Raw genomic sequence first — 57,671 nt, 5'->3', positions numbered from 1 at the left:
CATAATGATGGTAAGCTGTTCATGTGGACATTTTTCATAAATAGCCATTTGAATGTCTGTAAAAGGTACAACATGTACTTTCATTTGACCTGTATACAAAGCAACCTTTTTAGCAAGGTCAATAACTTTTTGAGTTGCACGTTCACTTGTGTATGGAGGACTATGGAAGTAAACTGCATCAATTTCAACCCCACGTTTAGCAATCATCCACCCAGCTACTGGGCTATCAATACCACCGGAAAGTAAGAGTGTGGCACGACCATTCGTTCCGTAAGGCATACCGCCTGCACCTTTATGTGTTCCTGCATACACATAAGTTTCATTTCTAAGTTCTACATTTAAAATAATGTCTGGATTGTGTACATCCACTTTAAGTTGCTCTTTGAAAGCATCTAATAAGTATCCACCAAGTTCTGCATTGACTTCCATAGAGGACATAGGAAAACGTTTATCTGCACGTCTTGTATTTACTTTAAAAGTTAAATGACTTTTTGTTTCTAACTCTTTTTTCATATGTGCCACTGCTAAAGTTTGAATGGTCTCCATAGAAAGCTCTTTCATTTTAATTCCATAAGAAATACCGATAATTCCAAAGATACGGCTTAATTTTTCAATGATAATCTCCGGATCAATTGAATCATCTGCAGGCTCTACTGTAATACGCCCTTGTTCTTTTCTTACCTCAAATTTCCCAATTGGTTTAAGGTTTTTACGAATAGTCGCAACTAATCTATTTTCAAAAATAAATCTATTTTTACCTTTAATGGCAAGTTCCCCGTATTTCACTAAGAACACATTTGTCATTTTTTCTTTCCTCCTAATGTAAATTTTCTAAGTAATATTACTTGTTTTTTAAGTACGTCCATACAATAGTCTAAATCTTCTTTTGTCGTCTCTAGACTAAAGGAAAAACGAACGGCATTATCTAAAGCTTGATCTTTTAGGCCTATTGCAGCTAGTGTTCCACTTTTGGCAACTTTATTAGAAGCACATGCAGAACCTGAAGAAACATAAATTTGATACTGTTCAAGGGCATGGAGAAGGACTTCAGCACGTACGTTATCAAATCCAACATTTAAAATATGTGGTGCACTTGTCTCCATATCTTCTCCATTTACATAAGTTCCTTCTACTTCGCTTAAAATACGTTCTGCTAAATATATTTTAGCACTTTGGTAGGCCTCTAAGATAGCTTTTTGATTTTCAATTACATAACGGGCTGCTCTATACATTCCATAAATGCCTGCTACATTCTCTGTACCCGAACGTAGATTCTTTTGTTGGCCTCCGCCATGGAGTTGGTTGAGAACTCTTACTTTTTTACTTTTATAAAAAAGGCCTACGCCACGGGGTCCATAAAATTTATGTCCACTAATTGAAAGTAAATCAATTTGGGCTTTACGTACAGAAAGAGGTACTTTTGTAAAAGACTGTACTGCATCTACATGAAAGAATGTCTTAGAGTTTTTAGCTTTAATGCATTTGCCAATACGTTCAATATTTTGAATGGTCCCAATTTCATTATTCACATGCATAATACTCACTAAGGTTGTTTCCTCATTAATGGCTTCTTCTAAGAAGCTTTCATCGACATAGCCTTTTTCATCTACAGGAATAATGATCACTTCAAAGCCCTCAGCTTCTAAATGTTTAAAAACATCACCTACAGAAGGATGCTCAATAGCTGTCGTCAAAATTCTTTTCCCTATTTTTTGATAGGCATGTGCGACACCCAAAATAGCCAAATTATTACTTTCAGTTCCTCCTGATGTGTAAATGATTTCATCTTCTGTACACCCAAGTACATTTGCAAAATAAGTCGTACACTCTTTTATCTTATTTTCTGCTTCAATACCCTTTTTATGCAAAGAAGATGGATTTCCATAATAATCACGCATGATTGTTGAAACCGCTTCGATAGTTACTTCTAGCGGCTTGGTTGTTGCTGCATTATCTAAGTACACTTCTTTCATCATTTTTCCTCTTATCTCTTTAAAAATCAATCTTTATAAATTTATTCCACAAAAAATGGGGGACACAATCCCCCATTTATAGATTTTTTACATTTTCAATCGCTTGAAGTACACGTGCTTTTTCAAAAGGCTTAACAATAAAGTCTTTAGCACCTCTTTTAATCGCTTCAATTACTCGAGATTGTTGCCCCATTGCAGAGCACATAATAATCTTAGTATTTGGACTTACTTGCAAAATTGCTTCAATTGCTTGAAGCCCATCCATTTCAGGCATTGTAATATCTAAAGTCATCATATCAGGCTGAAGTTTTTTAGCAATTTCAATTGCTTCTAGGCCATTACCTGCTTCTCCAACAACTTGATAGGAGGATTCTACTAACATTTTTTTGAGTACTGTACGCATAAATATAGCATCATCTACTACGACAAACGTGCGTTCACCCATCAATCCATCTCTCCCATTTCGTACATTATATTGGTAAGTGTGACTAAACTAGCTGTTTCACTACGCAAAATACGACTTCCTAAGCTTACTGAGTGAACTTTTCTTCTGATTGCCTCTTGCACCTCTTCTTCTGTAAATCCGCCTTCTGGGCCAATAAACAATCCAAAATTATGTGATGATGTGTTTTTTAAAATTTGACGAATACCTTGTTCATGCTCTTTTTCATATGGAATAACTGCAAACAAGCCCTTTTCTGTTGCAAATTCAAGTCCTTCATTAAAGTCCATGGGAGGTGTTACTTCAGGTACCATTCCTCTACCACTTTGTTTGGCTGCTGACTCTGCAATCTTATTCCATCTTTCTACTTTTGAAGCCATTTTCTTTGGATTCTCTATCTTAACAACACATCTTGATGTACAAAGTGGCACAATCCTAGTCACTCCAATTTCAACAGCTTTTTGGATGACCCACTCCATTTTCTCCCCTTTAATTAAAGACTGAAAAAGTGTGACCTCAATTGAAGGTTCACTGGAGGAATCTGCTACACTACTAATACAAGCTCTAATTTTGCTACTTTCTATTGCATTTATTATACACTTATAGTCGTGACCTTGTCTATCATTTATTATAATTTCATCACCCATTTGAAGTCTGAGTACATTTTTCATGTGGTTAACATTTTCGTCATCAATAATAATTTCATTTTCTAAAATATTAGAAGCTTTGACAAAAAACTTTGGCATCTTACTTGCTCCTTTTACTTACAATCGCTAACCATTCTCTTTGTTGATGAATCTCAACAATTTCAAAATGATTTTTTTCTAAAGCCGCAAGTACATCTTCTTTTCTCATTTCAATAATTCCAGAGGCAATCCAGAGGCCATCTTCTTCTATTACCTCATTTACTTGTTCTGCAAGCATAATAATCACATCTGCAATGATATTAGAAACGACAATGTTCCCTTTTTGTTTGACCACATCGATTAAGTTCCCAGCATAAACTTCCATTTTATCTTCGACATGGTTATAAGCAACATTTTCTTTTGCTACTCTTACTGCAACCGGGTCAATATCTACACCGATCACGTGTTCAGCACCCATTTTTGCTGCAATAATTCCTAAGATGCCACTTCCTGTCCCAATGTCTACAATGGTTTGATTAGGTTGCATATACTTTTCAACAAGTTCCGCACACATAGCTGTTGTTTCATGTGTACCTGTTCCAAAGGCCATACCTGGGTCCATTTCAATAATTAAATCATCTGTTGCAGCCTCATAGTCTTCCCATTTAGGCTTAATAACAATATGATCACCCAGTTTAACAGGTTTATAGTATTTCTTCCACTCATTTGCCCATTTTTCTTCTGGGATATCAAGTAAAGTAATTTTGCCTGTTCCGACATTTAAAAATTCACTGATATGCTTTAAGTGACCTTTAATAGCCTCTACTTTTTCTTCAACATCTATCTCTGTTGAAAAATACGCTTTTACTACCACAGTGTCCATATCCTCACTGAGCAGACTCTCATCAATTAGGTCGAAGATGACTTGGGTACGGTCTTGAGAAACCACATCTTGTGGGTCACAAATCTCTACACCACCTGACATCTCCTCCACTAAAAAGTAACTGATGGCTTCTACTGCGTCTCTCGTCGTTTCAATAGCTATTTGAATATAATCCACTGGGTATTCCTCCTACTTGTTCTTGGCTAGTTTTTTCCAAAGAACTTTTCTAGTTTTTTCTTAAAATTCATTTGTTCTGGCTGATGGTCTACTGTCCCATCTGCAAATTCTTTTAAAAGGTCTTTTTGTTTTGTCGTAAGGTTTTTAGGCACTTCTACATAAACTTCAACATACTGGTCACCACGTTGCTTTTTATTACGTAAGCTCGGAATACCTTTTCCTTGTAATCTGAAGGTCGTACCTGTTTGTGTCCCTTCACTGATATTAAACTTCACATTGCCATCTAATGTTGGAATAGAAAGTTCTGCACCAAGCGCTGCTTGTGCAAAGTTAATTGGCATACGCATATGGACATCCATACCACGACGTTCAAAGAATTCATGTGATTTGATGTAAATTGTTAAGAGAAGGTCACCATTAGGTGCACCTACATCTCCTGCTTCACCCTTACCTTGAATACGTAAAGTTTGACCATGGTCAATACCTGCTGGTATGCTTACTGTAATATTTTTACTTACTCTTACTTTACCCTGTCCATGGCAAGCCTGACAAGGGTCACTTACAACTTTCCCTTCACCTTGACAAGCATCACATGTTTGAACACTTTGCATTGCGCCTAAAATGGTTCGTTGTGTTACACGTACTTGACCTGTTCCACCACATTTTGTACAAGTAGTTGCACTTGTTCCAGGTTTTGCTTTTGTTCCATGGCAAGTTTCACAGGTTTCAGCAGTTTGAATCTTAATTTCTTTTTCTACGCCAAAGGCTGCTTCTGCAAATTCCACTTGAATGGTTTGTTTAATATCGTTACCTGCTCTAGGTCCTCGTGGACGACGACGTCCGCCTCCACCTCCAAACATATCTCCAAAAACGCTTCCAAAGATATCATCCATATCAAAGTCAAAGCCGCCACCAAAGCCACCTGCACCAGGTCCGCCACCTTGTTCAAAGGCACTATGTCCATAGCGGTCATAGGCACCTCTTTTTTCTTGATCGCTTAATATTTCATAAGCTTCGCTTGCTTCTTTAAACTTAGCCTCAGCTTCTTTATCCCCTTCATTTGTATCTGGGTGATACTGCTTTGCTAATTTTCTATAGGCTTTTTTAATTTCTGCGTCCGTTGCACCTTTTTGTACACCGAGCACTTCATAATAATCTCTTTTTGCCACGTTTATCACCATCCCATCTCATTAACATATTCCATTATACTGACAGTTGTGTTCTTATACAAGCATAACGTAGAAACAGTCAAAGAGCATACTCTTTGACCGTTCTACTTATTTCTTCACTTTTTATTACTCTTCTTTGAAATCTGCATCGATGACATCATCGCTTGCAGCGTTAGAAGCGCCGCCCATATCTTGGCCTGGTTCACCTTGTGGTGCAGCTTGTGCATACATTTTTTCAGAAATTGCGTAGAAAGCTTGTGTTAATGCTTCTTTTGCTTCTTTAAGTTCATTTACTTCAGCATCTGTAATTGTTTCAACGTTAACACGCTCATTGATTTCTTTTAATGTGTTAAGTTTCGCTTCAACATCTGCTTTATCTGCTGCTTCTAATTTATCTTCCATATCTTTCATCATTTTTTCTGTTTGGAAGACCATGCTATCTGCTTCGTTTTTAACATCAATTGCTTCTTTACGTTTTTTATCTTCTGTAGCATAGCGTTCAGCTTCTTCAACTGCTTTATTAATTTCATCATCACTTAAGTTTGTACTTGCTGTGATTGTAATGTGTTGTTCTTTACCTGTTCCTAGATCTTTAGCTGTAACTTTAACGATACCATTTGCATCGATATCAAATCCAACTTCAATTTGTGGAACACCACGTGGTGCTGGCATAATACCATCTAATTTGAAGTTACCTAAAGTTTTATTTTGGTTAGCCATTGGTCTTTCACCTTGAACAACGTGAATATCAACGGCTGGTTGGTTATCTGCTGCTGTTGAGAATACTTGGCTTTTCTTTGTTGGAATTGTTGTATTTCTTGGAATAAGAACTGTAGCAACCCCACCTAATGTTTCAATGCCTAATGATAATGGTGTTACGTCAAGAAGAAGGATATCGCCAACCCCTGCTTCACCTGAAAGTTTACCACCTTGAATACCTGCTCCAACTGCAACACATTCGTCTGGGTTAATACCTTTGAATGGTTCTTTACCTGTAATACGTTTCACTGCATCTTGAACAGCAGGGATACGTGTTGAACCACCTACTAATAATACTTTATCAAGTTCTGAAGCGTTAAGACTTGCATCGTTAAGTGCTGTTTTTACTGGTGTCATTGTACGTTCTACAAGATCACTTGTAAGTTCATCAAATTTTGCACGTGTAAGCGTAATATCTAAGTTTTTACCTGCTGCACAGATGAATGGGATTAAGATATTAGCTGTTGACTTTGAAGAAAGTTCTTTTTTAGCTGTTTCAGCAGCTTCTTTAAGACGTTGCATAGCCATTTTATCAGCTGATAAATCTTCGCCTTCTTGTTTTTTGAACTCTTCTACTAAGTAATTGATAATACGTTGGTCGAAGTCATCTCCACCAAGGTGGTTATCTCCACTTGTTGCTAATACTTCAATAACACCATCACCGATTTCAATAATAGATACGTCGAATGTACCACCACCAAGGTCATATACCATAATTTTTTGTTCTTGTTCGTTTTCAAGTCCATAAGCAAGTGCTGCTGCTGTTGGTTCGTTGATAATACGTTTTACATCAAGACCTGCGATACGACCAGCATCTTTTGTTGCTTGTCTTTGGCTATCTGAGAAGTATGCTGGAACTGTAATAACAGCCTCAGTAACCGCTTCACCTAAGTAGCTTTCTGCATCTGCTTTAAGTTTTTGAAGTGTAATCGCTGAAACTTCTTGTGGTGAGTAGTCTTTACCATCGATGCTTACTCTATGATTTGTACCCATGTGGCGTTTGATAGATGCTACTGTACGGTCATGATTTGTAATTGCTTGACGTTTTGCTACATCTCCTACAAGTCTTTCACCTGTTTTTGTGAAACCTACTACTGAAGGTGTTGTTCTATTCCCATCTGCATTTACAATAACAACAGGCTTTCCACCTTCCATTACTGCTACACAAGAGTTTGTTGTTCCTAAGTCAATACCAATAATTTTTCCCATTATAATTTCCTCCTGATCTCTATTTATAATTAATTAGCTACTTTTACCATGCTGTAGCGGATAACTTTTTCTTTGTATAAATAACCTTTTTGAAGTTCTTCAACAACTATATTCTCTTCCAAACTATCATCTTCTATGTGTAAAACTGCATTGTGATAATCTGGATTAAATGTTTCACCCTCTGCCTCAATTGGTGTTACATTAAGTTTTTCAAGAGCTCCCATAAGTTGTTTATAAATCATAGATACACCTTCATAAAAAGGCTTATCTGAGCTTTCTAATTTTAACGCACGTTCTAGGTTATCTAATGTACCTAGAAGTTCTGTAAGTGTAGAGCTTACTGCTAAGTCATAAATATTTTGTTTTTCTTTTTCAGTACGCTTACGATAGTTATCAAACTCAGCCATAAGTCTTTGAAGTCTTTCAAGATTTTCATCTATTTGAGGCTTCTCTTGTTCACTTGTTTCTGTACAAGGATCTTCGTTACAAACTTCAGATGTTTCTTCTGTTATAGTTTCTTCTACAGTCTCTTCTTGTACTTCAGATGTTTTCATTTCTTTATCTTCCATGAATCAGCATCCTTTCCCTCTCTACTCTTTTCCTTCAATTAACATGTTTTTAATATGGTAAGAAATATGATCAAGTAATGATACGACCTGCCCATAGTTCATACGTGTTGGTCCAATAATACCAATTGTGCCTAGGCTATATTCACCTATCTCATAACTGGTTGTAATAATACTACATTCTTTCATCGGCTCTAAGCCATTTTCTTCACCAATACTAATATTGACGGGTTGACTTGGCTTATGCTTTAACATTTTAACAAGATATGGCTTTTGCTCCAAAACTTCTAAGAGATTTTTAGCCTTTTCAATATCATTAAATTCCTGAAAACTTAAAATATTGGTCATTCCTCTTGTAAAGATATTAGGTATATCTTCCATTTCTAATGTATCTATAATGGCATTCATCAAATCTACAGAAATATCTTTGTATCCAAACATACGCTCTTCTAAAATGCGTAATTTATCAATACTTAGTTCATCTAATGAAGTACCTATCAAGCTTTCATTAACAATATTGGTTAAGATTCCACAAAGCGGATAATCAATATGTTTCTTTGTACGAATAACGTAGTGCCTAACAATATTAGTATCTGTTACAACAACCAGCGCAACACTTCTTTCATCTACAGGAACCAGTTGAAGGTGTTTAATCTTAGTTTGGTTAATAGTAGGTGGCGATGCGATTGTTGCATAATGTGTAACAGCAGAAATCAGCTTAGCCGTTTCTTCAAGCAATTTGTCTACCTTATCAAATTTGCTATTAATCATCTCTGCAATGATTTTCTGTACATCAGGTGCAATATCTGGATATTGCATTATGTTATCTACATAAAGTCTGTATCCTTTATCTGAAGGTATACGCCCAGCAGATGTATGCGGCTGCATAATCAGTCCTAAATCTTCTAGGTCGGCCATCTCATTGCGTATAGTTGCAGAACTTACACCTAAGTCATACTTTTTAGAAATGGTTCTAGAACCTACTGGATCTCCTGTTTGTATATAATCATGAATAATGGCTTCCAGAATCTTTCTTTTTCTTTCATTGATATCCATGATATCACTTCCTTTTGCATTGTTAGCACTCACTAGCTTCGAGTGCTAACTATAATCTTAAGATATCACTCTTTTAAAAAGATGTCAATATGATTCTTTAAATATATTTTGAATAATTTTTGAACGTTTTTTGTATACTTTTTTAAGGCTATTCCATCCCTTCATCTAGCAAGAAAGTAGTAAAAATTTGATTGGATACATCCTTCCCTACCTCACTTAAATAGATCTTATCTCTATTATGAACTATCATGCCTTGATCCATCCATTTTTCAATTTGTTTTCCATAAACTTCAAATAGGTTGCATCCAAATCTTTGTTCAAAGTCTGCTATACTGATACCTTCGCACAGTCTTAAGCCTAAAAACATAAACTCTTCCATAGCCATCTTGGTTGAAATAGTTTCTGTCTCTACAACGATTTCTTCTATATTGCCATCTGTCTCTAAGTACGCAAGAAAATCTGTAGTATTATGAAATCTCTTTTGATCCATATAGCTATGTGCACCCAGTCCAAGCCCTAAGTAAGGCTCACAATTCCAATACACTTTGTTATGTTCACATTCAAAGCCTGGCTTTGACCAGTTGGAAAGTTCATATTGCACATAACCTTCTTCTTTTAAATAAGCTTTAACATATTCATAGAAGTTCCGATCTAGCGCTTCTTCTGTTTCTTTCATTATACCCTGCTCATAACGGTCTCCAAAAGCAGTTCCTTCTTCAATAATAAGAGAGTAGGCAGATAAATGTGGAAGGTTCATCTCCACCATCTTTTTTAATGTCCCCTGCCATTCTAATAGGGTTTGCCCAGGCAAGCTAAACATAATATCTGTATTCAGATTAGTAATCCCTACGCGTCTTAGCCTTTCAATACTTTGCACCCATTCTTCATAAGTATGAATACGTCCAATATCTTTTAGTAGATGATTTTGTGCTGCTTGGAGCCCTAAGCTCACGCGATTCACACCATGCTTTTTAAAAATCTCGGTATGTTCTTCTAAAATAGTCCCGGGATTCGCTTCTATCGTCCACTCTATATCCGCTTCAAACACAAAGTGTGTACGTAGTGCCTCACACAGTCTGTCTAATAAAAAAGGTGAAAGTACCGTTGGGGTACCTCCACCTATAAATAGACTTTTAACTGTGTGTACACCCATAAATTTCTTTCCATAGTTTGCAATCTCCGCTATTAAAGTATTGACATACTCTTCTTCTTTCTCACGTTTTGGAAAAGATAAGAAGTCACAGTAATAGCATTTGGAGTGGCAAAAGGGTATGTGTACATACAATCCTATTTTCATAATTGTCCTCTATTCATCAAGTTTTAAAACACTCATGAACGCCGCTTGTGGCACTTCTACATTACCTACTTGGCGCATACGTTTTTTACCTTCTTTTTGTTTTTCTAATAATTTACGTTTACGTGAAATATCTCCACCATAACATTTAGCCAATACATCTTTACGCATTGCACTAATTGTTTCTCTTGCAATAACTTTATTGCCTATTGCAGCTTGGATTGGTATTTCAAATAAATGTTTATGAATTTCTTTTTTAAGCTTTTCTACAATTTTTCTACCTTTTTCAACTGCATTAGATTCATGAACAATAAGTGAAAGGGCATCCACCATTTCTTTATTCACAAGAATATCTAATTTAACAAGTTTAGATTCTGCATAACCTGAGAGCTCGTAGTCAAATGATGCATAACCACGTGTTCTAGATTTAAGCGCATCAAAGAAATCATAAATAATTTCATTGAGCGGCAACTCATAAGTCAATACTGCACGTGTTGCTTCTAAATATTCCATACCATGATAAATACCACGACGTTCTTGGCATAAGTCCATAACTGCACCTACATAATCAGATGGTACAATAACTTGTGCTTTTACCATTGGTTCTTCCATATACTTAATATTTGATGGATCAGGTAAGTTCGATGGATTAGAAAGATCAACTCTTTCACCATTGGTTTTATAAACGTGATAAATAACGTTTGGTGCTGTTGTTACAAGATCCAAGTTATATTCACGTTCTAGTCTTTCTTGGATAATCTCCATATGGAGAAGTCCTAAGAACCCACATCTAAATCCAAAGCCTAAAGCAATAGAAGTCTCCGGTTCAAATACAAGTGCCGCATCATTAAGCTGTAATTTTTCTAAACTATCTCTTAAATCACCGTACTTCGCACCATCTGCAGGGTAAAGTCCACAGTATACCATAGGATTAACCTTTTTGTATCCTGGAAGCTGCTCTTTAGCTGGATTGTTAGCATCTGTTACTGTATCCCCTACACTTGTATCTTGTACATTTTTGATACTTGCTGTAATGTAGCCTACTTCGCCTGGTTTCAAGTCATCCATTGGACGAAATACTCCCGCACCAAAAGTACCTACTTCTACAACATCAAATTCCGTTTTTGTTGCCATCATACGGATTTTCATACCTTTTTTCACAGTACCTTCTTTAACTCTACAGAAGATAATAACACCTTTGTATTGGTCATAAAGTGAGTCAAAAATAAGTGCCTGAAGTGGTGCGTCGGCATCCCCAACTGGATGTGGCACTTTCTCAACAATTTGCTCAAGTACTTCTTCAATATTAATACCATTTTTAGCTGAAATCATTGGTGCATCGTGTGCTTCTAACCCAATGACATCTTCTATTTGTTGTTTAACCATTTCTGGATTGGCACTTGGTAAATCAATTTTATTAATAACTGGCATAATCTCAAGATTATGGTCAAGTGCTAAATAGACATTAGCAAGGGTTTGAGCTTCTATCCCTTGGGCAGCATCTACAATAAGCACTGCACCTTCACAAGCTGCTAAGCTTCTAGATACTTCATAGTTAAAGTCCACATGACCTGGAGTATCAATGAGATTAAAAATATATTCTATGCCATTTTTAGCTTTATAAACAAGTCTTACAGCTTGAGACTTAATAGTAATTCCACGCTCACGCTCAAGATCCATATTGTCTAAAACCTGTGCTTGCATTTCCCTCTCTGTAAGGGTTCCTGTCATTTGTATAATTCTGTCGGCAAGAGTACTCTTACCATGGTCAATATGCGCTATAATGCAAAAATTTCTAATTTTTTCTTGTCTTGAAAGAGACATATTGCTCCTCCTTATTATTTTCTCTAGTATCGATTCGTTTTATTATAGCATATCCAGTTCAACTCTATCAATCCTTTTCAAGTACCTTTGCTAATATCGTAGCAATTGGCTCTGCTGTTCTTAATGCTTCTTCACTTGTATCATTCTGAGATCCTATTTCAACAAGAAGTGACATAGGTAGCATATGTAGGCTATAACGATAGGCTTTTAAATAGACTTTTCGCATAATCTCTGGATAGTATTTCATGCCTACAATTTGTGCCTGTAAAGAAAAGGCTAAGTTATCTTCTAGGTTAGGATTCGTTAAGGTACGCATTGGAATATTTTCTCCTTCTTGATTTTTAAGTCTTGTCATCCCATTGACGAACATAATCTTACACGCACTTTCACCATTTAACTCACCTACAACTCTTGTGTCACCATTCACACCATCCCGATGCAAATCAATGGCAACTTGTATAGAAGGATTATCTTCTAAAATATTTTCAATGACAGGTTCAAGACGCTCATAGCATCCATCAGTATTTTCACTTGTGTCATTGATATAAAAGTGATCTGTTACATGAAGTGTCTCAATACCATATTTATTTTCTAAAATATTTTCTACTTCTTGCCCTACAGCTAAAATACCTAAGTCATCTTTATCCTCATCTACAAATCTCTCTTTGGCATGAGTATGAAAAATAAGTACTTTAGGGCCTTCAATAGATTCATCTAATCTAAATTCCTTTTGAGCAAGTTCTTTAAAGTCCCACTCTGATAAAAGATTGGCATCAATTGTTAAGTCCTTATGGTCTCCAGAATAAATTTTACTCAACAAGTAGTTGGGATCGTCTAACTTTTCTAAATCTACTTCAGCCTTAATAGGCGTAGGAAGTTGTGGCTGATAGATATTATCTTGCTCTAAAGAAATAAGTTCTTCCTCTTCTGGGATGGTAAAATAACCTGTAAGTTCTTGATCACCACTCATATTTTCTATAAATTCACTGTAGGGAAGTGTTTGCCTTAGCATAGTTAAGGGGCCTATACTTAGGTTAAAAGTAGGTATAGAAAACCATTCACTTCCCTCAGTTGTATTATAAGCAAAGGGCATCGTTAAGCACGTCATAAAAAGGGGTGCTTGATGACCTGGTATCTTTTTAAAATATTGATACACATTATAACTCATGATTAAACCAAATCCCATAAGAATTAGATAGACCTTCATTTGCTTGGTCAATGGTCTTACTTTTTGCATTGTCTTCCCCCTTTACAGCCTGTCTCTCATTATTCTATTAACGATGCCCCCCACTTTATGCCTAATTTGAGTATTTATTAATATCATCTAGTCCAATTCCTGGATGGACAGCAATATTGATACTGTTAAAAATAATCTCACTCAAATATACCATAATTTCATCTATATCTTTAGCTGTCACAAAAAGATTACCAAGCTTAGGCTCTAGAATTTCTCTAATCATATGATATTTTTCTTCTCCACTAACTTGTTGAAGCATTGTATAAAATCCATGGTCCGGTGCATGGGCCAGCATAGATTCTATCAGATGCTCAAAAGTATCATTAACAAGCGTGGCTGTATCAATAACAGTAGGTACTCCAATAGCAATAACAGGACATCCCATAGTTTCAGCATTTAACTGCTTGCGCTTATTTCCAATACCAGCTCCAGGTGCAATCCCCGTATCACTCATTTGAATTGTCGCATTAATACGCTCAGGACTTCTGGCTGCAAGTGCATCTATCGCAATAATACAATCAGGTTTAATGTTTTCGGCAACACCACGAATTACTTCACTTGTTTCAATACCCGTTAAGCCCATTACTCCCGGTGTTAGGCTACTAACCGTATTGATTGATTCATCAATTGCATCTGGTGCATGTTCTTTCAAATGTCTTGTAACAAGCACTTTTCCTGATACATCAGGTCCTAGTCTGTCTGGTGTCGCATAACGATTTCCAAGCCCCACTACAAGTATACTTAAATCTTTTTTTTGAGGTAATAATTTTTGTAATTGAGTAGATACTACATCAATAATCTCTCTACGTGCTTCAGGGTCATTTTCTTTCATCTTTGGGGATTCTATTGTAATATAATGTCCAATAGGCTTACCCATAGCTTTTTCTCCTACTTCATTAAGAATTTCAATTGAAGTTGTTGTAATAGGATATTGTTTATGATTTTCTGTTTGAATAGCTATGCCTTCAATTGCTTGATTTTGGCTCTGTGCTTGTAAATTAGCACCAATTTCTAATGCTAAGTCTGTACGTGGCGTCCAAGTCATTTCAGTCTGTGTCATTGTTCACTCTTCCTTCCATAGTCTTTAAAATTATTTTTACCATAATTTTAAAGACTATACATTGACTTGTCTTGGGTTATACTATATAATGTGATGTGATTAGCCGTTCATAATTCCCCAAACCGTGTCCATAGAATATGAATGGAGGTGCCATACCATGGCAAACATTAAATCAGCAAAAAAACGTATTAAAGTAATCGCAACTAAAACAGCACGTAACCGTGCACTTAGCTCAGCAGTTAAAACTTATATGAAAAAAGTTATTGCTGCAGCAAACGCTAACGATAAAGCTTTAGCTGAAACTAACTTAAAAGTAGCTGTAAAAGCTATCGACAAAGCAACTGCAAAAGGTTTATTCCATGCAAATGCTGCTGGTCGTAAAAAATCAACTTTAGCTCGTTTAGTTAACAAAATGGCATAATTTTGATACGAAAAAACTACTAGCCTCTGGCTAGTAGTTTTTTATTGTACATTATTTAAAGTGATACAACGAATAATCAAAAGTTCTATACACTTAATAGGTTCCATTTTACCCGTTTTAATAGCTTCATCACTTTCTAAACATAGTTCTAAAATATCTTGTAATGTCTTAAACGTAAAGCGCTGTGCTTGCATGCTTAAGTCTTGTGCTACATAAAAAGGCACCCCTATAGTTTGACTAATACTTTTTGCACTGGCATTGTTACGTTGTAAGTATTTAACTTGTAAAAGTTGACGATATTGCCTTCCTATAAGTACTAGTACCCCAATTGGTGATTCTTTACTTTCCATCAATTTATTATAAATACTAAGGGCTAACTTAGTCTGATTTTGACTTACTGCCTTTAGCAATTCAAAAACCCGTTGTTCTAGTGAAAAGACACATACGGTATCAATAGCTTCTCTTGTCACCTTTTCCGTACCTACAAAACCAGCAAGTTTATCTAGCTCCACTAAGATATGACTCACCTGCTTAGGTAAATTGAGCGTTAAGTATTTAATAAGCCCACTTTCAATTTTTAAATGGTGTGCCTTACAAGCCTCCCCCACAATTTTTAATAAAGCCTCTTCTCCTGGTGTATGACCTTCTATAACGGTACATGCTTTCTGTACATATTTATAAAGTGTATTGCGTTTATCGACTTCTTGTTCTACAAATACCACAAGGGAATAGTTAGGTTTTACTTTTAACCAATCCAATATCTTCTGTGTATCTTCTTTCTTCCCAGTCTTAAAGTACCCACTATTTTTAATAATAATCAGCTTTTGTTCTGCAAAGAATGGCATGGTTTCACCAATATCTACAATCTTGTCCACTTCTATTTCTTTGCCTTCAAAATAGCTATAGTTCATTAAGTCTGTCTCATCTACAGTTTTGGATTTAATCTGTTTTAAAGCCTCATTTTTAACCCATTCATCCTCGCCATAAATAAGTGTAATCCCCTGTTGATCCACGTCATCTTTCCTCCTGTAACTGGTTTTCTACTCTATACGTAAAGCCATCCATCAAAATTTGTATGGCTCCTTGTTCGCTTGTTGAATGAATACTCATCTCATATTCGTTTAACCGTTCTAGGGCTAATGGATGAGGGTGTCCATATCGATTATTTACACCAGAACTTATCATACCATACTCTGCATTAATTTTGTCTAAAAACTTATAAGAACTACTGTCTTTAGAGCCATGATGTCCCACCTTTAAAATATCAATATCTTCTAAGTCCTGTACAAGCCTTGCTTCAGTTTCTATACCTATATCTCCAGTAAAAAGTTCTGTCACCTCTTTATAAGTAAGCAGACTTACCAATGACCCTTCATTAGGATTTGAAAAAGACTGATTTTCCTTAGGCCACAGTACGTCTAATTGTAAGTCGCCTATTTGAATACAATCCTCCTTGTAAAGACTTATGAGTGGAATTCGAAGTTGCTGACAACTTTCTATAAGACGCGTACGATAAACATCCTCTTCTTGCATATCTGCCCATACAACCTGATCTATTCCCATACCTTCATCCATTAACTTAAACAACCCCCCTACATGATCCTCATGAGGGTGAGAAATCACCACTAAGTCTACTCTACGCACCCCTTTGTACTTCAAATAACGTAAAATGGTTTCCCCAGCTCTTTCTGTCCCTGCATCCATTAAAATAGTTTTTCCTTCTCGTGTCCGAATCACACAGCAATCCCCTTGTCCAACATAAAGGTGCATCACTTCTAGCCCTTTAGGCATAGGATTAAAAAACAAAAGGGCACATCCTATACAAATGCTTCCTAAGAATATTCCATAGCTTCCATAGACTTTTACAAACCAGGGTTGTACCAATATCTGTTCTTTTTTTAGAGTCTCCCTTTCTTGCTGATACATCCACAGCATGAATATAGCTATCCCACCATAGTAAAAAATTAAGCTTGCTACTGTTGGGCGCCCACATATATAGGTAGCAAAAGGTAACTGCGCCAGTTGTCGCCCTACTTCTTCAACCCCATTAAAAATTCCTAGAACACTCTGTGCAAAAAAGTGGCTAATCCCTGGCACCACATAACTTGATAAAATAATCAAAAAAATAATTGGTAAAAGCATAGAAAATAAAGGGATGACTATTAAATTTAAAACAATACCAAGCAAAGGTACTTCATAAAAATGATAAGCGAGTATAGGACTTAGTACCAGCGTTAACATCACTGTAGGCGCAAGGACTCGACAGATTCTTAAGACGTGCTTTGGCCACTTCAAAACGCGTTTCATATAGCGATAAGTAAGTCCTACACCTATTACACCTATAATAGCCATAAAAGAAAGTTGAAAACCTACTTGATAAAGTTCAAAAGGATTGGCAATTAAAACTACACCTGCTGCCAATGCACAATTCGTCATTAAATCCTCTTCTTCCCAAAAGCTTCTGATACCTAAGACAAGACTCATCATCACGCAAGCACGCATCATGCTCACACTACCTCCAGCTAAAAGCCAGTAACACCAAATACATAGAATGGTTACTTGACTTCGCCTACTATAATTTAGTCCCATCCTACCTAATACAAACCAACAGCACATACTGATAATCCCCAGATGCAGCCCCGATAAAGCAATAAGATGTCCTATGCCTAATACACTATATAAGGATTTAACTTCTTTATCTAATTCTTCTTTGTCCCCTAACACTAAAGCTTGTATCATCCCCTTATCTTTTCCTTCAAATACAGTATAGATTTGTATTTTTAAGCTCTGCCGTAGTGCGTGGATAAATGTTGTTCTGGGCACGACTTTCTTTATGTTGATTAGCTCCACTTCGCAGATAATACCTTGACTTTTCAAATAAGATTCATAATTCATATCCGAAGGATTATAAACCTTACTAGGTGGTTTGACTTTCCCAACCAGTGTGACTTGATTACCACACGCAATTGCTTGAGGTTGGTCATAACACACTTTTACTTTACTGTGCAAGGTTATACTTTCACTTTGTCTCTCTACGCTGACAGAATCAAGTACCATTTGTTCTTCGTAAGCGCCCTTTTTAAGGGATACAATAGTACCCGTAAGGGTCACATAATCCTTCAAATAACTTTGCTCAGTTACAACTGGATGACTTAAAAACCTGATGATTCCGAGCAACATACAACAAATTAACCATCCAACTCTTCCGCTTTTTGTAAGTATATAAATCAAGCTCCAAGACAGTATTGTTAATATAATAACCATAAAAAAGGAACGATGTAGACCTTCAGTCCATATCGCTCCCCCTATAATTCCTACTACATAATAGCCCACAGACCATACACATGGCCTATGGAGTTTGCAAGATAAGTTCTTCATTTCTTTCAAATACACCACCTGATTGACTTGATAAATTGAACTCTGTTTGCTTTTTACCATCTTTTAAGAAGATGACTTTTTGTATTTTTGATATCTCTGTTAGTGAATTGACCATTGCATAGATAATTAAATCCTCTCGAATTAGATTACCCACTTGTGGTACTTGTAAATCATAAGATAAATCAATTTGACACACACCATCTTGTGTTTTAATGTCATTGACTTTTGTATCTGCTGGTAAAATTCCCAGTAAGCCCTCTATATTAGGACCTTTAATCAATTCAGCAATGACATAATTTTCAAGTGGAGTATTGTTATTTACACGAATCTCTCTTTGCTCCTTGTGCAACAGTTGGTCTGTTAGATTTGGAAAATAAAGCGTAATAATCTGACTGCTTGTAGGTGGCTTTGGATTCAGTGCATTAATTAAAATATCCTTACGTTCTACAACATCCATCTTATCCCCATTACTATTCATAAGTGGCATATCATTGGCATAAAACTCCACTTTATCAATAAAATCTAACTCTGTCAGTGTGTACACCAACATGGCACGATGAGTAATTTGTGTTGGTACATCTAACGTATTGTAAGCGTCTGTAAAGTTGATAGAAGCCGTATTTTCCTTTAAAATGGCATAGTCAATATTAAATAGGATGGGTCTAGTCCCTTGATTATTCACTTGTTGACCTTTGGATAACGCTTCAATCACAGCTAACATTCTTTTTTCTTTTGACGCATTTTCTGGCAATTCAAGATCTCTTTCTTCTACAACAAGCGTACTTTGATGCTCGTCATAAAAGTAGAGTTTAAATTTTTCAGTGTTTCCTGATTGCTTCCAATCAAATTCGCACCCACTTAAAAGTAGTGCACATAAAATTAATAGACTTACTTGTAATAAACGTATACATTTTTTCATTTTTTACCTCCCACCTATAGATGTCTAATTGGGATTTGAACGGTGAAGATTGAACCTTTTCCCTCTTCACTTTCCACTTGAATAGAACCATTATGCATAATCACTGTACGATACGTAATCGATAAACCTAGTCCCGTACCACCCGTTTCACGATTTCTTGTCTTATCTGTTCTATAAAAACGTTCAAATATTTTAGATTGTTCATCTTTTGCAATCCCAATACCTGTATCTTCTACAGAGAGTTGGGCATCTTGAAGGTCACTTTGTAAAACGACGCGTACTTCTCCGCCTTCCGGGGTATACTTAATAGCATTCTCAATTAAATTAGAAATAGCGAGCGTTAATTTCACCTCATCAATATCTACAAAGATCTCTTTGTGGCTTTGATAAATAAGCTTAATATCCTTTTTCTTAGCAAGTGGAATTAAACGTTTCAAGATAGCTTGTGTCATATCATTTAAATTAGTTGTTTTAATATTCATTGGTACTTCTGTTTGATCTAGCCTTACGAGTGTTAATAAGTCACTAATAATATTATTGAGCCTGTCCACTTCAGAGTTAATATCCATAAAGAACTCTTGATACATTTCCACAGGTACATTTTCTTGAAACAGGAGTGACTCTGTTAAAACCTTAATGGAGGAAAGCGGTGTCTTTAACTCATGAGATACGTTGGACACGAATTCTTGCCTTGAATGTTCCACGCGTTGCAACTGTTCGGCCATGTGGTTAAACGCATTACCTAGTTCTGCAATTTCATCTTTTCCTTTAATATCTACTGTTTGGTCAAGTTGTCCGTTTGTAATCTTTTGAACAAACTTCATTAGTAGCTTAAGCGGACGTGAAATGAAAGAAGACGTAAAGAAACTTAAAAGACCAATAAGTAAACTTGTTAGTAACGAAAGCAAATAAATTTGATTTTGTATTTCTCCAAGTGATACATAAATATCATCTATGTTCGCTGTCACAATCACAGCACCGAGTACTTCATCTTTGTTTTCTTTGTCTGTAATAGGCACAACTGCACTCATAACCGTTTGATCTTCACGTTCATAAGGCTCTACACTATCTTCTTTGCGCAAAGCATCAAAGACTTGCTTACTCATGATCGTATGCCCTTTATCTGCTGCTGCAGAGTCTGCAATAATGTAGCCTAACTTATCTACAACAACAATACGGAAGCCCTTTTCTTTTCCAAGCCCCTTAATATAAGACTCAAAATACGTATAACTGGTATAATCCTTTAAGTAATTTCCTTCAGTAATCTGGGTGGAAATACTATTTGCTTCTCTTCGCCATTCCACTCGACTTTGTCCAATATAATGAGATTCCATGCGCCCCATGAGTACTGGTGCAAAAATCATAAACGGCATGAAACTGACTAAGAAGAACAAGATGAATAATCGCCACCTTAAACTGTGAAACCACTTCATCTTAATCTTTAAAATAGTAACCTACCCCCCATTTTGTATGAATATATTCAGGTTGCCCAGGATTTGGCTCAATCTTCTCACGTAAACGTCGTACATGGACATCTACTGTTCTTACATCCCCTGGATAGTCCCTTCCCCAAATTGTATCCAGCAGTTGGTCACGACTGTATACTTTTCCTGGATGGGTTGCAAAGAGCTCTAACATATCAAATTCTTTAGCAGTTAAGTTAATTTCACGATTATTTAAAAATACACGTTTGCTATTTAGTTCTAACCTTAAACTTCCTACCTCAAGAAGTTTTTTGTTTTGCTCCTTTTCACCTTGTGCAGAACGTCTTAAAATTGCTTTAATACGTGCCTTAAGTTCAAGAATATTAAAAGGTTTTGTTACATAATCATCTGCACCGTATTCAAGTCCCATAATCTTGTCCATATCTTCACCTTTAGCAGTTAACATGACAATGGGAATGTTAGAAAATTCACGCACAATTTGACATACTTGTAAACCATCATATTTAGGTAACATGACATCTAAAATCATGACATCGTATTGACTACTTTTAACTAAGTTGAGTGCTTCTTCACCATCATAAGCGACATCAACTTCCCACCCTTCTTGCTCTAGACTAAACTTTATTCCTTTAACAATGAGTCTTTCATCATCTACTACTAATACTTTACTATTCATTTTATTTCCTCCTACTCTACTGTAATGCATTGTTCTAATCCGTTATAAAGTTTATCACCTATTCCAGACACATCCTTTAACATTTCTTTTGACTCAAAGTTCCCTTTTTGCTCTCTATATAAAACAATTTGTCCAGCCTTTACTTCACCAATACCTGGTAAGGTAGTAAGTTCTTGAACCGTTGCCTTATTAATATTGATAAGCGAAGCTGCTTGAACCCTTTCTTCATTTTCATATGAATCGGAGATTTTGTCAATTTCTTCTCCTACTTTTGGAACAACAATTTTTTCATTTGCTTGAATTGCCTTAGCTAAATTAATCTGAGTAACATCGGCCTCTGGTGTAACACCCCCGGCTAAATTCAACACATCTTTTAAAATAGACGTTTCCTCTACCTGGTAAACATCGGGTTTATAAACAGCCCCACAGATATACACTGGAATAAGTTGTCGTACTTCTACATCATTCCAATTTTCGTCTATTACTGGCTGAACCTCTTCAATCTCCACCTTTGGCTGCTCTAAAATTTGAATGTTATCTGTTTCATTCTGCTTTTTAATAAGAAGCAAACTTGTCATACTCAGCAATATAAGCACAAATATAATTTTATACTTATTTAATAATTTTATCACATAATCACCTCTAGTACAAAGTTTTAACAAATTTTGCATATCTTAGACAGGTTTGCCTTTACTAAAAGCTTTATTTTTAATATACTAGTACTGTTGAAAGGAGAATTTTTGTACTTATGAAAAAACGAATAGTGAAACAATCGATTCATATAGTTTTAATTTTATCTTTACTTTTAAGTTGTCTCCCCCTTTATGCTACCGAAATAACTTCAAATTTAGAGGCATCTATGATAGCCGCTGAAAGTGCTGTTTTAATGGATGCTAAAACAGGTGAAATTCTATTTGAGAAAAATAGTCATGACAGACATTATCCTGCCAGTGTTACAAAGCTTATGACTGCTTTACTTACAATAGAAAACCTCAAACCTACAGATATGATTACTTTTTCCAAAGAGGCTATTTATAGCGTTGAGCCTGGCAGTAGCAGTATTGGTATGCGTGTAGGTGAACAAATTACAGTAGATCAAGCCCTTCATGGCTTATTACTAACTTCTGCTAACGAAGTAGCCAATGGCCTTGCCGAAAAAGTAAGTGGCTCTATTGATACATTTGCTGTAGCCATGACAAAAAAGGCTGAAGCTTTAGGTGCAAAGGATACAAACTTCAAAAATCCTCACGGACTAGATGATGTAGATCATTATACTACCGCCTATGATATGGCTCTTATTGCAAGAGCACTTTGTAATAGCGAATACTTTCTAGAAATTATGAAAACTGTTACGTATCAAATTCCTCCGACAAACAAAGTGAATGAAATACGTTACCTTTCTCAACAACATAAATTACTTAATCAATTTACTGACAGTACCCTGTATCGTTCAGATGCAATTGGTGGCAAAACAGGGTATACAGATATCGCACGTCATACTCTAGTAACCATGGCTAAACGTGGTGAGATTGAACTCATTGCAGTCATTTTAAAAGGGGATTCTAAAACAGGCATATACAAAGCTACCAATCAGTTACTTGACTATGGTTTTAATGCCTACCAAACTTTCCAACTTCTAAAAGAGGATGAAATTATCAGCAAGCTCCCTATCTACTCTATTAAAAGTGGTAAGCTCATTGAATTTGCACATTGTGACATTGTAGCCTCTAGCAATGAGTCCGTCCTTGTAAATAAAAATATTAAAACTCGTGATATTATTACTAACATTAACCTTCCTGAATATTTAGAAATGGGAGTAACTCTAGATCAGGTTGTAGGCTCTATTGAGTATTTACACAACAACAAAGTACTTGCTAAAAGTGATTTAAAAATATCCAATATTACTTATGCGGCTTCTCCTTATGCAGCCAATCAGCCTCAAAAACCTACACTTACTTTTCCTATATCAGCATTCTTAATTTTATTAGTTCTTTTGCTCATTATTTTAGGGACATTAATTTTCTTCATTAAGCGCAAGCGCAAAAGAAAATTCAAACATAAAAAACTTAAGTTTTCTAAAACACTTAAATAAAAGCGTATGGCAAATAAATCATTTGCCATACGCTTTTTGGTCGCTTTAAAATAGAATCTCTGTTCCATCTTGCCAAAGTCTATCTAATCCATAAAACTCCGCATCTTCTTTATAAAGCACATGAATAATCACACGGTCATAGTCCATCAAAATCCAATTTGCACTTTGATAGCCTTCCTTTTGAACCGCTTCTATATCTAGCTTACTTAACCCCTCTTCAATATCATCGGCAAGTGCCTTTGTTTGCTTTGTATTGTTTCCTACAATAATAATAAATACATCTGCTAAGGATGTAATCTCATGCACATCTAACACCTGTAGACTGTCAAACTTTTTCTTCTTTAAGATTGTATCTACCTTTTGTGCTAGTAAAATGGATTCATTATTCAATACAAAAAACCCCTTTCATACATGCGTTTTATCTCTACATCTTATAAACTCTATCTATACTATTATATTATGCAAGTCTACTCCTTGATAATCCTTGTCTAAAAAATACTTCATAAATGATGTCTTTTATACATCATAAGTCTTATATTCATCTAAGAGCACATCTGTAATAGGATGCATCTCTTGTCCAACTTTAGACTGTACATATTCTTTAGTCTTGCTTAAAGCCGTGTACATAGCTTTGTTCAAATCATGTTTGGCCAGCCTTCGTATTTGATCTAACGCAGGATAAGGCTTTCTACCTCTTTCTACCATGTCCGCTAGATAAATAATTTTTTCAATATCTGTCATATGAGGACGTCCAATGGTATGATAGCGTACACTATTTAAAATAGAAAGGTCTGTTACCCCCCAATCACGTTCTAATAAGAGTGCGCCTACCTTACCATGTATAAGATGAGGGTGACTCCGTTCAAATCCATCAATTGGAATTTGGTATTTATCACATAATCCAAGGCCTTCCTCAATTGACAGTTCTTTCGCTAAATCATGAAATAACGCAGCTATAAACACCTTATCTGCATCTACATTATGACAATTAGCAAGTTCTATAGACATTTCCACTACACCTTTTGTATGTTCATAGCGTCCTGTAGAAAGATGCTCTTTCACATAATGACTCATCTTACTCACCAATTCTTGGTTAAAAGATACAGGATGTCTATAAAGATTATGCTTGCAAATATAGTTTTCTACTGCACTTGTTACCAAGTACTTAATAGGCGAATCATCTTTTACACGTTTTCTAATATCGGAAGAGGAGATTGCAAGCGCTGGTACTTCTAAAAATTTAATACTTGAGTGATACTGTGCCCTTAAATTCTCAACATGGTCCAAAAGTTGTTGCTTTTGGTAACCAGGTCTTGTAACGGCTACAAAAGTACAAAGTTGTAAAAGCTCCTCTGAGTTTTTCCAATTTAAAATTTCATGGACTGCATCCGCACCTGTAATAAAGTAAAGCTTTGTATCAGGCCCATACATTCTACTGAGTTCTTTCAGTGTATCTACTGTATAGGTAGTTCCTTCTCGGTCTATCTCTATTCTTGAAACATTAAAGTGAGCATTTGCTGCTGTGGCTAACACTGTCATTAAGTAACGGTGTTCTGCTGATGTAATTCCCATACTCGCTTTATGTGGTGGGTTACCTGTAGGTACAAATAGGACTTCATCAATATCAAATTCATGTCTTACAGCCTCAGCTGTCACCAAATGTCCCATATGTATGGGATCAAAAGTTCCACCCATAATAGCAATTTTCATGCGTACATCTCCTTTAGAAAATTCTCCACTTTCTAATGAAGACGCTACCTAAAGGTAGCGCCGTCATTATGATGGTAATTTGATTTTTGCATTTTTCTTAGCTGGTTTGTAAAGTACAATTTTCTTACCAATAACTTGTACTGGCACAGAGTGTGTACGCTCACTTAATACTTGACACATGTCTTTTGGATCTTCTAAGCAGTTATTAAGAACACTGATTTTAACAAGCTCTCTTGCATCAAGTGCCAATAAAATAGCTTCTGTAATTTCTGGTGTTAAACCATTTTTACCAATTTGGAAAATAGGTTCAGTTGTTTGTGCTATAGATTTTAAATAAGCACGTTGTTTACTTGTAATATTCATATACATTCTCCTCTATTTGTAATACTCAAATTCTAAATCATAAATACGTACAGTGTCACCTTCAGCAATACCTGCTTCTTCGAGCGCCTCGATAATACCACGTTCACGTAAATATCTTTGGAAGAATGCAAAACCTTTTTCAGTATCGAGTGATGTGTAACCTATCATTTTTTCAACACCTACCCCTTCAACAAGGAAGTATCCTTCTACTTCATTATTGATTGTAAAGGCTTCATGATCTATTTTTGGCATTTCTTCAAACTCTGGTTCGAATATAATATCTTCATCTGGCACAGTTGCTAAAAGTTCAGAAATATCCTCTAAAAGCGCTTGTAAATTGTCATTTGCAGCTGCTGTAATTGCAATGACTTTGATCCCTTGAGGCTCAAACGTCTTTTTAAGAGCTTCTAAGTTTTCTGTAGCACCTTCAATATCCATCTTGTTTGCTGCAATAATTTGTGGTTTTGTTTCAAGAATAGTAGGGTTGTACTCATTCAACTCTTTTTGAATCGCATAGATATCTTCTACTGGATCTCTACCTTCACTACCTGCTGTATCTACTACATGTACAAGAACTTTTGTACGCTCTACGTGTCTTAAGAAATCATGGCCTAAACCTACACCTTCTGCTGCACCTTCAATAAGTCCTGGAATATCTGCCATAACAAATTGTTTCCCATATTGGTTAGATACAACGCCTAGATTTGGAGATAACGTTGTAAAGTGATAGTTTGCAATTTTAGGTTGTGCATTACTTACCATAGATAATAATGTAGATTTACCTACGTTAGGGTAGCCTACTAGCCCAACGTCAGCAATCATTTTAAGTTCAAGAATAACCCAATATTCTTTCGCTGCACGGCCTTTTTCTGCATATTTAGGTGCCTGTCTGGTTGGAGTGGCAAAATGTTGATTCCCACGTCCTCCATGACCTCCTCTAAAGATAACCTGTTTGTCATCTGCTTTATGGAGGTCAGCAATTACTTTCCCGCTCTCTGCTTCTCTTATAATGGTTCCTTGAGGAACTTTTATAGTTAGATCTAATCCGTCCTTACCATGACATTTTTTCTTAGCACCATCAGCACCCTCTTGTGCTTTATAGTGTCTTTTATGTCTGAAGTTGATTAATGTATTCATACCTGGGTCTACTTCAAAAATGATATGACCTCCACGTCCGCCGTCACCACCGTCAGGACCACCATTTGGTACGTATTTCTCACGTCTAAAAGAAACGTGACCATCTCCACCTTTTCCTGATTTAACAAGAATTTTTACTTTATCTACGAACATATCCTCACTCCTTTCATCTTATAGTGTATGTCATTTTGTTTTTTTCTATTGCATCTTGTACTCTTAATAAAAAGAAGGTTTCAACAGATGTTGAAACCTTCCAAGTATATCATTTACGCTTCTTGTGCTACTGGATATACAGAAACTTGTTTTTTGCTTCTGCCTTTACGTTCGAATTTAACTCTACCATCTACTAATGCAAATAAAGTGTCATCTCCACCACGGCCAACATTTTCGCCTGGATGAATTTTAGTACCTCTTTGACGATATAAGATGTTACCAGCTTTTACAACTTGTCCATCTGCTCTTTTAGCGCCTAAGCGTTTTGATTCAGAGTCACGACCATTTTTTGTAGATCCTACCCCTTTTTTATGAGCAAAAAACTGAAGGTCTAAACGCATCATTTAATCCACCTCCTAAGTTTTAAATTATTTATTTTTTATTACAATGTATTCTCCGTACATTTGTTTAACGGACCTAAGGCCCATTAGCATTGCTTCTATTAAAAGCGTTGCTTCTTTATTTGGCATGCCTTGTTTGCGCTTGCTAAAAGTACAATCAATCACACCTGAATCAGAATCCATCTCATTAAGAGCGCATTCTTCATTTGTTAATGCTTCTAAAGCATTAAGCGTATTAATAACTAGAATACTTACAGCGCTACAAACAATATCTTGTCCATGATCGGCATAGCCTGCATGGCCAGATAATTTAAAACGATATAATATATTTTTGTTATAATAAAGGTCTACTTGAATCATAATAATTATGCTTCAATAGCAGTGATTTTCACTTTTGTGAAAGGTTGACGATGACCTTGTTTTTTGTGGTAAGTTTTTTTAGCTTTGTATTTGTAGATAATGATTTTTGGTCCTTTACCTTCAGCTACAACTTCAGCTTTAACTGTTGCACCAGCTACTACTGGGCTACCAACAACTACGTTGTCATCTTTAGATACAACTAATACATTGTCGAAAGTTACTGTTTCACCAGCTGCTACGTTTAATTTTTCAACGTAAAGGCTTGTGCCAACTTCTACTTTGTATTGTTTGCCACCTGTTTCGATAATTGCGTACATGAGTACACCTCCTTAAACCGTAAACTCGCCGAATTCGGTACTATTAAATAGTTTCAAAACCTCTTCGTGCGGCTAAAACACTTCATTAATATATCATACTCCCTAATACCTGTCAACCATATTTATTGTTTGTGAAATCTTATGTCAAAATCTGTTTGTTTTTGATTTTCATTTTGATAAAGTTGAATGTGTATACCATACGTCATCTGAAGCTTATTGATAAATGTATGCTTACTTAAGCACTCATAAAATGACTTACTACAGTAAATATAAACTTGCTTCATTTCAGTTGTTGCCACGATCTGTTTAAGTTCATTTTCAAGCCTAAAGTAATTAAAACTTACTTGTGGTATTGTATATTGGCATGTATACTCATTTTCCTTTTCTAACAACTTTTGATGAATGGGTAAGTACTTCTTTGTCCTAGCTATTTGCAAAAGATCTAGCTCTGTTGGAGGGTAAACCTTACTTCTGCTACCATCTAACCCATTAATGAACTGGCGTGCCCACTCATAGACACTTAATCGATCTTCCTTAGACTTAAAGTCTACCAAGTCAATCAGAATAATCCCAGATAAATTGCGACGTATAATTTGATAAATACTTTCTTCTATAGCTAGCTTATTGAGGACACGAATGGCACTAGCAGCTTGTTTACCTATAATCGCCTTAGCACTATTGACATCAATAACGGTCATGGCTTCTGTATAGTCTATAACAATATTACCACCATTCTTAAGCCAAACCTTTCTTTTAAGTGTTTCCAAAAAATCTTTTTCTATGCTCATTAATCTAAATAAATTCTCATAACAAGGATAAAAACGATAAGTTACACTTAACCGTGGAAGAAAGATTTCTATTTTTTGCTGCAATGCCTCTTGTATTTCAAGATTGTTACAAAGAAATACCACTTCATCTATAGCTTGAATATGTTCTTTAATTACTTCAAAGAATATAGGTTCCGCTTCTATAAGTACTGTTCCTTTTTGCACATTGCCTTTAACCTTATGGAACTGCATGGTTTTATCTCGTAAGTAAGTGGCCTCTTTTAAAATTTCTTCGTCACTTGCTTCTTTTCCATTAGTACGTACAATGAAACCAAGCTCATCCGTTGCAACAGTCTCAAGAATTGTTCTTAGCTGCTCACGTCGCTCATTATTTTTGATCTTCTTAGAAATTTGTATACCTGGTTCAAAAGGTAAGGCTACTAAATAATATCCAGGAATACTTACTAAGCTAGTGAGACGATTCCCTTTTTCCCCCGTATTTTCTTTTTGAATTTGAATGGGTACACGCATCCCTGGCTGTAATTTATTTTCATAACAAGCTGGTACATTTTTAAAATGTAAAAGTCCGTTTTTATCTTTTCCAAAGTCAATAAATGCACCTTTTAAGTTCTTAACAACCTGTTGGACTTGACCTTGCAAAACACAGTTTTGCAAGGTTTCTTCTTCATGGTCTTCTATATAAAGATGAACAAGTTTGCCCTCTTCTAATACCCCTATACGGGTAAGACTTACACTTGTATCAATAACAATTTGCTTAAGCATGACATGCCCCTACTTGAATTAAAGGAACTGTCTTATTATCTTCACCTGTATAAAGTTCTAATCTCTCCACACTATAATCAAGTGTTTCGAGTTCTTTATTTATAAGTGATTTCAAAAGTAAGTCCACGCTTAAGTTGCTTGCACTACCTGCTGCAACCGTAAGTTGAATGTCTACGTTATCCTCATGTACCTCTAACTCAAAGGCTTTAATAAGTGGTTTAATATCCACTTCAGAAGTTTTCTTTTTACCTTTTTTCATAACAACTAAAGTTTCGCTACCCATTTTTTCTTCAATGCTTTGTAAGTCTTGTACCTCTAACTGACCTTTTGCAAAAGTTACCTTATAATTCGCTGTTGTCACAAGACTCATAAGGGATGGGCTTCCTTCCTCAATAGCAGTAGCTTCTAAAATACGAATGCCCTCTGGTAAAATTGTATTTAAAGTTTCACTTGCTTTTTGTACATCCACATCTACACTCGTAATAATATCGATGTATTCTCCTGTACTCCCTACACCTACTGATAGTGGCATGGCAAAGTAAACTTTTGCATGAGGATTAAACCCTTGTGAATAAGCAATTGGAATGCGTGCAACACGAATTGCTCTTTGGAACATTCTTACTGTATCTAAATGGCCTACAAATTTAACATAGCCAAGTTTTGTAAATTTACATCTAATTCTCATAACATACTCCTTTATTGAAAGTATTGGCACCACAGCCTGAACATTTCACACGACATTGAGGGGTTGTAACAGACTCATGCGCTTTTTTGCTTTCACGAATCAAGAAGTTCTTTGTTACACCGATATCAATATGATCCCATGGTAAAACTTCATCATAGTCACGTCTTCTATTGGCATAGAAAGCATAATCTACATCAGCAATTTCTGCAGCTTGTGCCCACTTGTTCTCATCGAAGTGTTCGCTCCAGCTATCAAAGGTTGCTCCTAATTTATAAGCTTCATAAATAAGGCCTGCTACACGTCTATCCCCACGTGCAATAACAGCTTCTAGCACACTTGTTTTAGCATCATGATGATTGTATTTAATTTGCTTGCTTTTAATCGCACGTTTTAACATTACATGCTTTTCCATAAAGCTTTCACATGTATCTTGAGGTTCCCATTGGAATGGTGTAAAGGCTTTTGGTACAAAACAAGATGTACTTACAACAAGTTGCAAAGCACCTTGACGCTGAGATTTATCAATTTGATAATATTCATGCACAATGCTTTCAGCTAAATCTGCAATGCCTTGTACATCCTCTTGTGTTTCACCTGGAAGTCCTAACATAAAGTAAAGTTTTACTCTATTCCAACCTCCGTTGAAAGCAAGGTTACACCCTCTAAGAATTTCTTCTTCTGTAATATTTTTATTAATCACATCACGCATACGTTGTGTCCCTGCTTCTGGTGCAAAGGTCAAACTACTTTTACGTACTTCTTGTACCTTTTGCATTAAGTCTACCGAGAAAGCATCAATACGAAGAGAAGGCAGTGAAATATTAACACATTCTTTTTCACAAAGTTTCAAAAGCTCCTCTGCAAAAGGTTCTAAGTCTTTATAGTCACTTGTACTTAATGAAGCCAAACTAATTTCTTCATATCCTGTAGAAGCCAAAAGCTTCTCAGCATAGTCGATTAATACTTCTTTAGATTTTTCACGTACTGGACGATAAATCATCCCTGCTTGACAGAATCTACACCCTCTTAAGCATCCTCTAAACATTTCAAGTGTTACACGGTCATGTACTGCTTGAATCCAAGGAATAACTTGAGTCGTTGGATAGTAAGACTCGTCCATCTCTGTCATAATGACTTTACGAATCTTCGTTTTCGCTTTCGGATGTAGTGAACGTTTCTCTAAAATTGTACCATCTTCTTTATAGACTTCTTCATAGAATTTTGGTACATACATTCCTTCAATTTCTAGAATGGCTTCTAAAAATTCATTTCTTGTACGCCCTTGTTTTTTATAGTCTTTGTAAAGATCTAAGATTTCATCATATGCAAATTCACCTTCGCCAATATAGAAAAAGTCCACAAATGGTGCCAAAGGCTCTGGGTTATAAGCACAAGGACCGCCAGCTACAACGATAGGGTCTTCTTCTGTACGATCTTTACTTAAAATAGGCACACCTGCAAGTTCCATCATATTTAAAATATTGGTATAGCTCATTTCATATTGAAGTGTAAAGCCTAAGAAATCAAAGGCCTTAAGTGGTGTATGAGTTTCTAATGAGAAAAGAGGAATACTTTGCTCACGCATAATTTTTTCTAGGTCTAACCATGGTGCAAAAACACGTTCACAATAAGTATCTTCTCTTCTATTTAAGAAGTGATATAAGATTTGCATGCCTAAGTGGCTCATCCCTACTTCATAAACATCTGGAAAAGCAAATGCAAAGCGCACATCAATTTCATTTAAATCTTTCTGATAAGTGTTCATTTCTCCGCCAATATAGCGTGCTGGCTTATCTACTTGTTTTAAAATATGCTCTGATAAAATAGTCATATTAATCCTCCAAAATTTGTGTCAATCACTCCTAAGAGTGCTTTTATATTAGCCTTATCTCGTACTAAAATAAATATCCATAAAAAAAAGACTTAATAAAGTCTTTTTTAACGGATTACTTCTCTCCAGCTTAAATCGCCTCGTTCTAAAGCTTTTACTAATAATTCTGCAGTTGCTAAATTGGTTGCAATAGGAATATTATGAATGTCACATAATCTTTCTAATGCGCCTACATCTGGCTCATGCATTTTTTGTGTAACAGGGTCTCTTAAGAAAATAACCATATCCAATTGGTTATGAGCAATTTGTGCTCCCAACTGTTGTGCTCCACCTAAGTGTCCTGCTAAGTATTTATAAATATTTAAATTGGTTGATTCTTCTACTAATCGGCCTGTTGTCCCTGTCGCATACAAAGTATGTTTTGCTAGTATGTGTCTATAGGCAATCGTAAAATTTTCCATAAGTTTTTTCTTTGCATCATGTGCAATAAGTCCTATATTCATCACTTACCTCCTAAAACATTGTTTTTTCTTTTCTCATCCCAACATTTAATACAAGTCCCATTCCCATCATATTCGCCCATAAAGAGCTTCCGCCGTAACTAATGAAAGGAAGTGGCAATCCAGTGTTTGGTAACAGACTGGTTACTACCCCCATATTGACAAAGGTCTGCATAGCAATCATACCCATATAGCCTGCAATTATAAATCGGCCAAAGTCATCCGGGGCAGCATGGGCAATCCATAATCCCCTTGCAATCATAAAGAGAATAATGCCAAGCACCACTAAAATACCTACAAATCCAAATTCTTCTGCAATAATAGCCACAATAAAGTCATTATGAGACTCTGGTAAGTAATTGAGCTGACTAATTGCACCTTGATATAAACCTTTTCCTTCTAAACCACCTGAACCAATCGCATGAACGGACTGATTAGTTTGGTAGTTCTCATCTAAGTCATCTCCACCGTGTACTTTAGTAACAATACGGTCTCGCTGATAATCAGGAATAATCTTTTGATAAGGATTGGTAATAATATAAAAAAGTATAATTCCTGCTGTAACAATGGTGATTGTTGCAGTAGAAACCATCACTTTCATATCCAATTTACTTACAAACAATTGTATCACTAAAATACCTAAGATGACAAGGCTAGTAGACAAATTAGGCTGACGATTCACTAGTATGAAAGGAATAAAATGAAAAAGACCTACAATCATTAAAGATTTAAAAGAATTAATTTTATCATTATACTTATCCAACATTTTTGCTGTACAAAGAATAACACCTATCTTAGCAAATTCTGAAGGCTGAATAGTCATAGGTCCAATTTGAATCCATCTCGTTGCCCCATTTACATTTTTCCCGACAAAAAATACAGCAATAAGCAAAAGATTGATGCCTATATAGATAGGAATATACCATTCTCCTAAAAAATGATAGTCAATAGATATGACCAAAATCATCAAGATAATACCCGTTACAAAAAAGAGTAACTGCATCTTGAGTACCTCCATATCTCCTGAATAAGTAGTTGCACTACTTATGGCTAATACACCAATACCAATCAAGGCACACATAGCTAAAATCATCCAATAATCAATATACCTTAAATGTTCTTTTTTTAAATTGAACATAAATCATTTGTCCCTTTCTTACTTTAGAAATAATTAGCCTCTACTTACTTTTTTTAAATTTTTAATAGGAATATTAGCAGATAAAACAGGTGACTTATTCCCACTTTTATCACATTCCATTGAAGAAACTTCTATATTAAAATCATCTGTATCAATATCTACATATTTAGAAATGACTTCTATAATATCTGAACGCATCATTTCTAGTAATTCAGTTGAACAATTCATACGATCATGAATCAATACAAGTTTCAATCTATCTTTTGCTACACTACTTGAAGCATTTTTTCTACCAAATAATTGACTAAAATCTAGCATCCCTTTCACCCTCTTAGCCTTTTAATTATTAAAACCAAACATTTTTTTAAGTTTATCAAAAAAGCCACTACCCATTTCAAGATCCATGAAAGGTACTTCATTCCCCTCAATACGATCTGCAATATTTCTAAAAGCTTTGCCTGCAAGTGCCGTTTTATCTGCTACTGCTGGTTCTCCCTTATTAGTAGTAATCACAATATTTTCATCATCTGGCACAACCCCAATAAGATCAATAGCTAAAATTTCAACAACATCATCCATAGCCATCATATCACCACGCTTAACCATATTCATACGCACACGGTTAATGATTAGTTGCGTATTAGAAATGCCATTTGCTTCAAGAAGCCCAATAATACGATCTGCATCACGTACTGCTGAAACTTCTGGTGTTGTCACAACAAGTGCACGATCTGCACCTGCAACCGCATTCTTAAATCCTTGTTCAATACCTGCTGGACAATCTACAATAATGTAGTCAAAGTCTTCTTTTAATGTATCACAAAGCTTTTTCATTTGTTCTGGACTTACCGCATCCTTATCTCGTGTTTGAGCTGCTGGAAGTAAGAAAAGTCCTTCAAAACGCTTGTCCTTAATGAGAGCTTGCTTTACTCGACATCTTCCTTCAACCACATCTACTAAGTCATAGACAATGCGATTTTCAAGACCCATTACAACATCCAAGTTTCTAAGACCAATATCAGCATCTAATAATACGACTTTTTTACCTAATAAATTTAATGCAGTACCTATATTTGCTGAAGTTGTAGTTTTTCCTACGCCACCTTTGCCTGATGTAACGACAATTACTTGACTCATGTTTATCCCCCTCTTATACTTTCTGTTCTAATTATTCTATCATATGATTAAGTGTTTTAAAATCTATTTCTTCTACATAGATCTGATCATTATTTACATATGCAATGTGTGGCATCTGTACTTTATTTCTATTTACGACTTCACCCTCTGGGGATTGGGCAATCACATGACGTATGCCAATTTGCATTGGGTGCATATTGGTCGCCAAAATAAAGGGGTTTTTAAAGTGTTCATCCAATCCTGCATGGACCTTCCCATTTAACGTACCCATCACAATAATGCTTCCCCCTGCTGTAATCACGCCACCCGGATTTATATCTCCTATAATAACTACACTTCCCCTAAAATCAATATGTTGTCCTGAACGTACGATGCCATAGTGGTACCTAGTCAGTGATACATTTGGCTTATCCATATCTTCTAAAATACTTCTTATTTCATCCTCTGACTTAGCACTTGCTGTTTGCTCAAAATCATGAATGAATGCAACATTCAGGATATTTTGATGTGTCAAAAGGCACATCAACTCATCTTGTTGCTCCTTCGATAATTTACGCCCTTTAAAACGCATATTCACTTTTGCACCACTGAAAAACTTCTTAGAGTTCTCTAGTTTTTCTACAAAATTATCAATTAAAGCTTCAAAAGGTGCGGTTTCATCTAACATGACTGTAATACCATCTACGGAACCTTTAAATACAACAAGATTATCCATATTCATCCTCCCCACTATTCAACAAACATATTATCAAGCGTTGTCTTAGGTACCTCTTGCCCTAAATTAAAGTATTCAGACAAGATATCTTTACTAATCTCTTGTCCATAAGTTCCTTGTCCATAGGCATTGTATACGGTTGTAACAATAGCTATTTCTGGATTTTCATAGGGGGCAAAACCTACAAACCAACTATGCTCATCATTATTTTCCTGTGCTGTACCGGTCTTGCCTGCTACTGGGATTTCAAAGTCTTTAAAAATCTGTCTTGCCGAACCTAATGTGCCATGTGTAACTTGATACATTCCTTCATAGACACTTTTTAAAGTAGAAGGTTTAAGATCAAGCTTATTGTAAACACTAGGTGTGGTAGAAATATAACCTTCTTGTGATTTGACATGATCAATCCCATTAATAATACGTAAGTCATAAACATTCTCGCCATTTGCTAATGCTGCAATGTAACGCCCCATCTGAATGGGTGTAAAAGCGTTATCTCCTTGTCCAATTGCTGTACGCACAGTTGTACCATCTGTCCAATCAAGTCTTAGCCCTGAAAGAACCTCGTTAGCAATATTATTGATCAAGCTTGCTTTAAATTTCTTTAGCATATCTTCTTTATAAAAATCTTGTGTTTCATCAATTGTCTCTAGACGCTTTTTAAGCTCAACAACTATCTCTGCATCGGGTGTTTGCTTAATCTGCCTGTTGTATAATGTATTGTAAGCATGTTCGTATGCATCCAAAATTTCATAAATATCCAGTTTGTCAATCACCTCTGCAATTTGAGCATCTAGGCTATCACCTAGCATTTGTTCCAATACAACGACAAGTTGTGCCTTTGCCTTATTACGTAAAGAACGTTCTTTTGTGTCATTCATGGTACCTTCAAGAATTTGATTTAAGTAAGTTTGAGAATCTGTTTGGAGACTTAATTGCATTTGCTTATAAGCACTTTCAATGACTTCACCTAGGTGGTCATCAAAAGCATCTTGGAACAAAGGTTCTAAGTTACGCTTAAGCTCATATTGTGCTAAAAAGCTTATTTCTTCATCCAATCCCTCTCCAACTTGATTTTCAATAGGATAAATTCCTTTTTCCATTACTTGAACAATTTCTTCAATATACTTTTTCAACTGATTCTCATCTAACTTACGGATAGCTGAAAATTGTTCTGCAATTTGGTTCTTTACAAGGTTATAAGGTGTTGAAATATTAGGTGGAGATTCTGCAAGTTCAATTCCTGTTTTTTTATCTAGTCCAAACATTTCAACATATTTAGTCAACATATCAATGCCGCCATATGGTGTACCACCTTTAAGACCTAATCGATACACTAATTCATAGAAATAATAGTTACAAGATACTTCTAGTGCCTTTGAAAGATTAACATTTCCATGTCCATGTCCATTGTTGGTATAAATCCAACAACGTGGTGCAGGTTTACCCACTTTTTCAAAAACACCTAAGTCATAGATTAAAGTATCAGGATTTACAACACCTTCTTCTAAACCTGCTATAGCACTAATCATTTTGAAAGTAGAGCCCGGTGCTTTAGCTGTCATCAACGCCCTATTCCATAACATACTGCGATTATCAAACAAGGTATTATAATAACTATTAAAATTGGTTGTCATTTCATTACTATTGTAAGATGGGTACCCTACGATGGCTAAAACTTCACCGGTAGCTACATCTATTACAACTGTCGATGCGCTAGATGGTGTGACAGACATTTGATTAGGTTTAAGTGTACCTTTTTCAAATTGTTCAATAAGTGTATATTCTGTTGAGCCTGTTCGATTTACTTTGAAAGCTTGAATGGTATCTGTTGAAAGTGTCACCGCACCTTGCTCGTGAAAGGCTAGGAGCATTTCCTTCTCTGTAAATTCTCCTGTTTCTTCCTCTAAAAGTTGTGTGAGTAATTGTAGGGGTGTCATGGTTTCTTTCACAACAGCGTCTAACTGCTCATAGCGTTTCATAAGTCTACGATACAATTGATTTTGCATCGAGTCTTCTGGTGCTTTTTCCATTTGTTTTAAGTCAAGTTGGCTACTATTTAGCATAGAAATAATAATCTCTTTACTCGTTAAAGAAAAAGCTTTTGGATTCGTTCCTTTAAGTTTTTCAATAATAGCTTGGCTTAAATTCCTCTCTACACTTTCGTAGGCTACTCTTTGTAAGTCTAAATCGATAGTTAAAAAGACATCATTTCCTGGAACAGCATCATCTTTTTCTATGGTATGCACCCTACGTCCTACATTATCTACTTCTACGCGCTCAAGTCCCTTTTTGCCCCTAAGTTCGTTTTCCATAGTTTTTTCTACACCTTCATGCCCTACAATATCATCTTTGTCATAGCCTTCGTTTTTCATTTCTTCATACTGGGCTTCTGTAATAGTACGCGTATATCCAATAAGGTTGCCTAAAATTTCTGGTTCTGTATAGTAACGCACGGCTTCTACATCTACAACAACCCCTGGAAAATCATTATGATGCTCTTCTAGGTAGGCAATCGTTTCATTTGACACACTTGTCGCTATTTTTACAGTCTTATACTTGCTATACGCTACTTTATAGATTTCTGTACGAAGTGCAATGACTTTCCTTGCTTCCTCATCTGTCATTGTTTGATCAATATCATATTTCCCTCGTAAATATTCAACGACTTCACCCGCCGACTTTTGCAAAAGCTCTTGCCTGTGTTCTTCATTGTTATAAGGAATAGAATACATGAATTGGTTAATGCTTGTTTTACCTTCTGTATATTCAAATGGTGCTTCTTTAGAAATAGGAATTTCATCAACATATGTATCCCCATTTGCCTCTAACAATTCGACTACTTCTAACAAAATACGATTAAGTTCAGACTTTTTCATTTGAACTTGTTGATCAATACTAATCACATTTGTCGGCTTATTCACTGCAAGCGGCCTTCCATATCGGTCATAAATAAGTCCCCTAGGTGCTTCCACTTGGATGCTGCGCTCTACACTTGCTCGCAAATTATTGGCATACTTATCATGTTCAATAATTTGCAACTGATAAAACTTCCCTGTAATGACAAGAAACAGAACACATATTCCACCAAACAACAAAAAGAGCCTATCTGATAACATATGGAGGATATTATTAACTTTCTTCTTCATGACACCCTCCTATTAAAATATATTCCTTGTTTTCTTTTCTCTTATTTCAAGCTTCTCATTAATGAGGTAAATAAGTTGGTAAAAGACGAGAGATAAAGTAACCGTATAGATGACTTCTGGAATAGCAAGGGTCTTAAGGAAAAAGAAAAGATTCATCTTGCCTCGCATAATGTAAATAAGCACAGATACAAAGCTTACAAAAAAGCTACTGAACAGTGTACAAAAGAATGGCATAATAAAGTTTTCGCGGTAAAAGTTTTTATTAAACTTGCCACAAATATAACCTACTAAAAAGTAAGGAATTGCTTGATGACCTAAAAACATACCAAATGTTACATCATATAAAAGTCCAGCAGCTGCACCAATAATTGCGCCTTCTTTGCTTCCTCTTAACAAAGCAAAAGAGACAATAATCATAATCATAAAGTTGGGCGCCACTGCACCTATACGAATGGTATCAAAAAGTGTCATTTCTAAAATATGTGTTAGAATAAGTAACATTCCAATTACGACTATTCGCATTTGTCTACCCTCTATTCTTCATCATCTGTAGAAATAATGAGCACACTTTCTAAATGTTTGAAATCAACAAAAGGTTTAATATAAGCATATTGGGTTAAGCCATTTTTACCTGTTGTCACTTCGTCCACTGTTCCAATAGGAATACCTGGTGGATAAATATCACTTAGATGAGACGTTATAATTTGGTCTCCCTTTACAATCTCAGATTCTACATCTATTTCTAACTTACACAAGCCTTGACTACCAAGTTCCACATCACCTCTTAAGATGCCTGTATCCCCTGTTCGTACGACTTTTACACTAATAGAACTTCTATCGTCAATAATAGAAAGGGCCACAGATGACAAGGGGTTCACCTTCGTCACATGTCCAACAAGTCCACCATCTGATAAAAGTACATCATCTTCTTTAATGCTGTGTATAAGTCCTTTATCAATATTAAAGGACTTATACCAGTTGCTTGTATCTTTTGCAATCACATTTGCACCTACTGTAGGATACTCCTCATAGCGTTGTTTAAGCAACAGTAACTCTTTCAAGCTCTCATTTTCACCTTTATACTGAGTCAACATGGTATTTTGATATACAAGTCGATCATTTTGCATTTTTAACTCTTCATTTTCTTTAATAAGATTGTCTACATTTACAAAATAGTCACCAACTTCTTTGACCTGGTTCGTTAAAAAATGAATACCTTCTTTAAATGGGTAAGTTACAACGTCTGCTATACCACTCAAAATAGAGATATTATATTTAACACCTAATACCAGTGTTACAGAGAGAGCCGCAACAACACTTATTCCTACTATAATTAACTTCTTTTTTGCTTTTTGAGATAATTTCAAGGCCCCTCTCTCCTTGTCTATTTATCGTCGGCAAATAGTCCTGCCCACTTTTCAATATTTTCAAGTGCTAAACCTGTCCCTTGTGCAACACAATCTAATGGATTTTCTGCAATGTTAACAGGCATACCTGTTTCTAAGCTGATGAGTGTATCAAGGCCTGTAAGAAGTGCCCCACCACCTGTAAGCATAATGCCACTTTCCATAATATCTGCTGATAATTCTGGTGGTGTTTTTTCTAATGTATACTTAATGGCTTCTACAATCGCATTAACTGGTTCCTTAATGGCTTCCGTTACTTCTTGAGAAGTAATTGTTAAGATTTTTGGAAGTCCTGTTACAAGATCACGTCCTCTAATCTCCATTGTATTGTTTTCACCTGTTGGGTAAGCTGCCCCAATTGTCAATTTAATTTGCTCAGCTGTACGCTCACCAATCATAAGGTTGTATTCTTTTTTAATGTAAGAAACAATATATTCATCAAACTCATCTCCTGCAATACGAAGGGATTTACTTGCTACAATCCCCCCTAAAGAAATAACAGCAACATCAGTTGTACCACCACCGATATCAACCACCATGTTCCCTGTTGGTTCTTCTACTCTAAGGTTAGCACCGATTGCCGCTGCCATTGGTTCTTCCATAATAAGTGCTTGTTTTGCACCTGCTTTAAGTGTTGCTTCTTCAACTGCACGCTTTTCTACTGATGTAACCCCTGATGGCACACAAATGATTACACGTGGTTTGGGTGAGAATAATGATTGTTTGTAAGCTTTACCAATAAAGTAACGAATCATTGCCTCTGTTGTACCGAAGTCTGCAATAACCCCATCTCTAAGTGGACGAATCGCTACAATGCTACCTGGTGTTCTACCAATCATTTTCTTTGCTTCGTCACCTACTGCTAAAATTTGGTTTGTTTTTTCCTTTATCGCAACTACTGAAGGTTCATTTACAACAATACCTTTCCCTCTTACAAATACAAGTGTATTTGCAGTACCTAAATCAATTCCCATATCTCTTCCGAACATATTTAGTTCCTCCTACCATGTCAATTTTATCTTATGATCCTATTTAAATTCATTTTTATTCATTCATCATCCTATAGAATTTGCATAAAATCCCACAGTTAACATGATACAGTTTTTTTCGTTATTTTTCAACATAAAAACCATATTTGCCACATAAATATTTTAAAGATACCCTTGCTCCTTTAAGCTTATAAATGCGCCATCACCTATAATAATATGGTCTAATAATCCTATTCCAAGCATTTCTCCTGAAGACTTTAGCTTACTTGTAATCTGTACATCCTCTCTACTTGGAGTTGGATCACCACTTGGATGATTATGCAAAGCAATAATACTGTAAGCCGATTTTAAAATAGCTCCTTTAAAAACTTCTCTAGGGTGGACAATTGAAGCATTCAAACTTCCTCTTGAAATTTCTTCGTAGCCTAGACATTTGCATTTTGTATCTAAGTATACCACAAGAAATTGCTCCATCTTCTTGTGACGCAATGTCTCCATAAAGTAATTGGCCACATCTGTCGGAGACTGCCACTTCATCTTTTCACCACTCTTTGTCCTAGAAAGGCGCTTACTCATTTCAAGTAAAGCTAAAATTTGAATGGCCTTCACCTTACCAATACCTTTTATACTCATGAGGCTTTCTAAATTATTTTCATAAAGCTTAAGTAAGTTTACACGTCCTTGTTCGTCTACAAGCAAAGTTTTTGCAATATCTATACTGCTTAATGCCTTTGTACCTGTTCGAATAAGAATGGTTAAAAGTTCAATGTCGCTTAAACCCTGCTCACCATACTTTAAAAATTTTTCATAAGGTCTTTCTTCTATAGGAAAATCTTCTATTTTCATAATGGTAACTCCTTCTATAACCTATTAAATGATTACCTATTATTTTCAGATTTATACTAATTTTTAATAATTTATTTCGAAAGACCTTAAATTTTTATAAGTTTATGAGCTGTTGTTGTTTTAATATTTCATAGACTGTTGAGACTGGTAATCCCACAATATTAAAGTAGTCGCCTTCAATTTTCTCCATAAAATTACTCGCTAAGCCTTGAATGCCATAAGCACCTGCTTTATCTAAAGGCTCTCCCGTTGCAACATACCACTTTAATTCCTCTTCTGAGATTTCTTTCATGTATACTTTACTACATACAGCTTGTGTAATCTTTACATTTCTAGCTATATTTCTTAAGCTGACTCCTGTATAAACAAGATGCGCTTGTCCACTTAAACGCTTTAACATCTCTTTAGCGTGCTCCACATTCTGAGGCTTTCCTAAGATTTCTTCTTCGCAAACAACCACAGTGTCACATCCAAGTACCCATTCATCCTTGTGGTCACAAGCTACAGCATAAGCCTTTTTATCTGCTAAGTTTTGAACATTTTCCTTGGGTGAACATGCTACATTAATTGTTTCTTCTACTTCTTTAGTTATTATTTTAAACCGAGTGGGAATAAGCCCCATAAGCTCTTTTCTTCTTGGTGAAGAAGAAGCTAAAATTATTTCTTTCATCTGCATCTCCTTTTAAAGCTTCTTATAAATAATCACACCACTTACCATGCCTATAACTCCCGCTAAACTAATTTTAATTTGTAGTTTAACTACTGCTATTAAAACACCAAAATCCAGGCTTACTGGCTGTTCGAGCCCAAATACTTGACTATAATTTAAGAAACTTAAAACTGGTACATCACCACATAAGTCCCCAATAAAATACCCAACTGTAAGCCCTGCTAACATACACAGGAGCAATACCCAGAAATTTTTTGTCTTCATCTTACATCCCCCTATTATTGTTTTGTATATGTGTGCAAAGTCTATTTTATTGTACCATACTTTAATTCTTATACATAGGTACTCAAATAATAAAACCTTAGCTGCCTGGTTATTCAGCTAAGGTTTTATTAGACTCTATAAATGATGTGCAACAAGGGCATGCGTTGGACATTTAGCAACACATTTGCCACATCCAATACATTTGTCTGTATCAATTGTTGCGAATGCATTTTCAAGCTTAATTGCCCCCTCTTCACATTGTTTAAGACAAAGACCACAACCAATACATCCTACTTGGCAGACAGCCTTTACGTCTTTCCCTTTATCACGTGACATACATTTAACCTGATATGTTGTTTGACTTTTGTCAATATAAATCAAACGTCTTGGACACGCTGCTACACAAGCACTACAAGCCCTACATTTCTCTTCATCTACTTTGGCTAAACCCTTTTCTACGGTAAGTGCTCCAAATGGGCAAGCTTTCACGCAACTTCCAAATCCTAAGCACCCATAAGTACATCCTTTAGGTCCATTTCCTACTAATTGAGCATCTTCACAGGTTTGAATACCTTCATAATAATACTTTGTAGTGGCTTGATCGGTAGTTCCTTGACACCTTATAATAGCTACTTGTTTTTCCTCAGCTACCATCTCACCCCCCATAATATTTGCAATAGCAGCTTTTTGTACATCACTACTCACAGGACACCCATTTGTTTTGGCTTCTCCATTTGCAACAGCTTTTGCAAATGCATCACAACCTGCAAAACCACATCCTCCACAGTTTGCACCTGGAAGTTGGTCACGAATAGCACTTACTCTTTCATCTATAGGCACTGCGAACTTTTTAGAGGCTATACCCAGTCCAACACCAAAAAGGGCACCCATACTGCCTATTGCTAAAATAGGATTAACAATCTCCATAATATTCATTTTGTTTCCCCCTTCTATTTAATAAGGTTTTGAAAACCTAGAAATGCTATGGCCATAAACCCTGCTGAAATCAGCGTAATAGGGAAACCTTTTAAACATGGTAAAATATTGTTTTTTTCAATACGCTCACGTATACCTGCTAAAAGCACAATACTAAGTGTAAATCCGGCTGCCCCTCCTACACCGTTTACAACAGATTGAATAAGAGAGTAAGATTTTTGCATGTTCAAAATAGCTACTCCAAGTACAGCACAGTTTGTTGTAATAAGTGGTAAATAAACACCTAGTGCAGAATATAAAGTTGGACTCATCTTTTGGATGACCATTTCTACAAACTGAACTAATGAAGCAATAACTAAAATAAAAGCTACTGTATACATATACTCTAACTTAAGTGGTACAAGTATAAACGTATAGACAGCATAAGAAATCACTGAAGCAAGACCCATAACAAAAGTTACAGCCATCCCCATCCCCATAGCTGTTTCAATCTTTTTAGATACACCCAAAAAAGGGCAGATTCCTAAAAATCTTGAAAGCACGAAGTTATTCACCAATGCTGCACTTAAAAATAATAATAATAGTTCCATAGTCCGCCTCCTATTTCTTCTTCGCTCTCAGTGCATTAAATAGTGCCATTAAAATAGCCAATGTAAAGAATGCACCTGGTGCTAAAATCATAATAATGGCCGGATCATAGCTAGCTGGCATAATGGATATCCCTAAGATACTGCCTGCACCTAAAACTTCTCTAATCACACCAATGACTGTCAGTGCAATCGTAAATCCAAATCCCATACCTATTCCATCCCATATAGAAGGTAGTACTTTATTTTTAGACGCATACGCTTCTGCTCTTCCAAGAATTAAACAGTTTACAACAATCAATGGTAAGAACAGACCTAGCTGTGCATGTAAACTTGGAATATATGCTTGTAGTAAGAGGTCTATCATGGTTACAAAACTAGCAATAATAACAACAAAGGCTGGAATACGTACTTTTGAAGGAATACACTTTCTAAGAAGTGAAATCACCGTATTTGAACAAATCAATACGGCTGTTGTAGCAAGCCCCATGCCTATCGCGTTATTGGCACTTGTTGTAACAGCTAAAGTCGGACACATCCCTAACACTTGTATAAAGGTTGGATTATCTGCAATAATCCCTGCCTTAAGACGTTCAATAAGTGCTTTCATCTAGTATTCCCCCTTTTCCCAGGCAGCCTGATGGGCTTTCATATACGCTGTTGCCTCATTTACACCATCCACGACTGCACGACTTGTAATCGTTGCCCCTGTAATAGCCATAATTTCTCCATCTCCACTTGTGGTTTTGCTCACACCAAGTGGCGTTTGTTGATCTTTAAATTGATTTTTGAAAGCATCTTGTGTCATATTCGCACCTAATCCCGGTGTCTCTGCATGGGTTAGAACTTGTACGCCTGCTAATGTTCCATCGGCATGCATACCTACTAAAAGTTCAATACTACCACCGAATCCATCTGGGTATACTTTTGCAACCGCCCCTATATAAGTACCGCTATCATAAGTAACAAACACTGTGGTGAGCTTCCCTACGTCTGTCACTTCAACTTCTTCCATTTCCTTAGCAAGCGGTAACAGCTGTTGCACTGCCACTTGCTGTGCTTTTTCTTTTCCCTGTGCAATAATGGGTGCGGTCCTGGCATTTACAAATCCAAGTAAGCCACCACATATAGTGGTAATAACGAGTAAGACTGCACCAAGTTTTAATGGCTCTTGCATGACTTTCCACCTCCAAAGCGTACCGGTTTTACAAACTTATCAATAAGTGGTACTGCTAAGTTCATAATCAGAATACTATAGCTTACCCCTTCTGGATAACCTCCAAAAAGCCTAATGACTGCAGCAATCACACCTGCACATACTGCAAAAATAATTTGCCCCCTAATTGTCATCGGATTAGTTGTATAGTCTGTTGCCATAAAGAATGCTCCAAGCATTGCGCCTCCTAAAAAGAGTGATGTAAAGCTTGCTTGTACACCATGCCCACCAAAGATAAGTGTCATCAAGAACAAAGTACCCAAGTAACATACTGGAATATGCCAAGTAATCACTTTTTTATAAATCAAGTAAAGTCCTCCTAGTAAAATAGCTAGGGCTGAAACTTCGCCTAAGCAACCTCCAATATTCCCTAAGAAAGCATCTAACAAGGTTGGCATAGCAAACATATTTCCCGTTTTCAGTGCAACCAATGGTGTTGCACCACCTACAGCATCAACAGCCGTCACTGCCCCTACAACCCCCGTTGTTACTTGGTTTACTTGTCCAATAAAATGTTCTGGTACTTCGAAGCTTGTCATAGCTTGTGGGTATGCTGCTAGTAAGAAGGCTCTTGCTGCAAGGGCTGGATTGATAAAGTTTTGCCCAACACCTCCAAAACACTGTTTAGCCAAAACAATGGCCACAAAAGCACCTACAATAGGTACATAAACGGGTGCAGTTGCTGGTAAGTTAAAGGCTAAAAGTAGTCCTGTTACAACAGCACTTAAATCTTTGATTGTTAATGATTGATGTGTAAAAGTCTGCCATATCGCCTCAAATGCTACACAAGATACAACACACACAATGGTTAGCAAAAGGGCACGTAACCCAAATAAATACGTCCCCACTAAAAGTGCTGGAATTAATGCAATGATTACATCTTTCATAATCGTTCCTACACTATGTTGCTTATATGCATGTGGTGATGAGGATACATTTAGTAATTTTTCCATGTCTTTTCTCCCCCTGGCTATTTTTGTCTTGCTCTATTTTTTGCTGTACGAATAGACTGCACAAGTTGTCTTTTAGCTGGACATATATAAGAACAGCTTCCACACTCAATACAATCCATACCAAATCCTGCTTTAAAGGCTTCATCTTCATGATGAAGTGCATCTTGGTGGAGTGCGCTTGGCACAAGCCCCATTGGACAAGCCTGCACACACTTTCCACAACGGATACAATTAGAAGGCTTAGCATCATCTATTTCTTCTTGGGTTAAGCATAAAATAGCAGATGTTCCCTTCCCTACTGGAACATCTATAGAACTTAATGCTATTCCCATCATTGGACCACCTGAAATGACTTTAACAGTCGCTGTTTCATCCCACTTTGCGGCTTCTAATATTTCTCTAAAGCTCATGCCTAAACGCACTTTAAAGTTGGCAGGGTTCTGTACACCCTTTCCTGAAACTGTTACGATACGTCTCATAATCGGTCTACCTTTTGTCACTGCGCGCCAGATTGCTACAATGGAGTCTACATTAAGTACAATAGACCCTACATCTGCAGGCAACTTACCACTTGGCACTTCGAGCCCTGTTGTTGCATAAATGAGATGTTTTTCTGAGCCTTGTGGATATTTTGTTTCAAGTACCTTAACCTTTATTTGTGTTTCTTCTCTGCAAAGAGCCGTCATATTTTCTACAGCATCCATTTTATTATCTTCAATTCCTATAATAGCTGTAGCATCTTGAAACATATGTAAAAGTATTTTGAGCCCCTCTACAATGCGTCCACCTTCTTCTAGCATGACACGATGGTCAGACGTCAAATAAGGTTCACACTCCGCACCATTGACGATAATGTACTTAATCACTTTCTCCTTAGGTGGTGAAAGTTTAATAAATGTTGGAAAAGTAGCCCCTCCCATTCCTACAATCCCTGCTTCTTTTATAATATCTACAATCTCTTCTCGGCTTAGATCTGTATAATCTTCCACACCACCAGCCTGCAACTCTGGTGCCTCCTCATAAGTGAAATCGTTGGTAACAACAACGCTCATAGTATGATTCCCCTGAAGATTTACACGCTCCTCTACTCCTTTTACAGTTCCTGAAACACTACTATGAATGGGCGCACCAACAAATCCTGTTGGTTCACCTATCTTTTGTCCAACTAATACCCTATCTCCTTTTTTTACAAGCGGCTTACATGGACTTCCAATATGTTGTTGCATCATATAGACCAGTTCTTCTTTTGGCAACAAGCGTTCAATAGCTTTGTCCTGGGTAAGCGCTTTGTGATAATTTGGATGTATACCTTTTTTAAAACTTAAGTGCTTCATCATATCCCTCCCTTTCTCTATCTTGCTTATAACATGATCTAAGTATATGAATAAGACGAATTATAGCCTATCCTATAAAAATTATAAACTTAATAGTTTGTTTTCTCAACTTATTTTATATAAGTTTATTTTTTATCAATAATTCTGTTATTTACATTCTGTAAAGTGTCTCTATATTCGTTTCTATATAGCCTTTGATCCACTCTAAGATCTCTGGCTGCTCAATAGGAACACCTTCCAGCATTTTCTTAACTTCTTCTGTATCTAGGAGAAATACATTATTTTGATACTTATGTACATAAATATAATGAATATCTGGTCGTGCCATAATTAAAACATGCATCGTACTTGCCATATCTCCAATAGGCAGTCGATCAATATGATTATATTCCATAGTTGCAGTAATACAGGTCCCCTTACCTTCTTCACTTACAATTTTTAGTTCTCCAGCACATTCCTGACACAGTTGACTTAAAAAAGGTAGCCCTAACCCCACTTTTCTAAGTGTTCGTGTTGTTATAAAAGGATTGGTCACTTGCTCAAAAATAACTTCTGGTATTCCCATTCCATCATCCTCTATAGTTAGAGTCAGCCTATTGGCATTAGGCTGTTCATCAACGCTTACCTTTATTTGATGCGCTTGTGCACGTACGCTGTTTTGTATAATATCTAATAAATGTAATGATAGCTCTTTCATTTTTATCCCCTCTCTTCTTTTTCTTATTATATAAAAAGGAGCTATTTGTCAATGCAATAGCTCCCTTTTATCCTTTCTATTTAAAGAGGACTCTCACCTTAATGATATCGTCAATTTCAGATATATTCTGAACATTTTCATCTGTTACTTTTGTATCTGTATCGATTATAGTATATGCCCATTCACCTTTACTCTTATTGAGCATATCCGAAATATTGATACCTTCAGTAGCAATAATATTAGTGATTTTCCCAATCATAGCTGGTATATTCTTATGAATAATTGTCAACCTAAAGGCCGCATTCCATGCCATTTCACACCGCGGGAAGTTTACTGAATTTACAATACTGCCTGTTTCTAAGTAATCCTTTACTTGCTTAACAGCCATCACTGCACAGTTTTCTTCCGCTTCCGGTGTCGATGCCCCTAAATGCGGAATCGTTAAAATATGAGGGTTGCCAATCAATCCATCTACAGGAAAATCTGTTACATATTTATCAATAGTACCCTTTTCTATCGCATGGAGTAAATCTTCATTGTTTACTAAAGTGTCCCTAGAAAAGTTCAAAAGACGTATACTCTTTTTCATCTTACTAAAAGCTTCTGCATTAAACATGCCTTGTGTATTAGAAGTAAGTGGTACATGGATTGTAATATAATCTGCCTCATTCAAAATTTGTTCTAATGAAAGGGCATGATGAATATGACGTGAAATTCCCCAAGCCCCATCCACTGAAATATAAGGGTCATACCCTATAACATCCATGCCTAAAGCCTGCCCTGCATTGGCAACCATGACTCCGATAGCACCTAGTCCAACGACACCGAGCTTCTTCCCTAAAATTTCTGGTCCTACAAAAGCACTTTTACCCGCTTCTACTTCTTTTGCCACGTCCTTAGTTAAGGTACTTGCCCAATTGATACCTTCTACCACTTTTCTAGAGCTTAAAAGGAGTCCTGCTATAACAAGCTCTTTGACTGCATTGGCATTAGCTCCTGGTGTATTGAATACTACAATACCTTGTTGCGCACATTTTTCAACTGGAATATTATTGACTCCTGCCCCTGCTCTTGCAATGGCTTTCACACTTGTTGGCAATGCCATATCATGCATTTTGGCACTTCTTACTAAGATAGCATCTGCTGCTTCTAAAGTCTCTTGAATACTATAACTTTCATCAAAAATTTTTAATCCTCTAGATGAAATTTTATTGAGTGTGTAAATGTTTCTCATTGACCCACCCCCCCATATTGTGCTTCAAAATCTTTCATAAAGTTCACTAAAGCCCTTACCCCTTCTATTGGCATCGCGTTATAAATACTTGCACGCATCCCCCCAACACTCCTATGTCCTTTTAAGTTTACAAGACCAGTAGCTGTAGCCGCCTTAACAAATGTCGCATCCAGTGCTTCATCTCCTGTTACAAAAGGTACATTCATCAAAGAACGGTCTTCTTTTGCCGCTGTCCCCTTAAAACATTTAGACTGATCAAGAAAATCATAAATCAAGTCTGCCTTTTCCTTATTTTTCTTTTCTAGAGCAGCTACCCCACCTTGGCTTTCTACCCATTCAAATACAAGTTTCAACATATAAATGGCATAAGTAGGTGGTGTATTAAACATCGAACCATTCTCTACATGCGTTTGATAATTGAGCATAGTTGGTACCCGCTCACTCGCCTTACCCACTAAGTCGTTACGAATAATCACAACTGTCACACCCGCTGGTCCTAAGTTTTTTTGTGCCCCTGCAAAGATGATACCATACTTAGATACATCTATCTCCTCTGACATAATGCAAGAAGACAAGTCCGCTACAAGGGGAACATTTCCCGTGTCTGGTAACGTAGTAAACTTTGTTCCGTAGATTGTGTTGTTCTGACAAATATAAAAATAGTCTGCCTCCGGGTCAAAGCTTTCTTTTGAATAACTAGGAATATGACTATACGTATCAGCCTTAGAGGATGCAATCACATTTACACTCCCAAATTTCTTAGCTTCTTTAATCGCCTTGGATGACCAAACACCCGTGTCAATAAAGTCTGCTTTTTTTGAACCTACTAACAAGTTTAATGGTGCCATGGCAAATTGAAGTGATGCACCACCCTGTAAGAAAAGTACATGATAGTTATCTGGTATGTGCATAAGACTTCTAAGTTTTGCCTCAGCTTCTTCAATAATCTTCATATACGCTTTGGACCTATGGCTCATCTCCATTACACTCATTCCCACATCTTCAAAACATACAAGTTCACGTTGGGCCTTTTCTAATACTTCTACAGGTAACACTGCTGGTCCTGCCGAAAAGTTATATACTCTCATCTTGACATCCTCCCTTTAGATTCTTTTATACTTCAGTACAGTATAATATTAAATTATAAATAATTTTTATTTAATATTCAATAATTTTATTAAATATTAAGAATACTAAAAGTTAAGCATCATATTTTCATTCTCTGTCTTCTGAATAAGTTCAAGATTGATTTGATAAGACTGTAAAAATTTAATACGCTCAACCGCTTTATCCTCTTCACCCATGGAGCACCATACATCGGTATACAAGACATCTGCACCTTTTACAACCTAAGTCCGCACTACTGTCAAACTTCCTCCACTTTCTTTAGCATATGCCCTACAGGTCTCCACTAGACCTTCTTCTGGCCAAAGACTTTCGGGTGCAGCAATAACCATTTCCATCCCCATCTTACAGCATCCAATCATCAAGCTATTTGCCATGTTATTACGTCCATCTTCAATGTAGATAAACTTTTTACCTTTTAAGCTTCCCAAATGTTCTTTTACAGTCAGTAAGTCTGCCAAAATTGGGGTAGGATGATATTGGTTTGTCAATCCATTATAAACAGGCACACCACTATAAAGCGCTAACTCTAATAATACCCCTATTTGTTCACTGGAATAGTCATGTAACGTCAAAAATGATTTTCCTTTTAATCCAAACATGTGATCACCTCTGGTAAGTATTTATTAGCTAACTTGTATTTTTATAAATATTATACTTTAATATTCGCAAAAATTAATAGTTTTACAAAAAATCCTATGCATTTTATGCATAGGATTTTTTGTAATCATTTTTATAGTAGTCAAGGATTTGCTTATAATCTTCCACAAAGTAATCAGCTTCTTGTCGCAGTACTTTTTCCATGTCTACTGTTTGGCAATCTCTTATTGCACAAATAGTCATTCCTGCTCGTTTTGCAGCAAGCACCCCATTAGGCACATCTTCAAAAGCTAGACAGCGTTCAGGCGCTACTTCTAAATCCTGTGCTACTTTTTGATAGACATAAGGATAAGGCTTGCCCCTTTCTACTTCACAAGATGTGCAAATCACTTGGAACTTCTCACGAATATCATGGGCTTCTAGTACAATTGCTACAAGCTCTTGAGAATTACTTGTAGCAATTCCCATTTTGAGTCCTTGTGTTTCCACAAATTCTAAAAATTCTCGAACATGCTTTTTGAGCGGCACCTGTGTCTGATAAAACTCTGCAGCCATCTTGTTCCACTCTGCTTTAATCTCCTCTACACTTTCTGAGATTTGAAAGCGTTCCTTTACATACACAGCCGTCTCTGTAAAACTTTTACCCTCTAATTCTGCTTCAAAAGAATCCTCTACCTCAAGGCCATATCGGCCTAAATAAGCTTCATCAATTTTACTCCATACCCACATAGAGTCTATTAAAGTCCCATCTAAGTCAAAAATGACTGCATCAAATGTACGTTTCATCCTCATCCCCCTTATTCGCTTGATACAAAATTTTATTATTGCGCTTATTTTATTCTACGTCATCACCTATTCTAATGATTCTCTTATTTCATCATCAGTTGGTCTAATTCTTCTTGAGTAAGTTGGCGATAGGCTCCAAGTTCTAAGTCTTCTGGTAACTTAAAATCTCCCATGGTGACACGCTTTAAGTAAGTCACTTCTTTACCAACAGCTTTCATCATGCGCTTGACTTGGTGGAACTTGCCTTCTTTAATCGTGATGTATACCTTTGATGTTTCTTCAAGTGCTTCAATAATCTCCATGCGCGCTGGCATACATACTTTAGATTCTCCAATGTCTACACCTTGTATAAAGGCTTCACAATCAGCGGGCACAACTGTTCCACTCACTTCAGCATAGTAACATTTATCCACGTGCTTTTTAGGAGATAATAAACTATGTGTAAACTTGCCGTCATTGGTTAGAAGGAGCAACCCTTCTGTATCCTTATCTAGGCGTCCAACAGGGGCTAAACTACGCCCTCTTGTGACAGAATCTAATAAGTCCATAACTGTTTCTTGTCTTGGGTCTTCCGTGGCTGTAATATAACCTGCTGGCTTGTTTAAAATATAGTAGTAGAAAGGTTTATAATCTACTACCTCTTCCCCTAATGTCACCACTGCTTCTGATGGACTAATGGCACACTCAGGACGCTTTTCCACTTCACCATTTACTTTTACTTTTTTCTTTTTAATAAGCTGTTGCACTTCTGAACGAGAGCCATAGCCTGTATGCACTAAATATTTGTCTAATCTCATTTTCTTTTCAGCCATATTTTAAATACCATCATTTCTACTTATATTTTATTAACTCATCATACGCCAGTTGGGTGCGTAAAGGTTTTTTAATGTCCCATTTTGACTTTTTACCCAGCCTAAAGGATATCCCATTACACCAATGACATTAAAACCTTTGGGCGCTTCTACAAGAAGTGTTTCACCTTTTAAGTACTTCACCACATTCACATCGCGAATGTCTAAATCAATATATTGTTTGAACATTTCTTTTGAATAGGCCATCGGCAACACTTGTGAAGGATCAAAGCGCTTGTTTTTTACTTCCCCTAGGTACATTCCACTTCGAATCACACGTAACCCCTCAAGGTCTGGTGCATCTTCTGATTGCAAGTAAATTTTGTTTTTTAATTCTATAATAGGGGTATCCGTATCTAAATAAGTGTAGGTCTCTATAAACTCTTTCAAAATAGCAATATCTTTAATACGTTTTTTAACCGCCAAGCGTTTTGTCGTATCGACCGTATGACCAGTCTTTTGAATAAGACATACAAAGTGCCCTTCTCCTTTTAGATGATGTGGCCAAAGTCTAAGGGCACCACTTAACGTAGCCCCTTGGGTATTAGTCCATTCAGGTCGCCCTTGTCTAATACCACCTACACCTTGTAGCGGAAGCACTTTGCAATCAGGATGCTTAGCTAAAAAAGCTTCCACCATCCCTTCATTTTCTTCTGGTGAGAAAGTACATGTAGAATACAGCATCATTCCATTGGTTTTCAGCATAGTATAAGCATCTTCTAAAATCACTTCTTGCAGGCTACAACAATGTGCTACGCCGTGAGTTTCCCAACTTTTTACGGCATTTTCATTTTTTCTAAACATTCCCTCTCCAGAACAAGGTGCATCAATTAAGATTTTATCAAAATACCCCTTAAACTTGGTAGCTAAGCGTTCGGAGGTCTCTGCCGTGATGATGCTATTGCGAATACCAAAATTCTCAATATTTTTCATCAATGCCATGGCACGTGTTGCACTAATATCATTGCTCACAAGTAACCCCGTCTGTCCAAGTTTTGCACCTACTTGAGTGGATTTCCCACCTGGTGCTGCACACAAGTCCAGTACTTTATCCCCTTCCTCAATAGGTATATACGCACCTGGCGCCATAGCACTCGGTTCTTGTAAGTAGTACAGTCCCGCATGATAGTAAGGGTGCTTTGCCGGTCTTAGTCCTTCTGGATAATAGGAGCCCTCGGCACACCAATCCACAGGCATTAGACCTTCAAAAGGTACAAGCTGCTCCCACTCTTCTTTGCTTATTTTTAATGTATTGATACGAATCCCATGGTATTCTGGAAAGTCATAGCTTTCAAGATAAGCTTCGTATTCCTCTTGTAAAAGTCCTTGTATCTTTTCTTTAAACTTAACTGGTAGTTCCATATACTGTCCTCTTTATCTTAATTTTCATCCGCTACAATCATTTTAGGGCAAAAACTTAGGTAGTCACTGGCTACAAGATGATACTGTACCTTATTCACTTCACCTTGAAGCGCTTCTTGCCACGCCTTTTCATCATGTAAATGACCGTAGACCACGTGCCGCACCGGATACTCATCTATAAGTTGTGTAAAAGGAGATGTCCTCTTGCACGCATACGTTGGGGGATAGTGTAAGGCAACGATTAGTTGACGTGCCCCTTTTTTCATCCCCTCTTTTAAAGAAAGTCTAAGTCTCTCCACTTCCCTTTTATAAATCTTTTCATCTTCTGGTGACGGGGCATCTTGACTTTGCCATCCTCTTGTTCCACATATAACATAATCACCTATTTCATAAGCTGTATTTTGAATAAAATGCATATTGTCATACAAGGTATTTAAAACACCTATCTTTTCCCACCAATAGTCGTGATTTCCTTTAATACATACTTTTTTTCCAGGTAAACTCACTATAAAATCCAAATCCGCCTGAGCGTGTTCAAGTCGCATAGCCCAAGATAAGTCACCACACAAAACAACCACATCCTCCGGCGTAACAATTGCTCGCCACTGAGCAGCTAGACGTTCAACATGATTTTCCCATGTCTCACCAAATATATTCATAGGCTTATCCATATTCAAGCCTAAATGTAAATCTCCAATTGCATAGATTTTCATCCTAGTACTCCTCTTTATTTCCATGAGTAAGTTATCTTTGCCTATTATAACATAAGTCCCTACCTATTCCAACGCTCATCCCTTTCATTATTTCTGTTCTAAATATTGAAGGATACTATAGGGATTCACCCAAAACTCCACGCTATCTGGGGTTTTCACCGCTATACCTATATGTAAATGTACAGGGAATTTTCCTCTTGTACCTTCTTCTCCATACCCTGTATCTCCCATCATACCAATGACATCACCCGCTTGTACGTAATCGCCTTTTTTAAGTGCATTTATGTAACGATCCAAATGGGCATAATAGAAGTATGCACCACTTTTGCTTCGTATCCCTACGCGATACCCACCTGTTTCATTCCAACCTATATTTTCTATAACACCATCGCTCATGCTTCTTACCTTGATACGTCCTGGCTCATTCTCTTTTGCCATAATATCTATCCCATAGTGCAGCCGATTTCCATTGTAGCTTCTAGATTCTTTCCAACCATTTTGATAAGTATACACCCCCTTTTCTTTGACAGGGAAACATTGGACATCATAAATAAACTGCTTGTACACCGCTGCTGCACTATCATACATTCCAAACTCATCTAAAAGGTTTGTTGTATCCTTTTCCCTCACATACTTTTCAATTTCTTTAATCGGCACGCCTTTATAAGATTCTACTGCCCATACAGCAAGTGTATGGGCGTAGTCCTTTTTGTATTTTAAAGAAGCACTGAGCAATCTACCTAAGTCTTCTCCTCCAATAGTCAAATCTTGAAGATGCTCTGTGTATACTTTAGCCACTTGTGTCAGAACCGGTTGCCCCTGTACCTCTGTACGCGTGTTTTCCTTTGCTCCTGTTCCCCCTGCACATTTAGTCAAAACAAGTATAACCCCCACAGCAATGAGTAAAATACCAAGAAACTTTTTCAAACTCTCAGTGCCCTCAATCACCGCAAAATTAACAGTAGGTCTACGTCTTGTCGCTGCTTGTCGATTGTTTGTAGGTGCTGTTATTCTTATAGGCGCACTTCCTGCACGTATTTTACGACCTTTCGCATAGCTCCTCTTACGCCCCATATCATATGTAATTTGGCTCATAAAACGCTCAAATTGCCCCACTTTCTACCCCCCCTTACTCTTTTTTATAAAAAATAAAGAAGCATATCCCTATGCTTCTTCTTTAGTCATAAATTTCCCAAGTGCCTTACCATTACGATAGTCACATAAATCACCTTGTTGAAGCCCTTGGTCTACCATCTGTGCTATAATTTCATCGTGAATTTTCCACCAACTTGTATTCCAATTGGCAAATAGCGTATATTCTTCTGGTGCACGCCCTATAATCCGTTGTATCACCACTTCAGGTGCTAAATAGCGTAAAAAGGCAATCACCCTTTCCTCATATTCTTCTTTGGAAATCATTTCAAATTCTCCCGCTTCATATTGACGCCCCATTTTTGTGTTTTTTGTAATATATAGCGCATGAAGCTTAATGTAATCCATCTCTAAAACACTCATTAACTTAGCATTTTCAACAACATCATCTAGATTATCCCAAGGTAAATTCAAAATGAGATGGGTACAAATCTCAAATCCATAGCGTTTAATGCGTAAGACTGCATCTAAATACTCACTTAAGCCATGCCCTCTATTAATATGCTTTAACGTATGGTAGTTCATAGTTTGAAGACCGAGTTCAATACAAACATCGTAGCCTGTTTCTGCTTGCCATGCTTGAATGGCTCTTAGGTAATCTTCATGAATACAGTCCGGTCTTGTAGAAATACTAATTCCAACTAACCCTTCATAACGAATTTGTCCAAGTACTTCTTTGAATGTTTCAAGAGGCATATACGTATTACTAAAATTTTGTAAATAGGCAATAAACTTATTCGCTTTATAACGTTTTCCTATATACTCAATATTTTTCTTAAGTTGATCTTGAATATGGATTTTAGTATCTAACATTTCGTAACCAATGCCTACATCACTGCAAAATGTACAGCCACCTGTGCCACAATTTCCATCTCTATTTGGACAAGTTACAGGTAGGTTAATAGGAATCTTATACACCTTTTCTCCATATTTTTCTTTCAATGTATCTGCATAACGTTGATAAGCCATTTCTTTCTAGCTCCTTTAATTGCTTTTTCTTTATGGTAAAACGAGTCTCCTCTTTTGTCAAACAAGCCTTCTATACTATATATAGATTAAAATTGGTTATATATTCCAAATAATCACGTTTTGTATAAAAAAATATTTTAAACTCATACTATTAAGCATAGATTTCCAGTTTTTTTACAGAAAGGTGGCCGAGTTATTTTTATACCTCTTTTGCTTAATTTTTTATAAAATATTTTTAATATTAAAGGATATTTTAGGCAATATGTTGAATATGTATATTAATAAATCATATTAGGGGTGATAACCATGATACAGATTATTACAGGTCAAACAGGCGAAGGTAAAACAAAACAAATGATAGAATTGGCAAATGAAAGAAGTCGGTCTTTAAATGGTCATATTGTTTACATCGATAGTACAACCCAGCATCGCTTTGCACTTTCTCATCACATCCGTCTTATTGAAACAGCCTCTTTCCCTCTCCATTCTCATGATTTTTTTGGTTTTCTATGCGGTATCTTATCTAGCAATCATGATACTGAACTTGTTTTTATTGATGAACTTATTCAAATCACCCATCTTGGCATAGATGAATTGGCCCTCTTTTTTGAAAAGCTTAAAAAGCTTTC

59 protein-coding genes and 1 pseudogene (2 of these 60 cut by a window edge) are annotated in these 57,671 nt (G+C 36.4%); 3 read left to right on the top strand and 57 right to left on the bottom strand.

Annotated features, from left to right (window positions below):
- From thiI to gpr, 13 genes are all read right to left on the bottom strand, one after another.
- A protein-coding gene (thiI, locus tag RRY75_RS02155) for a tRNA uracil 4-sulfurtransferase ThiI (protein WP_332493807.1) crosses the window boundary here: on the bottom strand, positions 1–804 show its 5' portion. 378 nt of this gene lie to the left of the window's left edge; only the first 804 of its 1,182 coding nucleotides appear in the window; the start codon lies at positions 802–804; its stop codon lies off the left edge, out of view.
- Positions 801–1,973 carry a cysteine desulfurase family protein gene (locus RRY75_RS02150; RefSeq protein WP_332527193.1) on the bottom strand — a complete coding sequence of 391 codons (1,173 nt, stop codon included), beginning with the start codon at positions 1,971–1,973 and terminating at the stop codon, positions 801–803. Before RRY75_RS02150 ends, thiI begins: the two co-directional genes overlap by 4 nt.
- Before the next feature lie 76 nt (positions 1,974–2,049).
- On the bottom strand, positions 2,050–2,418 hold the full coding sequence (locus RRY75_RS02145; protein ID WP_332493810.1) for a response regulator: 369 nt from the start codon (positions 2,416–2,418) through the stop codon (positions 2,050–2,052).
- A complete protein-coding gene (locus RRY75_RS02140) occupies positions 2,418–3,161 on the bottom strand; it encodes a 16S rRNA (uracil(1498)-N(3))-methyltransferase (RefSeq protein ID WP_332527192.1) in 744 nt (247 codons plus the stop codon). The genes RRY75_RS02145 and RRY75_RS02140 overlap by 1 nt, the downstream gene beginning before the upstream one ends.
- Position 3,162: 1 nt before the next feature.
- On the bottom strand, positions 3,163–4,101 hold the full coding sequence (prmA, locus tag RRY75_RS02135) for a 50S ribosomal protein L11 methyltransferase (protein ID WP_332493812.1): 939 nt from the start codon (positions 4,099–4,101) through the stop codon (positions 3,163–3,165).
- Positions 4,102–4,127: 26 nt separating this feature from the next.
- Positions 4,128–5,282, bottom strand: a complete 1,155-nt coding sequence (gene dnaJ / locus RRY75_RS02130; RefSeq protein ID WP_442935411.1) for a molecular chaperone DnaJ — start codon at positions 5,280–5,282, stop codon at positions 4,128–4,130.
- A 114-nt stretch (positions 5,283–5,396) separates the two neighbouring features.
- Positions 5,397–7,238, bottom strand: coding sequence for a molecular chaperone DnaK (gene dnaK / locus RRY75_RS02125; RefSeq protein WP_332527191.1), 1,842 nt, complete (start codon positions 7,236–7,238; stop codon positions 5,397–5,399).
- 29 nt (positions 7,239–7,267) lie between these two features.
- Positions 7,268–7,807, bottom strand: a complete 540-nt coding sequence (gene grpE, locus RRY75_RS02120) for a nucleotide exchange factor GrpE (RefSeq protein WP_332491753.1) — start codon at positions 7,805–7,807, stop codon at positions 7,268–7,270.
- Positions 7,808–7,828: 21 nt separating this feature from the next.
- A complete protein-coding gene (gene hrcA, locus RRY75_RS02115) occupies positions 7,829–8,860 on the bottom strand; it encodes a heat-inducible transcriptional repressor HrcA (protein ID WP_332491751.1) in 1,032 nt (343 codons plus the stop codon).
- A gap of 148 nt (positions 8,861–9,008) precedes the next feature.
- Positions 9,009–10,157 carry a radical SAM family heme chaperone HemW gene (gene hemW / locus RRY75_RS02110; protein ID WP_332491749.1) on the bottom strand — a complete coding sequence of 383 codons (1,149 nt, stop codon included), beginning with the start codon at positions 10,155–10,157 and terminating at the stop codon, positions 9,009–9,011.
- Between the two features lie 9 nt (positions 10,158–10,166).
- Complete coding sequence (gene lepA, locus RRY75_RS02105) at positions 10,167–11,978, bottom strand: translation elongation factor 4 (RefSeq protein WP_332491746.1); 1,812 nt, start codon at positions 11,976–11,978, stop codon at positions 10,167–10,169.
- A gap of 67 nt (positions 11,979–12,045) precedes the next feature.
- On the bottom strand, positions 12,046–13,215 hold the full coding sequence (locus RRY75_RS02100; RefSeq protein ID WP_332491745.1) for a stage II sporulation protein P: 1,170 nt from the start codon (positions 13,213–13,215) through the stop codon (positions 12,046–12,048).
- Between the two features lie 61 nt (positions 13,216–13,276).
- Positions 13,277–14,275: a GPR endopeptidase gene (gpr, locus tag RRY75_RS02095; RefSeq protein ID WP_332491743.1), complete on the bottom strand. Its 999-nt coding sequence runs from the start codon at positions 14,273–14,275 to the stop codon at positions 13,277–13,279.
- Between the two features lie 157 nt (positions 14,276–14,432).
- On the opposite strand from gpr, the gene rpsT reads away from it, so the two are divergent.
- Positions 14,433–14,696, top strand: a complete 264-nt coding sequence (gene rpsT, locus RRY75_RS02090; protein WP_332491741.1) for a 30S ribosomal protein S20 — start codon at positions 14,433–14,435, stop codon at positions 14,694–14,696.
- A 41-nt stretch (positions 14,697–14,737) separates the two neighbouring features.
- Here the strand turns inward: rpsT and holA are convergent, their stop codons facing one another.
- Genes holA through RRY75_RS02060 form a run of 6 tightly spaced genes read right to left on the bottom strand, consistent with a single transcriptional unit; the run spans position 14,738 to position 21,746 of the window.
- Positions 14,738–15,709 (bottom strand): DNA polymerase III subunit delta, encoded by a 972-nt coding sequence (holA, locus tag RRY75_RS02085; RefSeq protein WP_332491739.1) that lies wholly within the window; start codon positions 15,707–15,709, stop codon positions 14,738–14,740.
- Position 15,710: 1 nt separating this feature from the next.
- A complete protein-coding gene (locus RRY75_RS02080) occupies positions 15,711–18,074 on the bottom strand; it encodes a DNA internalization-related competence protein ComEC/Rec2 (protein ID WP_332527195.1) in 2,364 nt (787 codons plus the stop codon).
- Positions 18,046–18,993, bottom strand: a complete 948-nt coding sequence (locus tag RRY75_RS02075) for a GerMN domain-containing protein (protein ID WP_332527190.1) — start codon at positions 18,991–18,993, stop codon at positions 18,046–18,048. Before RRY75_RS02075 ends, RRY75_RS02080 begins: the two co-directional genes overlap by 29 nt.
- 14 nt (positions 18,994–19,007) lie before the next feature.
- On the bottom strand, positions 19,008–20,426 hold the full coding sequence (locus RRY75_RS02070) for a sensor histidine kinase (RefSeq protein ID WP_332491735.1): 1,419 nt from the start codon (positions 20,424–20,426) through the stop codon (positions 19,008–19,010).
- A 1-nt stretch (position 20,427) separates the two neighbouring features.
- Complete coding sequence (locus RRY75_RS02065; RefSeq protein ID WP_332491733.1) at positions 20,428–21,114, bottom strand: response regulator transcription factor; 687 nt, start codon at positions 21,112–21,114, stop codon at positions 20,428–20,430.
- 11 nt (positions 21,115–21,125) lie between these two features.
- Complete coding sequence (locus tag RRY75_RS02060) at positions 21,126–21,746, bottom strand: helix-hairpin-helix domain-containing protein (protein WP_332491731.1); 621 nt, start codon at positions 21,744–21,746, stop codon at positions 21,126–21,128.
- 116 nt (positions 21,747–21,862) lie between these two features.
- Here RRY75_RS02060 and RRY75_RS02055 point away from each other — a divergent pair, with 116 nt between their 5' ends.
- Entirely contained in the window at positions 21,863–23,206 is a 1,344-nt protein-coding gene (locus RRY75_RS02055) for a D-alanyl-D-alanine carboxypeptidase family protein (RefSeq protein ID WP_332527189.1), read from the top strand.
- A 45-nt stretch (positions 23,207–23,251) separates the two neighbouring features.
- Here RRY75_RS02055 and rsfS read toward each other — a convergent pair whose 3' ends face one another.
- The 38 genes and pseudogenes from rsfS to RRY75_RS01865 form a co-directional block, all read right to left on the bottom strand.
- Complete coding sequence (gene rsfS, locus RRY75_RS02050) at positions 23,252–23,596, bottom strand: ribosome silencing factor (protein WP_332491725.1); 345 nt, start codon at positions 23,594–23,596, stop codon at positions 23,252–23,254.
- Positions 23,597–23,722: 126 nt separating this feature from the next.
- Entirely contained in the window at positions 23,723–24,916 is a 1,194-nt protein-coding gene (gene nadD, locus RRY75_RS02045) for a nicotinate-nucleotide adenylyltransferase (RefSeq protein WP_332527188.1), read from the bottom strand.
- Between the two features lie 66 nt (positions 24,917–24,982).
- The gene (yhbY, locus tag RRY75_RS02040) at positions 24,983–25,273 is read right to left on the bottom strand and encodes a ribosome assembly RNA-binding protein YhbY (RefSeq protein WP_334309706.1); all 291 of its coding nucleotides are present in this window, start codon (positions 25,271–25,273) and stop codon (positions 24,983–24,985) included.
- An 18-nt stretch (positions 25,274–25,291) separates the two neighbouring features.
- The gene (gene obgE, locus RRY75_RS02035; RefSeq protein WP_332491720.1) at positions 25,292–26,569 is read right to left on the bottom strand and encodes a GTPase ObgE; all 1,278 of its coding nucleotides are present in this window, start codon (positions 26,567–26,569) and stop codon (positions 25,292–25,294) included.
- A gap of 113 nt (positions 26,570–26,682) precedes the next feature.
- Positions 26,683–26,973 (bottom strand): 50S ribosomal protein L27, encoded by a 291-nt coding sequence (rpmA, locus tag RRY75_RS02030; RefSeq protein WP_332491718.1) that lies wholly within the window; start codon positions 26,971–26,973, stop codon positions 26,683–26,685.
- Positions 26,974–26,997: 24 nt separating this feature from the next.
- Positions 26,998–27,330, bottom strand: coding sequence for a ribosomal-processing cysteine protease Prp (locus tag RRY75_RS02025; protein WP_332491716.1), 333 nt, complete (start codon positions 27,328–27,330; stop codon positions 26,998–27,000).
- Positions 27,331–27,335: 5 nt separating this feature from the next.
- Positions 27,336–27,647 carry a 50S ribosomal protein L21 gene (gene rplU / locus RRY75_RS02020; RefSeq protein WP_332491714.1) on the bottom strand — a complete coding sequence of 104 codons (312 nt, stop codon included), beginning with the start codon at positions 27,645–27,647 and terminating at the stop codon, positions 27,336–27,338.
- 122 nt (positions 27,648–27,769) lie between these two features.
- Positions 27,770–29,197 carry a ribonuclease E/G gene (locus RRY75_RS02015; protein ID WP_332528475.1) on the bottom strand — a complete coding sequence of 476 codons (1,428 nt, stop codon included), beginning with the start codon at positions 29,195–29,197 and terminating at the stop codon, positions 27,770–27,772.
- A complete protein-coding gene (locus tag RRY75_RS02010; RefSeq protein WP_332491710.1) occupies positions 29,190–29,882 on the bottom strand; it encodes a TIGR03936 family radical SAM-associated protein in 693 nt (230 codons plus the stop codon). The genes RRY75_RS02015 and RRY75_RS02010 overlap by 8 nt, the downstream gene beginning before the upstream one ends.
- Entirely contained in the window at positions 29,872–31,719 is a 1,848-nt protein-coding gene (locus tag RRY75_RS02005) for a TIGR03960 family B12-binding radical SAM protein (RefSeq protein WP_442935398.1), read from the bottom strand. Before RRY75_RS02005 ends, RRY75_RS02010 begins: the two co-directional genes overlap by 11 nt.
- 101 nt (positions 31,720–31,820) lie before the next feature.
- Positions 31,821–32,216, bottom strand: a complete 396-nt coding sequence (gene mgsA / locus RRY75_RS02000) for a methylglyoxal synthase (protein ID WP_332491707.1) — start codon at positions 32,214–32,216, stop codon at positions 31,821–31,823.
- 10 nt (positions 32,217–32,226) lie between these two features.
- Positions 32,227–33,351 (bottom strand): rod shape-determining protein RodA, encoded by a 1,125-nt coding sequence (gene rodA, locus RRY75_RS01995; protein WP_332527186.1) that lies wholly within the window; start codon positions 33,349–33,351, stop codon positions 32,227–32,229.
- A 33-nt stretch (positions 33,352–33,384) separates the two neighbouring features.
- Entirely contained in the window at positions 33,385–33,669 is a 285-nt protein-coding gene (minE, locus tag RRY75_RS01990; protein ID WP_332491703.1) for a cell division topological specificity factor MinE, read from the bottom strand.
- 21 nt (positions 33,670–33,690) lie between these two features.
- Complete coding sequence (gene minD, locus RRY75_RS01985) at positions 33,691–34,488, bottom strand: septum site-determining protein MinD (protein WP_332491701.1); 798 nt, start codon at positions 34,486–34,488, stop codon at positions 33,691–33,693.
- Positions 34,489–34,519: 31 nt separating this feature from the next.
- Complete coding sequence (locus tag RRY75_RS01980; RefSeq protein ID WP_332491699.1) at positions 34,520–35,203, bottom strand: septum site-determining protein MinC; 684 nt, start codon at positions 35,201–35,203, stop codon at positions 34,520–34,522.
- A gap of 14 nt (positions 35,204–35,217) precedes the next feature.
- The gene (locus RRY75_RS01975; RefSeq protein WP_332491697.1) at positions 35,218–38,352 is read right to left on the bottom strand and encodes a penicillin-binding transpeptidase domain-containing protein; all 3,135 of its coding nucleotides are present in this window, start codon (positions 38,350–38,352) and stop codon (positions 35,218–35,220) included.
- 12 nt (positions 38,353–38,364) lie between these two features.
- Positions 38,365–38,874, bottom strand: coding sequence for a rod shape-determining protein MreD (mreD, locus tag RRY75_RS01970; protein WP_332491696.1), 510 nt, complete (start codon positions 38,872–38,874; stop codon positions 38,365–38,367).
- An 11-nt stretch (positions 38,875–38,885) separates the two neighbouring features.
- Positions 38,886–39,719 carry a rod shape-determining protein MreC gene (gene mreC, locus RRY75_RS01965; RefSeq protein ID WP_332491694.1) on the bottom strand — a complete coding sequence of 278 codons (834 nt, stop codon included), beginning with the start codon at positions 39,717–39,719 and terminating at the stop codon, positions 38,886–38,888.
- Between the two features lie 17 nt (positions 39,720–39,736).
- Positions 39,737–40,747 carry a rod shape-determining protein gene (locus RRY75_RS01960; RefSeq protein ID WP_332491692.1) on the bottom strand — a complete coding sequence of 337 codons (1,011 nt, stop codon included), beginning with the start codon at positions 40,745–40,747 and terminating at the stop codon, positions 39,737–39,739.
- A gap of 162 nt (positions 40,748–40,909) precedes the next feature.
- On the bottom strand, positions 40,910–41,593 hold the full coding sequence (gene radC / locus RRY75_RS01955) for a RadC family protein (protein WP_332491691.1): 684 nt from the start codon (positions 41,591–41,593) through the stop codon (positions 40,910–40,912).
- Positions 41,594–41,687: 94 nt separating this feature from the next.
- Entirely contained in the window at positions 41,688–42,263 is a 576-nt protein-coding gene (locus RRY75_RS01950; protein WP_332491689.1) for a Maf family protein, read from the bottom strand.
- Between the two features lie 12 nt (positions 42,264–42,275).
- The gene (locus RRY75_RS01945; RefSeq protein WP_332491688.1) at positions 42,276–42,527 is read right to left on the bottom strand and encodes a DUF4321 domain-containing protein; all 252 of its coding nucleotides are present in this window, start codon (positions 42,525–42,527) and stop codon (positions 42,276–42,278) included.
- 135 nt (positions 42,528–42,662) lie between these two features.
- Positions 42,663–43,463 (bottom strand): RnfABCDGE type electron transport complex subunit B, encoded by an 801-nt coding sequence (locus RRY75_RS01940; protein WP_332491686.1) that lies wholly within the window; start codon positions 43,461–43,463, stop codon positions 42,663–42,665.
- Positions 43,464–43,477: 14 nt separating this feature from the next.
- Positions 43,478–44,053: an electron transport complex subunit RsxA gene (gene rsxA, locus RRY75_RS01935; RefSeq protein ID WP_332491685.1), complete on the bottom strand. Its 576-nt coding sequence runs from the start codon at positions 44,051–44,053 to the stop codon at positions 43,478–43,480.
- A gap of 10 nt (positions 44,054–44,063) precedes the next feature.
- Positions 44,064–44,660: an electron transport complex subunit E gene (locus RRY75_RS01930; protein WP_332491683.1), complete on the bottom strand. Its 597-nt coding sequence runs from the start codon at positions 44,658–44,660 to the stop codon at positions 44,064–44,066.
- Positions 44,661–45,227 carry an RnfABCDGE type electron transport complex subunit G gene (locus RRY75_RS01925; protein ID WP_332491682.1) on the bottom strand — a complete coding sequence of 189 codons (567 nt, stop codon included), beginning with the start codon at positions 45,225–45,227 and terminating at the stop codon, positions 44,661–44,663.
- Positions 45,212–46,219: an RnfABCDGE type electron transport complex subunit D gene (locus RRY75_RS01920; protein ID WP_332491680.1), complete on the bottom strand. Its 1,008-nt coding sequence runs from the start codon at positions 46,217–46,219 to the stop codon at positions 45,212–45,214. Before RRY75_RS01920 ends, RRY75_RS01925 begins: the two co-directional genes overlap by 16 nt.
- A 17-nt stretch (positions 46,220–46,236) precedes the next feature.
- Positions 46,237–47,553: an electron transport complex subunit RsxC gene (rsxC, locus tag RRY75_RS01915; protein WP_332491679.1), complete on the bottom strand. Its 1,317-nt coding sequence runs from the start codon at positions 47,551–47,553 to the stop codon at positions 46,237–46,239.
- Positions 47,554–47,704: 151 nt separating this feature from the next.
- Positions 47,705–48,250, bottom strand: coding sequence for an ATP-binding protein (locus tag RRY75_RS01910; RefSeq protein ID WP_332491677.1), 546 nt, complete (start codon positions 48,248–48,250; stop codon positions 47,705–47,707).
- Positions 48,251–48,326: 76 nt separating this feature from the next.
- Positions 48,327–49,484: a phosphoglycerate dehydrogenase gene (locus RRY75_RS01905; protein WP_332491675.1), complete on the bottom strand. Its 1,158-nt coding sequence runs from the start codon at positions 49,482–49,484 to the stop codon at positions 48,327–48,329.
- Positions 49,481–50,572 (bottom strand): 3-phosphoserine/phosphohydroxythreonine transaminase, encoded by a 1,092-nt coding sequence (serC, locus tag RRY75_RS01900; RefSeq protein WP_332491673.1) that lies wholly within the window; start codon positions 50,570–50,572, stop codon positions 49,481–49,483. The genes RRY75_RS01905 and serC overlap by 4 nt, the downstream gene beginning before the upstream one ends.
- 105 nt (positions 50,573–50,677) lie before the next feature.
- Positions 50,678–51,211 (bottom strand): annotated as a pseudogene (locus tag RRY75_RS01895) (hypothetical protein).
- A 103-nt stretch (positions 51,212–51,314) separates the two neighbouring features.
- Positions 51,315–52,001: an HAD family hydrolase gene (locus tag RRY75_RS01890; RefSeq protein ID WP_334309705.1), complete on the bottom strand. Its 687-nt coding sequence runs from the start codon at positions 51,999–52,001 to the stop codon at positions 51,315–51,317.
- Between the two features lie 77 nt (positions 52,002–52,078).
- Positions 52,079–52,807 (bottom strand): pseudouridine synthase, encoded by a 729-nt coding sequence (locus RRY75_RS01885; RefSeq protein WP_332491670.1) that lies wholly within the window; start codon positions 52,805–52,807, stop codon positions 52,079–52,081.
- A gap of 33 nt (positions 52,808–52,840) precedes the next feature.
- On the bottom strand, positions 52,841–54,208 hold the full coding sequence (locus RRY75_RS01880; protein WP_332491668.1) for an RsmB/NOP family class I SAM-dependent RNA methyltransferase: 1,368 nt from the start codon (positions 54,206–54,208) through the stop codon (positions 52,841–52,843).
- A gap of 17 nt (positions 54,209–54,225) precedes the next feature.
- A complete protein-coding gene (locus RRY75_RS01875; RefSeq protein ID WP_332527183.1) occupies positions 54,226–54,921 on the bottom strand; it encodes a metallophosphoesterase in 696 nt (231 codons plus the stop codon).
- Positions 54,922–55,008: 87 nt separating this feature from the next.
- Positions 55,009–56,037 (bottom strand): M23 family metallopeptidase, encoded by a 1,029-nt coding sequence (locus tag RRY75_RS01870; RefSeq protein ID WP_332527182.1) that lies wholly within the window; start codon positions 56,035–56,037, stop codon positions 55,009–55,011.
- A gap of 48 nt (positions 56,038–56,085) precedes the next feature.
- On the bottom strand, positions 56,086–57,042 hold the full coding sequence (locus tag RRY75_RS01865) for a TIGR01212 family radical SAM protein (RefSeq protein WP_332491663.1): 957 nt from the start codon (positions 57,040–57,042) through the stop codon (positions 56,086–56,088).
- 306 nt (positions 57,043–57,348) lie between these two features.
- On the opposite strand from RRY75_RS01865, the gene RRY75_RS01860 reads away from it, so the two are divergent.
- Positions 57,349–57,671, top strand: partial view of a hypothetical protein gene (locus RRY75_RS01860; RefSeq protein ID WP_332491662.1) — the 5' portion only. 88 nt of this gene lie beyond the right edge of the window; 323 of the gene's 411 nt are visible here — the first part of the coding sequence; the start codon lies at positions 57,349–57,351; the stop codon falls past the right edge of the window.

It is taken from the genome of Niameybacter sp. (genome assembly GCF_036655075.1).
Classification (GTDB): domain Bacteria; phylum Bacillota; class Clostridia; order Lachnospirales; family Cellulosilyticaceae; genus Holtiella.
The sequence above is the reverse complement of the archived record's forward strand: the minus strand, read 5'-3'. Positions and strand labels throughout refer to the sequence as shown.

Coding starts and splice junctions, on each gene's coding strand:
- RRY75_RS02150 (WP_332527193.1), bottom strand. CDS start 1,973: ATGAAAGAAGTGTACTTAGATAATGCAGCAACAACCAAGCCGCTAGAA.
- RRY75_RS02145 (WP_332493810.1), bottom strand. CDS start 2,418: ATGGGTGAACGCACGTTTGTCGTAGTAGATGATGCTATATTTATGCGT.
- RRY75_RS02140 (WP_332527192.1), bottom strand. CDS start 3,161: ATGCCAAAGTTTTTTGTCAAAGCTTCTAATATTTTAGAAAATGAAATT.
- dnaJ (WP_442935411.1), bottom strand. CDS start 5,282: ATGGTGATAAACGTGGCAAAAAGAGATTATTATGAAGTGCTCGGTGTA.
- dnaK (WP_332527191.1), bottom strand. CDS start 7,238: ATGGGAAAAATTATTGGTATTGACTTAGGAACAACAAACTCTTGTGTA.
- grpE (WP_332491753.1), bottom strand. CDS start 7,807: ATGGAAGATAAAGAAATGAAAACATCTGAAGTACAAGAAGAGACTGTA.
- hrcA (WP_332491751.1), bottom strand. CDS start 8,860: ATGGATATCAATGAAAGAAAAAGAAAGATTCTGGAAGCCATTATTCAT.
- hemW (WP_332491749.1), bottom strand. CDS start 10,157: ATGAAAATAGGATTGTATGTACACATACCCTTTTGCCACTCCAAATGC.
- lepA (WP_332491746.1), bottom strand. CDS start 11,978: ATGTCTCTTTCAAGACAAGAAAAAATTAGAAATTTTTGCATTATAGCG.
- RRY75_RS02100 (WP_332491745.1), bottom strand. CDS start 13,215: ATGCAAAAAGTAAGACCATTGACCAAGCAAATGAAGGTCTATCTAATT.
- gpr (WP_332491743.1), bottom strand. CDS start 14,275: ATGACACAGACTGAAATGACTTGGACGCCACGTACAGACTTAGCATTA.
- rpsT (WP_332491741.1), top strand. CDS start 14,433: ATGGCAAACATTAAATCAGCAAAAAAACGTATTAAAGTAATCGCAACT.
- RRY75_RS02080 (WP_332527195.1), bottom strand. CDS start 18,074: ATGAAGAACTTATCTTGCAAACTCCATAGGCCATGTGTATGGTCTGTG.
- RRY75_RS02075 (WP_332527190.1), bottom strand. CDS start 18,993: ATGAAAAAATGTATACGTTTATTACAAGTAAGTCTATTAATTTTATGT.
- RRY75_RS02070 (WP_332491735.1), bottom strand. CDS start 20,426: ATGAAGTGGTTTCACAGTTTAAGGTGGCGATTATTCATCTTGTTCTTC.
- RRY75_RS02065 (WP_332491733.1), bottom strand. CDS start 21,114: ATGAATAGTAAAGTATTAGTAGTAGATGATGAAAGACTCATTGTTAAA.
- RRY75_RS02055 (WP_332527189.1), top strand. CDS start 21,863: ATGAAAAAACGAATAGTGAAACAATCGATTCATATAGTTTTAATTTTA.
- nadD (WP_332527188.1), bottom strand. CDS start 24,916: ATGAAAATTGCTATTATGGGTGGAACTTTTGATCCCATACATATGGGA.
- obgE (WP_332491720.1), bottom strand. CDS start 26,569: ATGTTCGTAGATAAAGTAAAAATTCTTGTTAAATCAGGAAAAGGTGGA.
- rpmA (WP_332491718.1), bottom strand. CDS start 26,973: ATGATGCGTTTAGACCTTCAGTTTTTTGCTCATAAAAAAGGGGTAGGA.
- RRY75_RS02025 (WP_332491716.1), bottom strand. CDS start 27,330: ATGATTCAAGTAGACCTTTATTATAACAAAAATATATTATATCGTTTT.
- rplU (WP_332491714.1), bottom strand. CDS start 27,647: ATGTACGCAATTATCGAAACAGGTGGCAAACAATACAAAGTAGAAGTT.
- RRY75_RS02015 (WP_332528475.1), bottom strand. CDS start 29,197: ATGCTTAAGCAAATTGTTATTGATACAAGTGTAAGTCTTACCCGTATA.
- RRY75_RS02010 (WP_332491710.1), bottom strand. CDS start 29,882: ATGAGAATTAGATGTAAATTTACAAAACTTGGCTATGTTAAATTTGTA.
- mgsA (WP_332491707.1), bottom strand. CDS start 32,216: ATGAATATAGGACTTATTGCACATGATGCAAAGAAAAAACTTATGGAA.
- rodA (WP_332527186.1), bottom strand. CDS start 33,351: ATGTTCAATTTAAAAAAAGAACATTTAAGGTATATTGATTATTGGATG.
- minE (WP_332491703.1), bottom strand. CDS start 33,669: ATGCTAGATTTTAGTCAATTATTTGGTAGAAAAAATGCTTCAAGTAGT.
- minD (WP_332491701.1), bottom strand. CDS start 34,488: ATGAGTCAAGTAATTGTCGTTACATCAGGCAAAGGTGGCGTAGGAAAA.
- RRY75_RS01980 (WP_332491699.1), bottom strand. CDS start 35,203: ATGGATAATCTTGTTGTATTTAAAGGTTCCGTAGATGGTATTACAGTC.
- RRY75_RS01975 (WP_332491697.1), bottom strand. CDS start 38,352: ATGAAGAAGAAAGTTAATAATATCCTCCATATGTTATCAGATAGGCTC.
- mreD (WP_332491696.1), bottom strand. CDS start 38,874: ATGCGAATAGTCGTAATTGGAATGTTACTTATTCTAACACATATTTTA.
- RRY75_RS01960 (WP_332491692.1), bottom strand. CDS start 40,747: ATGTTCGGAAGAGATATGGGAATTGATTTAGGTACTGCAAATACACTT.
- radC (WP_332491691.1), bottom strand. CDS start 41,593: ATGAAAATAGAAGATTTTCCTATAGAAGAAAGACCTTATGAAAAATTT.
- RRY75_RS01950 (WP_332491689.1), bottom strand. CDS start 42,263: ATGAAAGAAATAATTTTAGCTTCTTCTTCACCAAGAAGAAAAGAGCTT.
- RRY75_RS01945 (WP_332491688.1), bottom strand. CDS start 42,527: ATGAAGACAAAAAATTTCTGGGTATTGCTCCTGTGTATGTTAGCAGGG.
- RRY75_RS01940 (WP_332491686.1), bottom strand. CDS start 43,463: ATGAATATTATGGAGATTGTTAATCCTATTTTAGCAATAGGCAGTATG.
- rsxA (WP_332491685.1), bottom strand. CDS start 44,053: ATGGAACTATTATTATTATTTTTAAGTGCAGCATTGGTGAATAACTTC.
- RRY75_RS01930 (WP_332491683.1), bottom strand. CDS start 44,660: ATGAAAGCACTTATTGAACGTCTTAAGGCAGGGATTATTGCAGATAAT.
- RRY75_RS01925 (WP_332491682.1), bottom strand. CDS start 45,227: ATGCAAGAGCCATTAAAACTTGGTGCAGTCTTACTCGTTATTACCACT.
- RRY75_RS01920 (WP_332491680.1), bottom strand. CDS start 46,219: ATGGAAAAATTACTAAATGTATCCTCATCACCACATGCATATAAGCAA.
- rsxC (WP_332491679.1), bottom strand. CDS start 47,553: ATGAAGCACTTAAGTTTTAAAAAAGGTATACATCCAAATTATCACAAA.
- RRY75_RS01910 (WP_332491677.1), bottom strand. CDS start 48,250: ATGAAAGAGCTATCATTACATTTATTAGATATTATACAAAACAGCGTA.
- RRY75_RS01905 (WP_332491675.1), bottom strand. CDS start 49,484: ATGAGAAACATTTACACACTCAATAAAATTTCATCTAGAGGATTAAAA.
- serC (WP_332491673.1), bottom strand. CDS start 50,572: ATGAGAGTATATAACTTTTCGGCAGGACCAGCAGTGTTACCTGTAGAA.
- RRY75_RS01890 (WP_334309705.1), bottom strand. CDS start 52,001: ATGAGGATGAAACGTACATTTGATGCAGTCATTTTTGACTTAGATGGG.
- RRY75_RS01885 (WP_332491670.1), bottom strand. CDS start 52,807: ATGGCTGAAAAGAAAATGAGATTAGACAAATATTTAGTGCATACAGGC.
- RRY75_RS01880 (WP_332491668.1), bottom strand. CDS start 54,208: ATGGAACTACCAGTTAAGTTTAAAGAAAAGATACAAGGACTTTTACAA.
- RRY75_RS01875 (WP_332527183.1), bottom strand. CDS start 54,921: ATGAAAATCTATGCAATTGGAGATTTACATTTAGGCTTGAATATGGAT.
- RRY75_RS01865 (WP_332491663.1), bottom strand. CDS start 57,042: ATGGCTTATCAACGTTATGCAGATACATTGAAAGAAAAATATGGAGAA.